This is a genomic window from Conexibacter sp. CPCC 205762 (assembly GCF_030646155.1).
Classification (GTDB): Bacteria; Actinomycetota; Thermoleophilia; order Solirubrobacterales; family Solirubrobacteraceae; genus Conexibacter.
The window spans coordinates 1-54,088 of sequence record NZ_JAUTDN010000011.1; the positions used below are offsets into that span (position 1 = coordinate 1).

Here is a 54,088-nt window from a genome sequence, read left to right on the forward strand (position 1 = left end):
GGCGCGGCGGCAGCGGCGGCGGGCGCGGCGGCAGCGGCGGCGGGCGGCGGCGCGGGAAGGCCGAGCGCGGCCGCGAGCGCCTGCGCCTGGGCCGGCTCCAGCTCGCCCAGCAGCGGTGCGAGCGGGCGCAGCAGCTCGCTCAGGCCGGCGAAGGCGAGCGCGGTCTCGGCCTCGACGGCGCGCGCCCGCAGCACCGCCATCTCCCGCTCGCGGGCGGAGGCGGCGGCCGCGTCCAGCAGCGCGCTCTTGCCGATGCCGGCGTCGCCGAGCAGCAGCAGCGTCCCGCTCTCCCCCGCGGCGGCCGCGACCAGCAGCTGCTCGATCCGCCCCAGCTCGGCGGCTCTTCCGACGAGGGCGACCACCCAACGATCGTAGGCGCCGCACACGGCGCGAGGGTGCGAGCGAGGGAGATCCCTCACTCACCGCGCGCGACCGGCCAGCCGCGCCTCACCGCCTCCCGCCCATCGCCGCCCAGCCGCGCCTCACCGCCTCCCGCCCGTCGCCGCGCAGCCGCGCCTCACCGCCTCCCGCGCGAGACGTAGACCGTCACCTTCGCGTTCACGACGAGCGACCGGCCGGCCTTCGCCGACAGCTTCACGACGCGCCCTCTGCGCACCTTCGCCGAGCGCACGCCGCGCACGACGGCGCGGCAGCGGCGCTTGGCCAGCGCGCGTCTCGCGGAGGCCAGCGTCGCCCCGGCACGGACCTTCGGCACGAGGCAGCGCTTGCCGGTCGGCGGCTCCGCTCTTCTGCCGTCTCTTCTGGGATCGGGCGTGACCGTGCCGCGGTCGACGTTCTCGCAATCGGGCGCGATCGTGTCGATCGGGTCGGCGATCACGGTGTCGGTGCCGGGGCCGCAGACGACGCTGTCGGCCTCGCCGTCGCGCACGCGCACGACGTCGTTGCCGCTGCCGGTGCGGCAGACGAGGAAGTTGCAGGCGCCGCTGCCGGCGTCGGCGTTGATCGTGTCGCGCCCGGGGCCGCCGGTGATGTCGTCGTCGCCGAGGCCGGCCTCGATCGTGTCGTCGCCGCCGCGACCGTCGATCGTGTCGGCGTAGTCGTAGGAGGTCAGCGTGTCGGCCTGGTCGCTGCCGACCAGCTTCGAGGCGCCCGGACCGGTCTGGAAGACTCTGAAGGCGACCGCGTCGGCGCCCGCGACGAGCGTCGCCGGCTGGTTGACCTGGATCGCCTCGACGCCGACGACGTTGTCGCCCTCGCCCGGCAGCCCGTCGTTGGCGACCCCGTCGAGCGTCACGCCGATCGGCGTGTTCGCAGGGTCGTTGACCCAGTCGTTGACGATCGTGTCGCGGCCCGCTCCGCCGTCGATTGTGTCGGCGAACGGCTTCAGCGCGTCGCCGAGGAGGCTGTCGTCGCCGTCGCCGCCGCGCAGCGTGTCGCGGCCGAAGCCGCCGGCGAGCGTGTCGTTGCCGGCGCCGCCGTCGAGCACGTCGTCGCCGGTCCCGCCGCTCAGCTCGTCGTTGCCGTCGCCGCCGAGCAGCGTCGCGGCCGGGCCGCCCGCGTCGACGGACAGCCTGTCGTCGCCGGCGCCGCCGTCGACGACGAACGCCTGCGCCGCCGGCAGGTCGTTGAAGAGCGAGACGCGGTCGCCGCCGTCGCCGGTCTCGATCCGCACCGGACCGGCGAAGAGACAGCGGGCGACCGTCGCGTCGTCCCAGTCCGCACGCCGGCAGACGCCGGCCGGGAAGGCGATCGCGGAGGAGTCGGTGAAGCGCAGCTCGCCAGGGTCCTCGGAGCGGACGATGACGGCGTTGGCCTCACCGGGCGCCGCGCGGTAGACGAGCGTGCCGCCCTCGACCGACAGCTGGGCGGCCGGCGCGCTCGCAGCCGCGGCCAGCGTCGCGGCGCAGCCGAGCGCGAGCGCGGCGGAGATGCGGGAAGTGAGCATGGAGGCGACGGTAGGCCGCGCCCGCGGCGCTCACATCGGGGACCTCCCCGGCGGCACGTGCCGCCGCCGGGGAGGCCGGTCGGGGCGGCGCTAGCGCTTCGCGCCCGCCGCCCGCACCTTCACGAGCGCGAACGGGCTCGCCGCCGCTCTCGTCGTCGCCGTCTGCGCGGCCCGCACGCGCAGCCGGTAGGAGGCCGCCGGCTGCAGCCTCAGCGTCGCCGTCACGCGTCCGCTCGCGCCGACCTTGACGCGCGCGATCGTCACGACGCGTCTGCCGATCCGCCGCTCGATCGCGACCCGCTTGCCGGCGAGCGCCTTGGAGGCGGTGATCGTCAGCCTCACCGTGACGCGGCCGCCGCTGCGGACCGCGGTCACGCGCGAGCGCACGCTGACCGCTCTGCGAACCGTTCTGACCGGCGTTCTCGCGACCGGCGGCGCGGGCGCGGGCGGCGTGCCGCCCTGCGGAGCCGGGCCGCCGTTGGTCGGCGGGGCCGGCGTGTCCGGCACCGTCACCGGCGGATCGGGCTTCTCGATCACGATCGGCGTCGGCTCGCTGCCCGCGACGTATCTGAGCGCCGGCAGCTTCGTCGGCTCGACGTGGCCGTGGAAGCGCTGCTCGATCGCGTAGGCGTAGCCGACCAGCTTCGCGTCGTCCCAGGCGCGGCCCTGGAGCTGCATTGAGACGGGGAAGCCGTGGTCGTTGATCCCGACCGGCACGATCACCTCGGGCGCCCCGAAGCTCGACGCCGGCGCGGTCGCGAAGGCGCCGCCGAGCGCGCCCGAGTCGTTGTCGTGGAAGTCGGACGTGTTGTTCGGGTAGATGACGAAGTCGACGCCGGCCGCGTCCATCCAGTCGGCCAGTCTCTGCTTCGAGCCGCTGCGGGCGTCGCGCGCGGCCTTCACCTGCTCGGCCGTCATCGGCACGCCGGTGTACGTCGTGCTGCGGTTGTACGGCAGCTTCAGCGGCGAGGTCTGGATCTGCGCCGGGGTTCTGTACGGCGACTCCGGGTGCTCCTCGATCCAGCGGTACCAGCCCTCGGCCGAGAGCGAGCCGCCGGCTCTGCTGGAGGTCGTGCCCGGCTGGGCCGGCATCTCGACCAGCTCGGCGCCGAGCGAGGTCAGCTCCTGCAGCGCGGCGTTGGAGACCTCCAGCGTGCCGGGCGTGCCGTAGCTGGTGGCCGCGAACGTCGATCTGAGGTAGCCGATCCGCTTGCCTCTGAGCGCGTCCGCGTCGAGCATCGTCGTCCAGTCCGCGGGGCGGTATCTGTCGGCGTCGACGGTCGCCTCGTCGGCCGGGTCGGTGCCGGTCGTGACGTTGAGGATCGTCGCGAGGTCGCGCACCGAGCGCGCGAGCGGGCCGGTGTAGTCCTGCATCCAGGTCAGCGGCATCGCCCCGCTGACGCTCGACATGCCGTCGGTGCCGCGCAGCGCGACGAGGCTGGAGGCGCCGGAGGGCGCGTTCAGCGAGACGCCGGTCTGCGAGCCCATCGCGAAGCCGGCGAAGCTGGCCGCGACGGCGACGCCGGAGCCGCCGGAGGAGCCCTGCGAGGTCGAGGAGGGCTTGATCGCGTTCCAGACCTGGCCCCACGGCGACTCGCTGTGGCGACCGGAGTTGGCGAACTCGGACATGTTCGCCTTGCCGAGGATGATCGCCCCGGCGTCACGCAGGCGACCGACCTGGAAGGCGTCCTTGGCCGGGCGGAAGCCCTCGAACACGAGCGAGCCGTTCGTCGTCGGCATGTCCTTCGTGTCGTAGAGGTCCTTGACCGCGACCGGGATGCCGAGCAGCGCGCCCGTTCTGCCGTTGGCGCGCGCGACGTCGGCGGCGCGCGCCTGGTCCATCGCGTCGTCGGCGACATGGATGAACGAGTGCAGGCCGAGCTGGCCGGTGTCGTAGGCGGCGATGCGGTCGAGGTAGGCGCGCGTGATCTCCTGCGAGGTCGTCGCGCCGCTCTCCATGTCGGCTTGCATCTGCGTGATCGTCTTGCCGACGACGTCGTAGTCGGAGGAGGTGACCGGCTCCGGCGCGGCTCTGAGCGGCTCCGGCTGCGGCGCCTGGCGGGTGGCGCAGGTCGCCGGCAGCGCGGCGTCGAGCGCGGCCAGGTCCCAGTTCGCCAGCTCGCAGCGGCGCGCGACCGAGAGGCCGCTGAAGTCGGGCGTCGCGGCGAGCGTCGCCGCCCGCGCGCGCACGGCCTCGATCTCGCTGCCGGCGGCGGGCGCGCCCGTGCCGGTCTCTCTTCTGCCGATCACGACGAACTGCGCCAGCGATCTCGTCTCGCCCGGCTGGATCGTGACGCGGCGCAGGAAGCCGTAGAAGTTGGCCTCCATCCCGGTGCCGACCTCGAGCGGGTTGGCGAACGGGTTGCGGAAGAAGTTGGCGGTCCGCTGCAGCGAGCCGAGCAGGCCGGTGCCGGCGGTGCCGAGCACGGTCGCCGAGGGGCCGTTCTGCGACGGGCCGCTGGTCGGCGTCGTCGCGGCCGCCGTCGGCGTCGCGACCTCGACCCAGCTGTCGGCCGAGGTGATCGTGGTGTCGCCGCTGCTGGTGTTGACCGTCTCGCTCTGGTTCTCGTTGTTGTTCTGCCCGAGGATGCCGCCGAAGGTGACCTCGACCGTCTTGGGCATGTTGGTGCGGTTGGTGAAGCGGTCGAGGAAGCGGGCGCTGTTGCCGGCGAGGTCGAATCTGACCTCGCGCGCGACGTCGATCCCCGACAGGTTGACCGGCGTCGTCGTCTCGAACGTGTCGATGCCGTCGAAGCGCAGTCCGAAGCCGCGCAGCAGCTCGCCGTCCATCCGGTCGCGCTCGCTGCCGGAGACGCTGACGCGGATGCCGCCGTAGCCGAGCAGCGAGCTGCCGGTCGTCGAGCGGATCGAGCCGGTGTCGAGGCCCGGCATCGCGCCGTCGTTGACCTCCCATCTCTCACCGTTGGCGCTGCTGACGTAATTCACGGCTCCTGCGGACGGCGCGAAGAGGGCGCCGGCGCTGGCCGCGAGCACCGCGGCGGCTGCCAGCGCGCAGCGTCGCGGCCGCGGACTGCATGGGGATCTCATGCATGTCGATTCTGAGAACGAGATGTGAACCGTCATATCGACAGCTGTCGAAATCGTCACCGTGACAGTTGGACAGGCAATGTCCAGGAGCGACGCCGCGCCGCTTTGCGGAGGAGTCCGCGCCGACGCGCCGAATCGCGCTCCGGGATCTTCAACGACGGGAGGACGGATCCGTGGTTCTGAAACGTGCGATCGCCGAGGCGCTCGGCACCTTCGTGCTCGTCTTCGGCGGAGTCGGGGCGGCGGTGATCGCCGGCGACAGAATCGGCTTCCTCGGCGTCGCCTTCGCCTTCGGCCTGTCGCTGCTGGCGATGGCGTACGCGGTCGGCCCGGTGTCGGGCTGCCACATCAACCCGGCGGTCACGCTCGGCCTGCTGGCGCGCGGCAAGATCGAGCTGCCGGAGGCGGTCCGCTACTGGGTCGCGCAGATCGTCGGCGCGATCGTCGCGGCGGCGCTGCTGCTGGTGATCGTGAAGGGCAGAGCGGGCGGCTACGACGCCGGCGCGGCCGGCTTCGGCGCCAACGGCTACGGCGACCACTCGCCCGGCGGCTACCCGTGGGGCTCGGCCTTCGCGACCGAGGTCGTGCTGACCGGCTTCCTCGTCTTCACGGTGCTGGCGGCGACCGACAAGATCGCCTCGGTCGCCTTCGCCGGCATCCCGATCGGTCTCGTGCTGGTGCTGATCCACCTCGTCGGGATCCCGGTCGACAACACCTCGGTCAACCCGGCCCGCTCGATCGGCCCGGCGCTGTTCGTCGGCGGCTGGGCGCTGAGCCAGCTGTGGCTGTTCATCGTCGCGCCGCTGGTCGGCGCGCTGCTGGCGGCCGGCCTGCACGCCGTCCTGTTCGACCGCGAGGTCGCGATCGCGCCGGAGGAGTCGGCGGTCGCCGCCGGCTGACCGCAGCGCAGCAGACGGCGGGCGCCCTCCCTCGGGTCGCCCGCCGCCTGTCGCCTCTACCCCTGGAGCGTGTCGAAGAGGTCGGTGTGGTCGTTGGTCCCGAGCACGTCGAGCGCGCCGGGCCCCTTGCCCCAGACGGGCACGACCGCGCCGGTGTGCTGCTGGCTCAGTCTGCTCGGGTCCGGCTGCGGCGCGGCGCCGTCGCCGCCGAAGCCGGACGTGCCGTAGGTCAGCGTCAGCGTCTGGCCGTCCTTCGTCAGCAGGTTCGACGAGTAGCCGGTCGGCAGGCCGGCGCCGCTCGCGTCCTCGGCGACGATCTGCGACGTGTGCGCGTGGTCGGCGGTGACGAGCACGAGCGTGTCCGGGTGGCGCCGCTGGTAGTCGAGCGCGACGCCGATCGCGTTGTCGAACGCGACCGTCTCGCCGAGCTGGCCGCAGGCGTTGGCGCCGTGGTCCTGCTTGTCGATCGAGGCGCCCTCGACCTGCAGGAAGAAGCCGCGGCGGTTCTCCAGCAGGCCGATCGCCTTGTCGGTCATCGCCGACAGCGACGGCTCGTTGGCCGGGCGCTGGTTCTCGACGCAGGCGCTCGCCGGGTCGCCCTTGCCGAGTCTCGCCTGCGGACCTCTCCACTCCAGCGACATGTTGCCGCTGTTGAAGAGGCCGAGGACCGGCTTGGACGTGCTGTGGATCGCGTCGAGGCCGGCGGCGTCGGTGACATATCTGTAGCCCTGCGCCTGCGCCTGGTCGGCGACCGTTCTGCCGGCGTATCTGCCGCCGGTGACCGTCTGCTCGAAGCGGGCGCGGCCGCCGCCCAGCAGCACGTCGACGCGATGGTCGACCTCCTGCTCCGCGATCGAGCCGAGGCCGCCGGCCTCCTTCGTCTCCAGTCTGCAGCTTCTGGCCGTGTCGGCCGGGCCCTGGCAGCCGCGCAGCGAGATGTGCGAGGCGAGCACAGCCGGGGTCGCGTCGGTCAGCTCGGCGGTCGAGACGTCGCCGACCTTCTTGCCGTCGCGCTGCGCCAGCTCGAGCACGGTGCGGAGGTTTCTGCCGGGCACGTCGATCGCGGTGCTCGGGCCCTGCGAGATGCGCTCGTCGAGCGTCTTCTCGCCGGTCGCCCACTCGGTCCCGGTCGAGGCCGAGTCGGGGTCGTAGTCGGGCAGGTATCTCGGGCCGGTGCCGGGCTTGACCGACCAGGTCGTGTCGAAGCCGGTCAGCGGCAGGCGGTCGACGTTCAGTCTGTTCTGGACGCCCTGGTAGTAGCGCGCGGCGGTGATCTCCTGCGTGCCCATGCCGTCGCCGATGAAGAGGATGACGTTCTTCGGATGGCGGTTGCTGAGCGACTCGACGACCGCGGAGCGCGCGTCGTCACGGTCGTGGCCGTGCCAGTGGCCGGGGTAGAAGCCGGTCGCCAGCGCCGTGCTGGCGCCCGCGGCGGCGACGACGGCCGTCGTCAAGACGGCCGCCGAGAGGCGGGTGCGGTGCATTCGTAGCTCCTTGTGGATCGGGGGGCTCCGTCCGTGGATGCTGCGCCGCAAGATCTACCCTGGCCCGCCGCCGGGGCCCGTTACCACGTCGTGTAGAAGCTGTGAACGTTCGCGCTACGGGGTGACGTTGGCGCAGATCGCATAGCCGTTGAGCTGCCAGCCGCTGCCGGGGGCGCCGCCGGGGATCGTCGCTCTCGCCGCCCAGCGCGAGTTGCCGTCCGGGTTGCTCGACTGCAGCACGGCGGTGTCGTTGCCGGCCGCGGTCGCGCCGCCGCCGAGCACGACCTTGCCGGCCGGGCAGTCGATCGAGATCGTCTTCGTCTGCGCGGTGTCGTTCGCGCTGGAGTTCTGCACGACCTGGTAGCCGGTCACGCCGTTGGTGCCGTTCGCGCCTCTGGCGCCGGCCGAGCCGGTCGCGCCGCGCGGGCCGGTCGCGCCTCTGGCGCCGGTCGCCCCGCGCGGGCCGGTGGCGCCGCGGGGGCCGGTCGGGCCGACGGCGCCGTTGCTCAGGATCAGTCTCTGCGTCGGTCTCGACAGGCGGTCGAGCGTCAGCGTCCCCTTGCGCACGTCGGCGCGCGTGATCGAGCCGTTCTTGATGTCGGCGCCGGTGATCAGGCGTGCGGCGTCGGCCGGAAGGCCCGTCACGAGCAGGACGCCGAGTCCCGTCGCGGTCGCGGCTGCGATCGATGCTGTGCGCTTGCGCGTCATCCTGCCCCCAGAGAAGTCGATTGGCGTGGTCGGGATTCCAACACACTGCCCGCCAGGGGGTTGCGGCGCACGTGACCGCGCTAGGACATGCGCTCCACGACGACCGCGATCCCCTGGCCGACGCCGATGCACATCGTCGCCAGGCCGAGCGTCGCGTCGTCGCGCCGCCGCAGCTCGTGCACGAGCGTCGTCAGCAGCCGCGCGCCCGAGCAGCCGAGCGGGTGGCCGAGCGCGATCGCGCCGCCGTTGACGTTGACGCGCGCGTCGTCGAACGGCACGCCCCACGCGTCGAGCACCGCCAGCGACTGGGCCGCGAACGCCTCGTTCAGCTCGATCAGGTCGAGGTCGTTCAGCGTGATGCCGGCGCGGTCGAGCGCCTTCGCGGTCGCCGGCACGGGGCCGATCCCCATCACGCGCGGCGCGACGCCGGCGGTCGCCAGCGCGCGGATCTTCGCCAGCGGCTGGAGGCCGTGCTCGCGCGCGTACTGCGGGCTGACCATCACCAGCGCGGCGGCGCCGTCGTTGAGCGAGCTGGAGTTGCCGGCGGTGACAGTGCCGCTGCCGTCCTTCACGAACGCGGGCTTGAGCTTGGAGAGCGTTGCCAGCGAGCTGTCGGCGCGCGGCCCCTCGTCGCTGGCGACGACCCGCTCGCCCTTGCGCTCCTTGACCGTCACCGGCACCAGCTCGCGCGCGAAGCGGTCGCCGGCCTGGGCGGCGAGCGCCTTCTGGTGGCTGGCGAGCGCGAACTGGTCCTGGGCGGCGCGGGTGATCGTCTCCGGCTTCTCGGCGACGAGGTTCTCGGCCGTGACGCCGAGCGCGTCGGTGTGGCCGAGGGCATCCATCCGCGGGTTCGTGAAGCGCCAGCCGAGCGACGTGTCCTCCATCGTGTTCGGTCCAGTGGCGTAGCCCTTCGCGGGCTTGGCGACCGCCCACGGCGCGCGGCTCATCGACTCGACGCCGCCGGCGACGAAGGCGTCGCCGTCGCCGACCATCAGCGCCCGCGCGGCGTAGCTGACGGCATCGAGGCCGGAGCCGCAGAGGCGGTTGATCGTCGTGCCGCCGACCGTCTCCGGCAGACCCGCCAGCAGGCCGGCCATGCGCGCGACGTCGCGGTTGTCCTCGCCGGCCTGGTTGGCGCAGCCGAGCACGACGTCCTCGATCGTCTCGGCCGCGATCCCGGCGCGCTCGACGACGGCGGCGACGACGGTCGCCGCGAGGTCGTCGGGGCGGACGGCGGCCAGCTCGCCGCCGAGCTTGCCGATCGGCGTGCGCGCCGCGGCGACGATCCAGGCCTCGTTCAGCTCGCTCATGCCGCTGCCTCCGTGCTCAGCTCGGGCGCGACCGCGAACGGCGCGCCGGTGTTCTCGGTGACCCACTCGACGGTCGTGCCGTCGGCGAGGTCGATCAGGGTGAGGCCTTGGTCGCCGACCGCGAAGGTCGCGCGCTCGGTGACGATCAGGTCGACGGGGCGGTCGGCGGTCAGCGGGAAGCTCGCCTCGGCGACGATCTTGGCGCTGCCGTCCTTCGCCAGGTGGGTCGTCGCGACGATCACCTTGCGCGCGCCGACGAGCAGGTCCATCGCGCCGCCGACGCCGAGGATCGGCTTGCCGGGGATCGACCAGTTGGCGATCCGGCCCCTGCCGTCGAGCTGCAGCGCGCCGAGGATCGCGACGTCGACGTGGCCGCCGCGGATCATCCCGAACGAGGCCGAGCTGGCGAAGTAGGAGGCGCCGGCCAGCTCGCTGACGGGCAGCTTGCCGGCGTTGACGAGGTTCGGGTCGACGTCGTCGGGAGCGGGCGTCGGGCCGACGCCGAGCATGCCGTTCTCGGTCTGCAGGACGACGTCGACGCCGTCGGGCAGATGGTCGGCGACGAGCGTCGGGATGCCGATCCCGAGGTTGACGATCTCGCCGTCCTCGATGTGCCGCGCGACGCGCTTGGCGATCGTCGTGGAGGTCTCGCTCACGGCTGCGCTCCTGCGCGTCTGACGAGCACGTCGACGAACAGGTGCGGCGTGACGACGGCGTTGGGGTCCAGCTCGCCGACCTCCACGATCTCGTCGACCTCGGCGATCACCGTCGTGGCGGCGGTCGCCATGTCGGGGTTGAAGTTGCGCGCCGTGCGGGCGTAGACGAGGTTGCCCTGACGATCGGCCTTGGCGGCGCGGATCAGCGCCACGTCGGCTCTCAGCGGGCGCTGGAAGAGGTACAGCTCGCCGTCGATCTCGCGCTGCTCTCTGCCCTCGGCCAGCAGCGTGCCGGCGCCGGTGCGGACGTAGAAGCCGCCGATCCCGGCGCCGCCGGCCCGTATCGCCTCCGCGAGCGTCCCCTGCGGCAGCAGCTCGACCTCCAGCTCGCCTCTCAGGTGCGCCTCGACGACCTCTCTGTTGGAGGTGAAGTAGGAGCCGACGGCCTTGCTGACGCGTCTGGCCGGCAGCAGCTTGCCGAGCCCGCGGCCGGGCTCGCCGAGGTTGTTCGAGATGACGGTGAGGTCGCGCGCGCCGTCGGCCTCCAGCAGCGCCGCGATCAGCGTCAGCGGCGCGCCGACGAGACCGAAGCCGCCGACCATCACCGTGTCGCCGGGCTTGACCTTCGCGAGCGCCTCAGCGGGTGAGAGCAGTTGCACCATGGTGCTGAGCATCGCGCGAGCGATCTCATCTGTCCAATACTCGTTTTGCCGCTGTTGCATACTGACGGCGTATGGATGTCGAGCTGCGTCACCTGCGCTACTTCGTCGCGGTCGCCGAGGAGCTGAGCTTCACGCGCGCGGCCGAGCGGCTGCACATGGCGCAGCCGCCGCTGTCGACGCAGATGCGCGCGCTGGAGCGGGCGCTGGGGGTCGAGCTGTTCGACCGCTCGCGCCGCGCGATCGCGCTGACGGCAGCCGGCGAGGTGCTGCTCGGCGAGGCGCGGCGGCTGTTGGTGCAGGTCGACCAGGCGCTCGCGGCGACGACGCGGGCCGGCACCGGCGAGGTCGGCCGGCTGACGGTCGGCTTCGTCCCGTCGGCGTCGCTCGGCCCGCTGCCCGAGCTGCTGCGCGTCTTCCGCGGCCGCCATCCGGGAGTCGAGCTGTTCCTGCGCGAGCTGCCGCCCGACGACCTCGTCGCCGGCCTCCACTCCGGCGCGCTCGACCTCGCCGTCCTCTACCTCCCCGTCACCGAACCGGCCCTGTCCGAGCTGACGATCGCCCGCGAACCGCTGGTGGCGGCACTGCCGGAGGGCCACAGGCTCGCGCGGGCCCGCAGCGCGCTGCGCCTCACCTCCCTGCGCGCCGAGCCCTTCGTGCTGCCGGCACGCCACCACATGCCCGGCCTGCACGCGCGCGTGCTGGAGAGCTGCCGCCGCGCCGGCTTCGAGCCGCGCGCCGTGCAGGACGACGTCTGGCTGCTGCAGACCGTGCTCGGCCTCGTCGCCGCCGGCCTCGGCGTCGCGCTCGTGCCGGCCAGCGTCGAGAAGCTCGGCCGCGCCGGCGTCGCCTTCCGCCCCCTCCGCGACCCCGGCCCCCCGGTCGAGCTCGGCGCCCTCTGGCGCGCCGACGACTCCTCCGCCGCCCTCCGCAACCTCGTCGCGGTGCTGCGGGAGGCCAGCTGAGCGCCGCACGATCGCTGTTGGATGGTGGCGCGTCGGCGCGCGACCTCCGACACACTTCCTCCCGGCAAGACGAAACCCCGGCGATATGCCTCACCCCGAAGGGCGGGTAGGGATCGTTCCGGGGCTTTCGCCGACTGATGCTAGCGCGAGCGCTCCTCTGACACGAACGGTTCCCACTCCTCCGATGGCGCACGTCGCCGCGCTGCGAGCGCGGCTCGCGCCAGCTCGCTTCGAGCCGTACGTCACCGCCGCTGGGTCCGAACCTGCCGCCCTGCGCCTCTACGAGTGGAACATCGCGATCGCGGCGGCGTTTCACGAGAGCCTCGGCCAGCTGGAGATCGTGCTGCGCAACGGCCTCGACGAGCAACTGCGGCGCTGGCATCGCAAGACGCTCGACGGCGACGGCGCCTGGCACCTCGACGCGCGAACCCCGCTCCATCCAGACCTCAGAGCCCAGATCGCCCAGGCCCGTGGCCGGCTCCGTTCCCGCAGAGCGATCGAGACCCGCGACCGAGTCGTCGCCGAGCTGATGTTCGGCTTCTGGCGCTACCTGCTCGATGCCCGTCACCAGCCGACGTTGTGGGCGCCTGCGCTGCGCCATGCCTTTCCCCATTTGCGGCCGCGTGTCCGCACCGACGTCTACGACCGACTCGTGCCGCTGCACGCGCTGCGCAACCGGATCGCCCACCACGAGCCGATCCACCACCTGCCGCTCTCATCCCGCTTCGAGGAACTGCTGACGCTCACCGGCTTCGTTTGCCCGACGACTGCGACGTGGATCTGGTCGACGACGCGAATCCCGGCGTTGCTCGATTCGCGTCCTGCGTGAGCGCGCTACTCGCCGTGCGCGGCGAGCAGTCTGGAGAGCAGGGAGCCGAGGGTGGTCAGCTCGGCGGGGGTGAGGGCGGCGAAGAAGTCGTCGCCGCGCTCCAGCTCGAGGGCGCGGAGGAGGAGGGCGCGGCCGGCGTCGGTGATCGAGACGGCGTGGGCGCGGCGATCGGCGGGGTCGGGAGCGCGCGCGGCGAGCTGGCGGCTCTCCAGCTCGTTGAGCAGCGCGACGAGCGTCGCTCTGTCGACCCCGCTGCGCTCGGCCAGTCGCGCCTGGCGCAGCGGCGCGCCCTCGCGCACGAGCGTGACGAGCACGAGCAGCGCCGGCTTGCCGATCCCCAGCTCGCCGTAGACCTGCGGCCAGCGGGCGGCGGCGATCCGCCCGAGGCGGTCGAAGCGGAGGCCCAGCGGGAGATCGTCCGGCAACATCGTTTGCACTCCAAACGTTTGTTCAGCTAACGTTCGCTTCATGAACGATTCTGGCAGCGTATCTCCCCGCTCCGTCGTCATCACCGGCGCCACCTCCGGGATCGGCCTCGCGACCGCCCGCCTGCTCGCCGCCGCGCCGGGCGTGACGGTCGTGGTGCCCGCGCGCGATGCCGCGCGCGGGAAGCGGGTGGCGGACGAGATCGGCCGGGTCGCCCTGCCGCTCGATCTCGCCGACCTCGCCTCGGTCCGCGCCTTCCCGGCGGCGCTCGACGCGGCGCGGCTCCCACCGCTGCACGCGCTGCTCGCCAACGCCGGCATCCAGTACACCGACCGCAAGCACACCACGAGCGACGGCTTCGAGGCGACCTTCGGCACCAACCACCTCGGCCACTTCCTGCTGATCCGCCTGCTGCTCGACCGGCTCGCCGACGACGGCCGGATCGCGATCGTCTCCAGCGGCACGCACAAGCGGCAGCGGCTCAGAAACGGCGGCTACCCGCCGCCGAGCTGGGCCGACGCGCGCACGCTCGCGACCCCCGGCGAGGGCAGCGGCCAGGTCGCCTACGCGACCTCGAAGCTGGCGAATGCGATCACCGCCGTCGAGCTGGGCCGGCGGATCGACGACCTCCGCCCCGGCACGCGGATCGCCGTCCACGGCGTCGACCCCGGCCTCGTCCCCGCGACCGGCCTCGCGCGCGACTACTCGCCGACCGGCCAGCGGATCTACCGCGCGCTCGCCCCCGCGATCGCCGCGCTGATGCCCGGCGCGACCACGCCCGAGCGCGCCGCCGCCAACCTCGCCGCGACCGCGCTCGACCCCTCCTACGCGCGCGGCGCGACCAACGGCGCGCTCCCCGCCGGCCGCTGGTGGGAGATAGCGAAGGACGGCGCCCCGTCGGCCGAGGCGCAGGATCCGCAGACCGGCGCCGACCTGTGGCGCGACAGCGAGGCGCTCGTCGGCCTCGCTCCCGCGCCGCGGCCGTCCTAGAACCCGTTCTCCGCCAGCCGCTCGAACAGGCGCGCGGTGAAGCGGACGTGGTCGAGGTAGTCGGCGACGGCGCCGTGCTCGTCGGGCCCGTGCATGTTGCCGTCGGGGCGCAGCGTGCCGGCCGGGGAGACGACCGGGGCGCCGAGCGCGTCGAGCACGATCCGGCCGGGGCCGGCGCCGATCAGCACCGGGTAGACGACCGGCTCGCCCATCGTGTCGCGGGCCGCGTCGATCGTCGCGCGCGCGAACGGGGTGTCGAGCGGCGAGGCGGCCGGCAGGATCGCGCGGCCGGCCGTCACCTGGATGTCGCCGAAGCCGTGCGCGGCGAGGTGGCGCTCGATCGTCGCCAGCACGTGCGCCGGGTCCTGGTCCGGGACGAGGCTGAAGCGCAGCGTCACGCTCGCCTCCGCCGGCACCGAGCCGACGCCGTCAGCGCCGACGATGAACTGCGAGACCGACAGCGACGGCGCGAAGATCAGCCGCTGGCGCAGCTCCTGCTCGGAGGCGCCCGGCCAGAACGGCGAGACGCCCTCCCCGGCCCGCGTGACCGCGTCGACCGGCAGCGGGATCCGCGCCGCCGTCTCGACCTGCTCGGGCGTCGGCGCCAGCGCACCGTCGAGGAAGCCGTCGATCGTGACGCTGCCGCGGCCGTCGGTCAGCGACGAGACGGCCCGCATCAGCTCCAGCGGCGCACTGCGGACGACCGACGCGAAGGCGGTGTGCTGATCGCTGCGCAGCAGCCGCAGGTCGAGTCTGACCTCGAGGTTGCCGCGGCAGCCGAAGCCGATCCCCGGCCGCCCGTCGCCGTCGCGCAGGAACGACTCCCACAGGCAGGCGTCGGCGTGCAGCGAGGCGGCGTTGGCGGCGAGCGCCTCGGCCAGGCCGGGGCTGCCGATCTCCTCGGCCGGATCGGAGATGTAGATGACCGTGTACGGCGGCGGCGCGCCGTCGAGCGTCGCGACCCACGCCTCCAGCGCGTGCAGCCGCGCGACGACGTCGGCCTTGTCGTCGCAGGCGCCGCGCGCCCACATCTTCCCGTCGCGCAGCTCGGCCGCGAACGCCGGCGTCGTCCACTGCCCGGGGTCGCCGGGCGGCTGCACGTCGTAGTGGGTGTAGAGCAGCAGGCGACCGTCGCCGGAGCCGTTCAGCGTCGCCGCCAGCAACGGGCCGTGGCCGGGGATCTCGATCCGCCGCACCTCGTCGAACAGCGGCTCCAGGCGCGCCTCGATCCACTGCGCCGCCTGCTCGATCGCGTCGAGCGAGCCGGACACCGACGGGATGCGGCAGATCGCGCGCCACTCCTCGACGAAGCGATCCGCCTGCTGCGCGACGAAGGCGTCGGTCGCCGCGCTCATCAGACCGCGACGCCGCGCGTGAGGACCGCCGGGGTCAGCTCGTACGGGTAGTCGGTCAGCAGCTGGCCGCCGCTCTCGGTCACGAGCACGAGGTCCTCCAGCCGCACGCCGCCGAAGCCCTGGCGGTAGCAGCCGGGCTCGACCGCGATCACGTCGCCGGCGACGAGCACGTCGTCGTTCTGGTCGAGGTGCGGCGCCTCGTGGATCTCCAGCCCGACGCCGTGGCCGAGCGAGTGGAAGAAGCCCTCGTTCAAGACCTCGCCCGGCTTCTTCGTGAGGCGCGTCGGCTGGCCGGCGGCGGCGATCGGCTCGCACGAGATGCGGTGCAGCTCGCGCACCGGCAGGCCCGGTCTGATCGCCGCCAGGACGGCGTCGATCGACTGCTTGACGATCTTCCAGTAGAGCGCCAGCTCCTCGTTCACGGCGCCCTTCACGAACGTGCGCGTGATGTCCGTGTAGCAGCCGGTCTCGGGGTCGCGCGGGCACAGGTCGACGGTGACCGGCTCGCCCTCCATCACCTGGCCGGAGCCCGAGTGGTGGCCGACGCAGGTCTGGTAGCCGTGCGCGACGATCACGTCGTCGCCGCCGCAGCCGTTGCGGATGAAGGCGAGCGCGACGCCCTCCTTCAGCCGCTCGCAGGTCAGCGGCGCGCCGTCGAGCACGAGCCCGCCGTCGACGACCTCGGCGTCGTGCAGCGCGCGGGCGACCGACGCGACCGCCGCCTCGGCCGCCGTCTGCGCACGCTTGATGCCCTCCAGCTGCGTGGCGCTCTTGGCGCGGCGCCGTCTCGCGAACAGCTCCGCGTCGACCGTCAGCTCGATCCCGCCGGCGCGCAGGTGGTCAGCCAGCTCGAGCGGGAAGGCCGGCGGGACGATCGCGCTGTCGATCTCCAGCTGCTTGCAGGCGCGCAGCGCGATCTCCAGCGTCGCCTGCTCGCCGCTGAGCCCGGAGCCGATCAGCTCGTCGAGGCCGAACTCCTCCTGCGCGTGCGCGTGCATCCGCGGCAGCTCCGACATCCGCGCGACCTCCAGCGAGCGCAGGACCGTGTGGCGCTCCTCCCCCAGCTCGATGTAGAGGAAGGGATCGTGGACCGAGTGCGGGATCTCGTTCCGCATCGCCGCGGTGTGGGTCGTGTCGGCGAACATCAGGACGGCTTGGGGCATCGGAGGGTCCTCCACTCGGTACAGCTGGGCTTACGTCAAATACTGCACGAAACGTCCACGATAGTGAAATTCTGCGGTATGGTGGCGTTCATGGACACGGTCAGAAGCGGCAGCCCCTTCGAGAATCTTGCCTCCTACTCGCGCGCCGCTCGCGCCGGTGACTACGTCGCCGTCAGCGGGACCGCCGCGCTCGACGACAGAGGCGTCGCGCTCTTCCCGGGGGACGCCGCCGCGCAGACGCGCGAGGCGCTCGTGCGCGCGCTCGACGCCGCCGCCGCGCTCGGCGCCCGCCGCGAGGACGTGATCCGCACCCGCATCTTCCTGCTCGCCGGCACCGAGTGGCGCGGTTCGGTCGAGGTGCACGGCGAGGTCTTCCGCGGCGTCGACCCCGCCAACACGACCCTGCACGTCGCCGAGCTGATCCCGCAGGACTGCCTCGTCGAGGTCGAGATCGACGCGGTCGCGTCGGGTCCGGTTCCGCAGCGATGACCGCGGTCGGCTCCAGCTTCGACGTCGACGCGGTCCGCGCGCGCTTCAGCACGCTGCGCGGCGGCGAGGCGATCTTCTTCGACACGCCCGGCGGCAGCCAGGTGCCGGACGAGGTCCGCACCGCCGTCGCCGACGCGATGCGCGACGCCGCCGGCAACCTCGGCGGCAGCTTCCCGACCTCGCGCCGCGTGGCCGCGATCGTTGAGGACGCCCATGACGCCGCCGCCCGCTTCCTCGGCTGCGCGCCGGAGGAGACGATCTTCGGCCAGAACATGACCTCGCTCAACTTCACGTTGTCGCGCGCGTTCGCGCGCTCGCTGCGCGAGGGCGACGAGGTCGTCGTGCTGCAGTCCGATCACGACGCCTCGGTGTCGCCGTGGCTGGAGGCGTGCGCCGACACGGGCGGGTCCGTCGTGACCGCCGCGGTCGATCGCGACACCTGCCTGCCCGACTGGGACGACCTCGCCGCGAAGATCGGCCCGCGCACGCGCGTGGTGGCGTTCTCGTGGGCGGCCAACTCGGTCGGCACCGTCGTCGACGCCGCGCGCGTCGCGGAGCTCGCCCACGCCGTCGGCGCCCCGGTCTGGATCGACGCGACCCACTACGCCGCGCACCTGCCGATCGACGTGCGCGCGATCGACTGCGACGTGCTCGTCTGCTCCCCGTACAAGTTCTGCGGCCCGCATCTGGGGCTCGCCTACGGCCGCGCCGCGGTGCTGGCCGACTGGCGCCCCTACAAGGTCCGCCCGGCGCCGACCGCGCCGATCGGCCGCAGCTTCGAGACGGGCACGATGCCGTACGAGCAGCTCGCCGGCTTCACCGCCGCGGTGGCCTACTGGGAGTCGGTCGACGCCCCCGGCGCCGGCCACGCCTGGACGCGCGAGCTGGGCGATCGCTTCCTCGCCGGCCTGCCCGCGGGCGTCAGCGTGATCGGCCCGCCGACGAGCGCCGACCGCGTCGCCACCTTCCTGCTCCAGCTCGACGTGCTCGACGCCGCCGCCGTCTCCGACGAGCTGGTCGCGCGCGGCTTCAACGTGACCGCCTCCGAGCACTTCTACTGCCTCGGCCTGCGCGAGCGGATCGGCGGCAAGGCCCTGCGCGTCGGCATCTTCCACTACAACACCGCCGCCGAAGTCGACGCCCTCCTCGCGGCCCTCGCCGAGATCGCCGCCGGCGACTCCCCCGCCGTCGCCTGACCTTCCCCCATCCCCCCTCCCCGCCGCACGGAGGCGGGCGCGGCTCTCGTCCCCAGCCGCGCCCGTCTCGGGGAGGGTCCAGCTAGGCGTCCGCCCGCGCGGCCGCCAGCTCGCCCGGCCGCTTCGGCTCGGCGCCGGGCTCGTGCAGCCAGCAGGCGACCTCGCGGCCGCGGCCGATCGCGATCTGCTCGGGCTCGTCGACGCGGCATCTGTCGAAGGCGTAGGGGCAGCGGGGGTGGAAGCGGCAGCCGGAGGGCGGGGCGCTGGGGTCGGGGACCTCGCCGGCGAGCGCGACGGGGAGGGTGCGCTCGCCGTCGGCGCGGGGGATCGCGCCGATCAGGGCCTCGGTGTAGGGGTGGGCGGGCAGCTCCCACAGCTCGCCGGAGGGGACCTGCTCGACCAGCTTGCCGAGGTACATCACCGCCACCTCGTCGACGATGTGCTGGACGATCGCGAGGTCGTGGGAGATCAGCACCAGCGCCAGGTCCAGCTCGCGCGAGAGGCGCACGAGCAGGTTGGCGATCTGCGCCTGGGCAGAGGCGTCCAAAGACGACAAGGGCTCGTCGAGCACGATCACCGTCGGGTCCGCAGCCAGTGCACGCGCAATCGCGATCCGCTGGCGCTGGCCGCCGGAGAACTGGTGCGCGAAGCGATCGGCGGCGTTCGCCGGCAGGCCGACGAGCGACAGCAGCTCGGTGACGCGCTCTCTCAGCGAGCCCGTGCCGCCGGCTCTCGAGCCGGACCACGCCATCTGCAGCGCCTCCGCCAGCTGGGCCCCGATTCTGCGCCGCGGGTTGAGCGACGAGAAGGGGTTCTGGAAGACCATCTGCAGACGCGTCTCCTCGATCGGGCGGGCGCGCCGCGTCAGCGGCGACAGCTCCCGGCCCTCGAAGACGATTCTGCCCGAGCGCGGTCTCTCCAGGCCGACGATCGCCTTCGCGAGCGTCGACTTGCCGCAGCCCGACTCGCCCACCAGGCCGACGATCTGGCCGCGGCCGACCGTCAGCGAGACGCCGGCGACGGCACGCACCGGGTCGCGGTCGCGGCGCTCGTAGACGACCTCGACATCGGTGACCTCCAGCGCGGGTGCGGTTGCGACGGCGCTCATGCGACGACCTCCTCCGAAGCGACGTCTCTCATCGTCACGATGCACGCGGCCGCATGGTCGCCGCGCCGCAGCAGCGGCGGCACGCCCTCCTTGCAGGCATCGACCGCCAGCGCGCAGCGCGGGTGGAAGGCGCAGCCGCGCGGCGGGTCCAGCGGCGAGGCGGGCACGCCGGGGATCGATCTCAGCTCGGTGCCCGCGCCGAGGCCCGGCTGCGGCAGCGAGCCGAGCAGGCCGCGCGTGTACGGGTGCGACGGCTGCTTCAGCACGTCGCGCGCGTCGCCGGACTCGATCACGCGGCCGGCGTACATGACCGAGATCCGCTCCGCGATCGACGACATCACGCCGAGGTCGTGGGTGATCAGCACGACCGCCATCCCCTTCTCTCTGCGCAGGCGGTCCAGCAGCGCGAGGATGCCGGCCTGCACCGTCACGTCGAGCGCGGTCGTCGGCTCGTCGGCGATCAGGATCTGCGGCTCGCACATCAGCGCGATCGCGATCGCGATCCGCTGGCGCATGCCGCCGGAGAACTCGTGCGGGTAGGCGCGCAGCGCGGCCTCGCCGTCGGGGATCCGCACGTCCTCCAGCATCTGCGCGGCGCGCGCGGCGGCCTCGCCCTTCGACAGCCCGAGGTGCTTGCGCGCGTGCTCGGTCAGCTGCTTGCCGACCGTCAGCATCGGGTGCAGCGAGGTCATCGGGTCCTGGAAGACCATCGACAGGTCTCTGCCGCGCAGCGCCTGGCGCGCCTTCTTGTCGGCCGAGAGGATGTCGCGCCCGGCGAAGCTCGCGCGGCCGTGGACCGTGCCGCCGCGCGGCAGCAGCCCGAGCAGCGACAGCATCGTCATCGTCTTGCCGGAGCCGGACTCGCCGGCGATGCCGTAGATCTGCCCGGCCTCGACGGCGAGGTCGACCTCGTGCACGACCGCGCGCGAACCTGCCGGCGTCGGCAGTCTGATCGACAGGCCTTGGAGTTCAAGCAGCGCGCTCACGCGTCCTCCTCCACGGACTCGGACCCGCCGCGCGCGCCCGAGCCGATCTGCGACTGCGGGTCGAAGACGTCGCGCAGCCCGTCGCCGATGAAGTTGAAGGCGAGCGCGGCGCTGAAGATCGCCAGGCCGGGGAAGGTCGCCATCCACCAGTTCTGGAAGTACTGCGTGCCGACCGAGATCATCGAGCCCCACTCCGGCGTCGGCGGCTGCGTGCCGAGACCGAGGAACGAGAGGCCGGCGAGCAGCAGCAGCGCGTCGGCGAGGTAGATCGTCGCCAGCACGATGATCGGGCCCATCACGTTCGGCAGGACCTCCTTCCACATCGCGCGGCGCGCGGAGGCGCCGTGGAGGCGGAACGCCTGCACGTACTCGGCCTGCCCGATCGACAGCACGAGCGAGCGCACGACGCGCGCGTAGATCGGCCACGTGACCGTCACCAGCGCCAGCACGGCGTTGCGCGTCGAGGGGCCGAGCGAGGCGGTCACGACCATCGCCAGCACGATCGCCGGGAAGGCCGAGAAGAGGTCGGCGAGGCGCATGATCAGGCCGTCGACCCAGCCGCCGACGTAGCCGGCGACGACGCCGAGCGTGGTCCCGAGCGTGCCGGCGCAGAGCACCAGCAGGACCGCCAGCGGCAGCGAGTTGCGCGCCGCGACGAGCACGCGGCTCAAGATGTCGCGGCCCAGCTCGTCGGTCCCGAACGGGTGCGCGCCGCTCGGCGCCTGCGTGATCGCGAAGTCCTGCGCGAGCGGGTCGTGCGGCGCCAGCAGCGGCGCGAAGATCGCGACGACGATCCAGATCGCGGCGATCGTCAGCCCGATCAGCATCGTCGGCTGGCGCCACCACGAGCGCGCGGCCGAACGCGAGCGCGAGCGCTTGAAGCGGCGCAGGCGCGAGGGCGGCAGCGCAGCGTCGACGGCGCTCATGAGAGCCGCACCCGCGGGTCGATGACGGCGTAGAGGAGGTCGACGATCAGGTTCACGATCACGTAGACGAGCGCGATGAAGATCGACACGCCCATGATCGCGGGCAGGTCGAGCGAGACGGCGCTCTTGTAGGCGTACTGGCCGATGCCGGGCCAGTTGAAGATGTTCTCGACGAGCACCGCGCCGGCCAGCACGTTGGCGAAGACGAGGCCCATCACGGTCACGATCGAGGGCAGCGCGGCGCGCAGGATGTAGCGCGTCACGACGGTGAACTCCGACAGCCCCTTGGCGCGCGCGGCGCGCACGTAGTCGGCGTGGAGCACCTCCAGCACCGCCGAGCGCGTGTAGCGCGAGATCAGCGAGACGGAGTACAGGACGAGCACGCCGCCGGGCAGGATCAGGTGCTTGAAGGCGTCCCAGAAGGTGTTGAGGTTGCCGTCGAGCAGCGCGTCGACCGTGTTGAAGCCGGTGACGTCGGTCGGGGGCGTGGTCGTCGGGTCCAGCCGCCCGCCGCCGGGCAGCAGCCCCCATTTGAAGAAGAAGAGGTAGAGGCCGAGCAGGCCGAGCCAGAACATCGGCACGGAGATGCCGGCGAGCGTGAAGACGCGCAGGCCGTGGTCGACCGCTCTGTCGCGCTTGAGCGCCGCGAGCACGCCGAAGCCGACGCCGAATATCGTCGAGAAGACGATCGCGAAGACGGCCAGCTCGGCCGTCGCCGGGACCAGCTTCGAGAGGTCGTCGGTGACCGGCTGGTGGGTCTGCTGGGAGACGCCGAGGTCACCCTGGACGAGGTTGCCGAGGTAGTTGACGTACTGCACCGGCAGCGGGTCGTCGAGCCCGTACTTCTCGTGGAACGCTCTGATCGACTCGGGCGTCGGGTGCTGACCGAGGTTGGCCAGCGCCGGGTCGCCCGGGACCGCCTGCGTCAGCAGGAACGAGATCAGCGTGATCCCGATCAGCAGCAGCACCAGCGCGCCGAGACGGCGCGCCAGGAAGCGGACAAGCGGCCGGTGCGAGCGAGACGTCCGTCTCGCCCGCACCGGCGCCGCGGGGACGCGGGATGTGTCAGTTGCTGCCAACGGCCGGGATGTTGAGGGTGTACGTCGGGTCCAGCACGACGTTCGAGAGCGTTCTCGAACCGACGATCGCCTGCGCGGGCTGGAACAGCGGCATGAACGGGGAGTCCTCGTTCAGGCCTCTCTGGAACTCCTGGAACAGGGTGCCACGCTCGGCGTCGTCGAGCGTGCTGCCCGCTCTGGCGCCGAGGTCGGCCAGCTGCGGGTTCATCTCGCGGACGTATCTGTTGTCGGCCGCGCGGGAGGTGCCCGGCGCGCCCGGCGCGTAGACGAGGTAGTCGTTCGGGTCCGGGTAGTCCGGGCCCCAGTACGAGACGCTCATCTGGTTCTTGCCGGCGGCGTAGTCGGCGAGGAAGGTCACGGCCGGCGTGCCCTTCAGCTCGACGTCGATGCCGATCTTCTGCAGGTCGGACTTGACCTTCTGCGCGATCGAGGAGAACGAGACGCCGTTGGGCGTCGCGTCGGACGGGAACGCCAGCTCGACCTTGATGTTCGACTTGCCCGACTTCGCCAGCTCGGCTCTCGCCGCGTCGAGGTCGGTTCTGACGGCGTCGGCGGCGGTCAGCGCGCCGAGGAACTGCGACGGGATCACGCCCGGCGCCTGCACCGCGCCCTCGCCCGACAGTCTCGTGTAGCCCTCGTAGTCGAGCGCGAGGCGGATCGCTCTGCGGACGTTCTCGTCGCCGGTCGGCGAGATCGACTCGTTCATGTTCGCCTCGACGTCGAAGACGTTGACCGAGGCGTCCGTTCTGACCTGCAGCGCGTCGTTGCCGGCGACCGTGCCGGCCTGCTGGGCGGAGAGGTCGAGCGCGATCTCGTTGGCGCCGCGCTGCACGTTCAGCAGCTGCGTCGGCGCGGCCATGTTGCGCACGACGACCTTCGGGAAGCCGGAGAAGTCTCTCCAGTATCTGGGGTTCGACGCGAGCGTGTACTGCTGGTTCTGCTGGCCCGCCTCGAGCGTGTAGGCGCCGGAGCCGGCAGAGGTCTTCTGCAGGAACGCCTCGGCTCTGTCGCTTCTGTCGGCGTCCTTGGCGGCGCTGCCGCCGTTGGCCTCGACGACTCTCGAGTTGAGGATCGAGGTCGGCGGCGTCGCGAGGATGCGCAGCAGCGCCGGGTTCGACGTCTTGGAGGTGACGACGACCGTTCTCGCGTCAGGCGCTCTCACCGTCACGCCTTCGAGCAGGAACGAGCCAGGGCCCTTGAGGTTGACGAGCCGGTCGAGCGAGAAGACGACGTCGGCCGAGGTGACGGGCGTGCCGTCGGAGAAGACCGCGCTGTCGTCGAGCGTGAAGGTGAACTGCTTCGCGTCGTCGCTGCCTCTCCAGGAGGCGGCGAGGCCGGCGACCGGGTCGGTCTTGCCGGGCTCGAACGTCACGAGCGTGTCGTACATCGCGTGCACGAGCATGTTGTTCGTCGGCGTGAACTGACGCTGCGGGTCGACGCCTCTGTCGACGAACGACTGGTCGACGACGAGCGTGCCGGTCGCCGCGCCGCCGCTGGCGCCGGTCGAGGTGCCGGCCGAGCTGCCGCTGTCGGCAGAGCCGCTGTCACCGTTGCCGCCGCCGCATCCGGCGACCGCGAGCGCACCCGCGATGGCGGCGGCGCCGACAGCCTTTCCAATGGTGCTGCGCATAGTTGGACTCGCTCCCTTGATGCTCTGACGTACCTGCGAACTGCCGTGCTCGGACGGGTCGAGCGTGGGCAGAGTATCCAGTATGCTGGCCGACATGTCCAGTTCACTGAACGACACAACGGTAGCCACGGTCGACGTCGCGGTCGTGGGAGCGGGGATCACCGGGCTGTCTGTGGCCTGGCATCTGACGCAGCGCGGCCTCAGCGTCGCAGCGTTCGACGGGCGCGGGATCGGTTCTGGCGCGACCGCGATCCAGCCCGGCGGCGTGCGCCAGCAGTGGGGCACCGAGGTCGCGTGCAAGATGGCGCGCGAGGCCTTCTCCTTCTACGGCGAGATCGGCGAGCGGCTGCAGCCGGCCGTCGACCCCGGCATGACCGCCTGCGGCTACCTGTTCGTCGCGCAGGGCGAGGCCGAGCTGGCCGCGCAGCGCGAGCGGCTGGAGCTGCAGCACCGCCTCGGCATCCCCTCCCGCGAGGTGACCGCGGCCGAGGCCGGCGCGCTGGTCGAGGGTCTTGACGCGGGCAACATCGTCGGCGGCGTCTGGTGCGACCAGGACGGCTACTTCGACCGCCCGCTCGCCGTCGTCGGCGCCTTCCACGAGGCGGCCGTGCGGGCCGGCGCGAGCTTCCACGACCTCGGCGTCGAGAAGATCTCGCGCGACGGTGATGGCTGGCTGCTGGACCTCAGAAGAGGCGCCAAGGCGCGCGCGCAGACGGTCGTCGTCGCGACCGCCTGGGACACGCCCACGCTGCTCTCCCCGCTCGGCATAGAGCTGCCGATCGAGAAGGAGCCGAAGTACCTCTTCTACTCCGACCCGATCAGAGAGCGCCTGCTGGAGCCGCTCGTGATCGCGCCCGAGAAGCACTTCGCCGCCAAGCAGCTCGCCGACGGCTCCGTGCTCGCCTCCGACCTCGGCGCCGGCAACGCCAACCGCCCCGGTGAGAACAGAGAGATCTGGCACTCGAACGTGCGCCGCGCGATCACCGAGCTGCTGCCGATCCTCGAATACGTCTCCTTCCCGGTGCTGGTCGAGGGCTTCTACGACGTCACGCCCGACCGCCAGCCGGTGCTCGGCCCGCTGGAGGGCCACGACGGCCTCTTCGTCGCCGCCGGCCTCAACGGCCGCGGCCTGATGATGGCGCCGACGATCGGCCGCGTGATCGCCGACGGGATCGTCAACGGCAAGATGGACGACTGGATCGCCCCGCTGCACGCCGCGCGCTTCGCCGACGGCCAGCTGACGCCCGAGCTGCAGGTCGTCTGAGCCCGCGTCAGTCACGATGCCGAGTTATCGTGCAGACAACGTGTCCGTCACCCAGCAGACGATGAGCCAGCAGGAGTTCGTCGGCGCCCAGCTGCGCGCGCTGCGCGCCGCCAGACGGCTGTCGCTCGGTGACGTCGCGAGAGAGACCGGCATCTCGGCCTCGTTCCTGTCGCTGGTCGAGAACGGCCGCAGCGACATCACGATCGGCCGCCTCACCCGCCTCGTCGACTACTACGGGATCACGATCACCGACCTGCTGCCGGCGCCCGGCAACCGGGATCCGGACGTCGTCAGGGCCGACGAGACGCGCCAGCTGCACTCGCCCGAGGAGGGCACGACGATCTTCCTGCTCTCCTCCGGCACCGACCGCGCGATGCTGCCGATGCTGCTGGAGCTGGCCCCGGGCGCCTCGCTCGCCGAGTCCGGCCACCACGCCGGCGAGGAGTTCGTCCACGTGCTCGCCGGCAGGCTGCTGCTGGAGGTCGACGCCGCTCCCCCGCACGAGCTGGGCGCCGGCGACTCCGCCTACTACGCCAGCGACCGGCCGCACATGTTCCGCAACGCCTCGCCCGACGAGCCGCTGCGGCTGATCTGCATCGACACGCCGCCGCCGATCTGATCGCGCTTGCACGCCGACCTAGAATCGGCTGCATGAGTGAGTTCTTCTCGCGTGGGTTCGGCGGTCGCCGGCGACCGCCGGAAGGCAAGGCCGACCGGATCCCGCCCGGCCAGTACTACGAGGCCGGCTTCCCGGTCCTGACCGCCGGCCCGACGCCGACCGTCGAGACCGGCTCCTGGAGCTTCAGCGTCGACGGCGTCGTCGGCGCCGCCAGAAGCTGGAGCTGGGACGAGTTCCAGGCGCTGCCGGCGGAGGAGGTCCCCTGCGACATCCACTGCGTGACGAAGTGGACGAAGCTCGACACGAGCTTCCGCGGCGTCTCGGTCGACACGCTGCTGGCGGACGTCGAGCCGCTCGGCGGCTACGCGACCGCCTTCTCCTACGGCGGCTACACGACCAACCTCGCGCTGGAGGACCTGACCGACGGCAAGGCGTGGGTCGTGACCGAGTGGGAGGGCGAGCCGCTGCCGAGCGAGCACGGCGGCCCGGCGCGCCTGCTGGTCCCCCACCTCTACTTCTGGAAGTCGGCCAAGTGGGTCGCCGGCCTGCGGCTGATGGACCACGACGAGCCCGGCTTCTGGGAGTCGAACGGGTACCACATGCACGGCGACCCGTGGCGTGAGGAGCGGTATTGGAACGACTGACGCCGGAGCCGGCCGCCGCGGTCGTGCCGAAGGCGCCCGGCAGATGGCAGATCGCGACCGTCACCGCGATCGCCGTCGAGACGCCGACGGTGAAGAGCTTCACGCTCGCGCTGCCGATCTGGATGCCGCATCTGCCGGGCCAGCACTACGACGTGCGGCTGACCGCGCCCGACGGCTACCAGGCGCAGCGCTCGTACTCGATCGCCTCCTCGCCGCTGACCAGCGGCGAGATCCAGCTGACGATCGACCGCCTCGACGACGGCGAGGTCTCGCCCTGGTTCCACGACGTCGTCGAGGTCGGCGACAAGGTCGAGGTGCGCGGCCCGTTCGCCGCCTACTTCGTCTGGAGCGGCGAGCAGCCGGCGCTGCTGCTCGGCGGCGGCTCGGGCGTCGTGCCGCTGATGGCGATGCTGCGCCACAAGCGCCTCACCGCGCCGGAGCTGGAGATGCGGCTGATCTACTCGGTGCGGCTGGCGACCGACGTCATCTACGCCGCCGAGCTGGCCGCGGGCGAGGAGACGCAGCTGACCTACACGCGCGTCCCGCCGCCCGGCTGGGAGGGTCACAGCGGCCGCGTCGACGCCGCGATGATCGCCGCCTCCGGCGTCGATCCGGCGCGCGGGACCGCCTTCGCCTGCGGCTCCAACGGCTTCGTCGAGAGCGCCTCGCGGCTGCTGCTCGACGCCGGCTTCGCGCCCGAGCGGATCAAGACCGAGCGCTACGGCCCGACCGGCTGAGCGTTCGCAACCTCCGCGCGGAACGCGCTCGCGGCCATTCGTTCGCCAACTGGCGAAATCACTCCGTTTCGGCGCGAAGGGTTTGGTAAAGATCGCCCCACAGGCGTATGCGAGCGCGCTACTGTCGGCAGGCACGCGGAGGTGCTCTTTGGTTGCGAACGAGAGTCTCGTCGCCGATCAGACGAGAGATGTGAGTGGTGATGGAGAGCCGGACATCCGGCTGACGAGAGTCACGAAGCGCTTCGGCGACGTGCTCGTCATCGACGATCTCGATCTCGAGATCGAACGCGGCGCGTTCTACGCGCTGCTGGGCCCGTCGGGCTGCGGCAAGACGACGACGCTGCGAATGATCGGCGGCTTCGAGCTGCCGACGGAGGGCGTCGTCAGACTCGGCGGCACCGAGGTCACGAACGCGCCGCCGCACAAGCGCGACGTCAACACGGTCTTCCAGTCGTACGCGCTCTTCCCGCATCTGACGATCGAGAAGAACGTCGCGTTCGGGCTCGAACGCAAGAGAGTGTCCAAGAGCGAGGTCAAGGCGCGCGTCGCCGAGGCGCTGGAGACCGTCCAGCTGCCGCACCTCGCCAAGCGCAAGCCCGCGCAGCTGTCGGGCGGCCAGCAGCAGCGCGTCGCGCTCGCGCGCGCGCTCGTCAACCGGCCGCGCGCGCTGCTGCTCGACGAGCCGCTCGGCGCGCTCGACCTGCGCCTGCGCCGTCAGCTCCAGGTCGAGCTGAAGCGGATCCAGCAGGAGGTCGGCATCACGTTCATCCACGTGACGCACGACCAGGAGGAGGCGATGTCGATGGCCGACACGATCGCCGTCATGAACAGAGGCAAGATCGAGCAGGCCGGCTCGGCGACCGACCTCTACGAGCGGCCGACGACCGCCTTCGTCGCCAAGTTCCTCGGCATCTCCAACCTCGTCGACGCCGAGATCGGCGCGACCGACGGGACGATGGCGAGAGTCACGACGCACGACGGCGCGCCGCTGCTGGCGCCCGCCAACCGCTGCGCCGAGCACGCCGGCACGCCGGTCCGGATCGGCGTCCGCCCCGAGAAGGTGCGGCTGTCGAAGCAGGGCGAGCCGGTCGCCTCCGACCGCAACGTGCTGCGCGGCCGCGTCGTCCTGAGCTCGTTCCTCGGCGTCTCGCTGCAGTACGTGATCGAGACGGCCGGCGGCGAGGAGCTGACGGTCTACTGCCAGAACGAGGACGGAGTCGCCCCCGACGCCTTCGGCGCAGGTCAGGAGGTGCAGCTCTCCTGGGACCCGCGCCACACCTTCGTCGTCGCGCGGGGTGACGACGGTGACTGAGGTCGATCCGGAGCGGTTCGGACACGAGCTGGACCGCTTCGTCGCACGCCAGGGCCTCTCGCGCCGGCGCTTCCTCGGGCGCGGCGCGGCGACGGTGCTGATGGCCGGCGGGCTCGCGCAGGTGCTCGCCGCCTGCGGCATCGACGGCACCGCCGCCAGAAATCTCGCCGACCTCGAGAGACAGGCGAGAAGAGTCAACCACCCGAGAACCGAGCTGGGCGACTGGACCTTCTCGAACTGGCCGCTCTACATCGACAAGTCGGTGATCAAGGACTTCAACGCGAAGTACGGCGGCCACTGCAAGTACGTCGAGGAGATCAACGACAACAACGAGTTCTACGGCAAGGTCCGTCAGCAGCTCGCCGCCGGGGTCCCGATCGGGCGCGACATCGTCACGCTGACCGACTACATGGCCTCGCGCTGGGTCCGCTTCGGCTACGTCACGCCGATCGACAAGAGAAACGTCCCCAACGGCAGACGGCTCGTCAGAAACCTGCGCTCGATCACCTACGACCCGAGACGGCAGTTCACGCTGCCGTGGCAGTCGGGCGCGATCGGCATAGGCTATGACATCAAGCAGACCGGCGGCGAGGTCAGATCGCTCAGAGAGCTGTTCGACCCGAGATGGAAGGGCCGCGTGACGCTCTTCTCCGAGCCCTACGACTCGGCCGGCAGCGTGCTGCTGATGGAGGGGGTCGACGCCAGCAGAGCGACGCTCGACCAGATGCTCGGCGCGATCGAGAGAATCGGCAAGGCCAATGACGACGGCCAGTTCCGCCGCTTCACCGGCAACGACTACACGACCGACCTGACCAAGGGCAACATCGCGCTCGCGCTCGCCTACTCGGGCGACCTCGTGCAGCTGCAGAGCGACAACCCGAACATGCGCTTCGCCTACCCCGAAGAGGGGGCGATGCAGTTCACCGACAACATGATGATGCCGGCCAAGGTCGAGCACCCGTACGCGGCCGAGACGATGATGAACTACGTCTACGAGCCGGCGGTCGCGGCGAAGATCTGCGCCTACGTCAACTACATCTCGCCGGTCGAGGGGATCAAGGAGATCCTCGAGAGAACCGACCCGGAGATCGCCTCCAACGAGCTGATCTTCCCGCCCGACGACGTGCGCGCGAAGCTCCACTCCTACCCGTCGTTCACGACCCGCGAGGAGCAGCAGATGTACGAGGCGATGGCACAGGTCACGGGGGCTTGAGCTGATGTCACTGCAACGACGCCGCAAGCTGATCCCGTGGATGTTCGCGCTCCCGGGCCTGCTGTGGCTGCTGCTGTTCTTCGCGATCCCGCTGATCAACCAGGCGCAGGTGTCGCTGATGTCCGGCGACCCGGAGGCCGGCTACACGCTGACGTGGGCCTTCGACACCTACACGAACGCGATCAGCGACTACCACGAGCAGTTCCTGCGCTCGTTCCTCTACGCCGGCATCGCGACGGTGGTCGACCTGATCATCGCCTTCCCGCTCGCCTACTTCATGGCGTACAAGGCGGGCCGCTGGAGAAACCTGATGCTGCTGCTGGTCGTGCTGCCGTTCTTCATGAGCTACGTGCTGCGGACGGTCGCCTGGCAGCTGATCCTTGCCGACCACGGCTGGGTCGTCGAGCGGCTGCGCGACGTCGGGCTGGTGTCCGCCGACGGCCGCGTGCTCGCGACCGGGACCGCCGTCGTCGCCGGCATCTCCTACAACTTCCTGCCGTTCATGGTGCTGCCGCTGTACGTGGCGCTGGAGCGGATCGACCGCCGCTTCGTCGAGGCGGCGACCGACCTCTACGCCTCGCGCGCGACCGCCTTCCGCAAGGTGACGCTGCCGCTCGCGATCCCCGGCATCTTCGCCGGCTCGCTGCTGGTCTTCATCCCCGCCACCGGCGACTACATCAACGCCGCGCTGCTGGGGACGTCGAAGCAGTACATGATCGGCAACGTGGTGCAGTCGAAGTTCTTGACCGTGCTCGACTACCCGACGGCGGCAGCGCTGTCGTTCATCCTGATGACCGTGATCCTGGTCGGCATCGCGATCTACTCGCGGCTGCTCGGGACGAGAACGCTGACGGAGGCCGCAGTCTGATGTCCGCGCGCGATCGCACCCGCAACTGGCTGCTCGGGATCTGGTCGGCCGCGGCGCTGCTGTACCTGTTCATCCCGGTCTTCCTGATCGTCCTGTTCTCGTTCAACGACAACAAGGGCCGCTTCAACTTCACCTGGCAGGGCTTCACGCTCGACCACTGGGCGCACCCGTTCAGAGACCCGGACCTGGCGAAGGCGCTCGTCACCTCGCTGGAGATCGCGGCGCTGACGACGCTCGGCGCCGTCGCCCTGGGCACCTTCCTCGCGCTGGCGCTGACCCGCTACCGCTTCCGCGGCCGCGGCCCGGCGAACTTCGCCGTCTTCCTGCCGATGGCGACGCCGGAGGTCGTGCTCGGCGCCTCGCTGCTGGCGATGTTCCTCGTCGTCGGCATCGACACGGGCTTCTGGACGATCGTGATCGCCCACATCATGTTCACCGTCTCCTACGTCGTCGTGACCGTGAGAGCGCGGCTGGAGGGGATGGACCCGTTCATCGAGGAGGCGGCGCAGGACCTCGGCGCCGGCGTCTGGACGACCTTCTTCAAGGTCACCTTCCCGATGATCGCGCCGGGCGTCGTCGCGGCGGCGGTGCTGGCGGCGGCGATCTCGATCGACGACTACGTCGTGACGAGCTTCAACGCCGGCCAGACGCAGACCTTCCCGCTGTTCATCTTCGGCGCGACCCGCCAGGGCGTGCCGGCCGAGGTGAACGTGCTCGGAACGATGCTGCTGCTCGGCGTGCTCGTGCTGATGGGCCTCAACCTGCTCGTGCAGAAGGCGCTCAACCGCCGCGATCGCGGGATCGCGGCGGAGCCGCCGAGCGGCACGCCGACGCAGGCCGAGCTGGAGCCGGCGGCGGCCTGAGCCGCGGCAGCGCGCGGCGCCCCGGCTCGCGCCGGGGCGTCCGGCTACGCCTCCCAGCGCGGGAAGGGGTCGGCGAGCAGCGTCCAGGCGGACTCGCCGACCTCGCGCTCCGCGTCGCTCAGCAGGCACGCGTCGAGGTCAGCCTCGATCTGCTCCTGGTCGAGTCCGTCGCCGATGAAGACCAGCTCCTGCCCGCGCGCGGCCGGGCTCGCCCACAGGCCCGCCGGGCCGACGGACAGCACCTTGCCGGCCTGCGACCACTCGCCGGCCAGCTCACCGCGGCTGGCGAGCCAGAAGAAGCCCTTCGCCCGCAGCACGCCCTCCCACGGCTGGTTCAGCCGCTCCCACAGGCGCTCGGGGTGGAACGGCTCGCGCGCGCGGAAGACGAACGAGCCGATCCCGTACTCCTCCGTCTCCGGCTGCTCCTCGCCGCGCGCGACCTGCAGCCAGCCGGGCGCCTCCTCGGCCGCCTCCATGTCGAACAGGTTCGTGCCGAGGACGCGCTCCAGCGGCACGTTCGCGTTGGTCGCCTGGACGATCTGCGCGCGCGGGTTGAGCGTCCGCACGACCGCCTCGACGCGCGCGACGGTCTCCGCGTCGACGAGGTCGCACTTGTTCAGCACGGCGACGTCGCAGAACTCGACCTGCTCGACCAGCAGGTCGACGATCGCGCGCTCGTCGCCGGGGCCGAGCGCGAGCCCGCGCTGGCCGAGGTCCTCGACCGTGTCGCACTCCTCCAGGAAGGTCGAGGCGTCGACGACCGTCACCATCGTGTCCAGCCGCGCGAACTGGCCCAGCGACTCGCCCGCCTCGTCGGCGAAGGTGAAGGTCTCGGCGACCGGCAGCGGCTCGCTGATCCCGGTCGACTCGATCAGCAGGTGGTCGAAGCGATCCTCCTTCGCCAGCCGCGCGACCTCGATCAGCAGGTCCTCGCGCAGCGTGCAGCAGATGCAGCCGTTGCTCAGCTCGACCAGTCTCTCGGCGACGTGGTCGATCGCCGCGTCGCCTCTGCGCACCAGCTCGGCGTCGACGTTGACCTCGCTCATGTCGTTGACGATCACGGCGACGCGCCGCCCCTCGCGATTGCGCAGGACGTGCTCCAGCAGGGTGGTCTTGCCAGCCCCCAAGAAGCCGGAGAGGACGGTCACGGGCAGCTTTCTCATGGCGGCACCGTAGCATTAATGAGACTGAGTCTCATATTGACCTCGTTTGACCGCGGCTGCGCCCGGCGCATAGCGTGCCGCCATGGACTCCTCTGAGACGGTCCGGATCACGCACGTCGGCGGGCCGACGGCGCTGATCGAGGTCGGCGGCTGGCGGCTGCTGACCGATCCGACGTTCGACGCGCCGGGGCGCAGATACAACTTCGGCTGGGGCACGTCGTCGAGAAAGCTGGCCGGGCCGGCGCTGGGGCCGGAGGAGCTGGGCGCGATCGACGCGGTCCTGCTCAGCCACGACCATCACGAGGACAACCTCGACGCCGCCGGCCGCGCCTTCCTGCCGCGCGCGGGGACGATCGTGACGACGCAGCCGGGGGCGCGGCGGCTGGCCGGCGCGACCGGCGACGTGCGCGGGCTGGCGCCGTGGGAGACGACCCGGCTGGAGGCGGAGGGCAAGCTGCCGCTGGAGATCACCGCCACGCCCTGCCGCCACGGCCCGCCGCTCAGCAAGCCGATCGTCGGTGACGTGATCGGCTTCGCGCTGAAGTGGGAGGGGCAGCCGCACGGCGTCTTCTGGATCAGCGGCGACACCGTCCTCTACGACGGCGTCAAGCAGGTCGCCGAGCGGCTCGACGTCGGCACCGCGATCCTCCATCTCGGCGGCGTCCGCTTCCCCGTCACCGGCCCGCTGCGCTACACGCTCAACGCGAGCGAGGCGGTCGAGCTGAGCCAGCTGCTGCAGCCGCGCACGATCGTCCCGATCCACTACGAGGGCTGGTCGCACTTCCGCGAGGGGCGCGCCGTCGTCGAGGAGGCGTTCACGACGCAGCCGGCGCTGGCCGCGAAGATCCGCTGGCTGGAGATCGGCGAGCCGACCGAGCTGGCACAGTAGGCGCATGCCCGAATGGCCGCTCGTCGCGCGCGAGCAGGAGTTGGCGCTGATCGCCGCCGCGCGTGCCGACAGCCTTCCCGCGGTCGTCGTCGGCGGCGGCGCCGGGGTCGGCAAGTCGCGGCTGGCGCGGGCCGCGGTCGATGCCGCCGAGAGCGGCGGCGTGCATGTCGCGCGCGTCCACGCGACCCGCTCGGCGGCCGCCGTGCCGCTCGGCGCCTTCGCCGGCGTCGTCCCCGCCGCCGCCCGCGCCGACGACCTGCTCGGCCTGCTGCGCGGCGGCCTCGCGGCGCTGCGCGAGCAGGCCGGCACGATGCCGCTGCTCGTCGCCGTCGACGACGCGCAGCTGCTCGACCCGCCGTCAGCCGCGCTCGTGCTGCACCTGGTCGAGAGCGGCGCCGCCTTCGTCGTCGCGACCGTCCGCTCCGGCGAGCCCTGTCCCGACGCGATCGTCTCGCTGTGGAAGGACGCCGGCGCGCGGCGGCTGGAGCTGGCGCCGTTCACGCCCGCGCAGACCGCCGCCGTCGTCGAACGGTCGCTCGGCGGACCGCTCGAACAGGGCGCGCTGCACTGGCTGCACGAGCGCAGCGGCGGCAACGCGCTCTACCTGCGCGAGCTGGTCGCGGGCGCGCTCGACGCGGACGCGCTGGTGCAGCGGCGCGGGCTGTGGCGGCTGGAGTCGCGCCCTGCCGTCAGCCAGACGCTGGTCGAGCTGGTCGGCGCGCGGATGGCCGCGCTCGGCGACGACGAACGGCGGCTGCTGGAGCTGCTGGCGCTCGGCGAGCCGCTGCGCGCCGACGAGCTGGTCGAGCTGGCCGGCGAGCAGGCGCTGCTGGCGGCGGAGCGGCGAGCTTTGATCACGGTCGGAGCTGACGACGAGGTGCGGCTCGCGCATCCGCTCTACGGCGAGACGCTGCAGGCCGAGATCGGGCCGTTGCGGGCCCGCGCGACGCGCCGCGAGCTGGCCGCCGCCGTGCGCACGCGCGAGCTGCTCGACGGCGACGACGCGCTGCGCGTCGCGCGCTGGCTGCTCGACGCCGGCGAGCCGCTGCCGCCGCCGCTGCTGCTCGGCGCCGCCGACGCCGCCACCCGCTCCGGCGACCCCGCGCTCGGCGTCAAGCTCGCGACGCTCGCGCGCGACGGCGGCGCCGGCTTCGCCGCGACGCTGCTGCTGGCGAGAGCGCTGCAGGCGCAGGAGCGGTTCGCCGAGGCGGAGGCGCTGCTCGCCGCCGCCGAGGGCGAGGCGCTCGACGAGGAGGCCGCCTTCGCCTACCTGGAGCTGCGCGGCGCGCCGCTCTACTGGGCGCTGCGCGACCAGGAGACGCTGTTCGCGCTGCTGCAGCGGGCGCGCGACTGGTGGCCCGGCGACCGCTGGAGAAAGCGGCTGGCGCCGCTGCGGATCTGGTCGGCCGCGGTCGCGAGCGACATCTACGGCGGCAACCGCGCCGAGACCGAGGCGCTGCTCGCCGACCCCGAGACCGAGCCGGGGCTGCGCCGTCAGCTCGCGCCGCTGCACGTCGCGCAGCTGTTCTACGCCGGCGAGAGCGGCGCCGCGCTGGCGCTGGCGCGGGAGATCCGGCCGGCCTTCCCGCTGCCGGGCGCGAGCGAGGAGATCGCGCAGATCCTCTGGAGCACGGTCGCGATCGAGAGCGGGATCGACTGGGAGCGGCTGCGCGGCGAGCTGGCGAGCGACTTCGCGCTCGCCGTGCGCGTCGAGGATCCCGTCGCGGCGGGCTTCACCGCCGTCGGCATCGGCGCGCTCGACTGGTACGCCGGGCGGCTGCCCGACGCGCACCGCTGGCTCGCCGAGGCGGAGCTGCAACTCGAGCGGCGCGACGGCATCGGCGTGCTCGCGATCACGCGCGCCTACCAGGTCGTCGCGGCCGCCGCCGACGGCGACGAGGCGGGCGCGAGCGCGGCGCTTACGCGGATGCGCGGCGCGCTGCCGGAGAGCGGGGCGATGCCGAACCAGCAGCCGTACGTCGCGCGCGCGGAGGCGTGGGAGCTGGCCGCCCGCGGCGACCGGCCGCGCGCCGTCGAGCAGCTGCTGGAGGTCGCGGCCGAGATGACGCTGACGCCGTTCTACGCCGGCCTGCTCAGCTACGACGCGCTGCGGCTGGGCGCGCCGGCGCGGCAGGTCGCGACGCCGCTGGCGCTGATGGCCGAGCGGACCGACGCGCCGCTCGCCGCCGTCTGGGCCGCGCACGCCGCCGCCAAGGCGAGCGGCGACGGCGCCGCGCTGCTGGCCGCCGCCGACGCCTTCGAGGCGATCGGCGCGCTGCGCTGCGCCGCCGAGGCCAGCGCCGACGCGGCCTCCGCCTTCGTCCGCGCCGGCCGTGACGACAGCGCCCGCCGCGCCGCCGCACGGCGGACCGAGCTGCACGAGCGCGGCAGCGGCGGGACGCCGCCGCCGGTCGACGGCCTCGACGGCCCGGCGATCGCGCTCACCCCGCGCGAGGCGCAGCTGGTCGAGCTGGCCGCGCGCGGGCTCAGCAACGCGGAGATCGCCGACCGGCTGGTGCTGTCGGTCCGCACCGTCGAGTCGCACATCTACCGCGCGATGCAGAAGCTCGGCGTCAGCGACCGGCGCGAGCTGGGCTGAACGGCGGCCTACGGCCTTGTTCAGCTAGCGAGAACTCGCCGGAGGCTCCTTCTCGGGCTAGCGCGAGAGCCGCTCCTCCAGCCAGTCGAAGACGACCGCGTCACGCGCGGCGGAGGCGAGCGGCTCGCAGTGGCGGCCGGCGCCGTCGGCGGCGGCGAAGGCGACCAGCTCGGCGACGCCCGGCAGCCGCTCCAGCAGCGCCTGCGACTGGCCCGGCCAGAACTGCTCGCCCTCCGGGTCGGTGATCAGCAGCGGTGTCGCGATCTGCCCGACCTCGTCGCCGAGGCGGTAGGCCTCGACCGCTCTGTACAGCTCGTAGCGCGAGTCGGAGCCGATCCCGTACGGCTCGCCGCGGAAGGAGAGCACGGCGCGCGTCGAGGGCGAGATCAGCTCGCCGACGTGCATGTTGCGGTCGAACTGCTGCTGCTTGCCCTCCGCCAGCTCCTTGCGCAGCGAGCCCGGCAGCGGGTCGATCCAGGAGCTGGCGACGTCGGTCACGCCCGGGTCGACGACCGCGGCCGCGAAGCGGTGCTCGAAGGCGAGCGCGCGCGGCACCCAGAAGCCGGCCTGGCTGATGCCGACGACGACGATCCGCTCGGGGTCGACGTCGGGACGCTGCAGCAGCGTGTCGAGCACCGGCGTCAGCACCGCCTCCCAGTCGTGGCGGAACGGGATCCCCTGCTCGAACAGCGCCGACTGCTGGCCGGGGCCGTCGAAGGTCGTCCAGTGCCAGCCGCGCTCGGCCGCGGCGGCGCCGCCGTGGACCCACAGCTGCGAGGTCGCGCCGTCGCTGCCGTTGACCATCACGACCGTCGGCCGCCGCTCGCCCGGCTGCGCGTCGAGCGCGGGGAAGAACCAGCCCGGCAGCGTCGTCTGCTCGTACGCGATCGCGTAGCGCTCGCCCGGCTTCGGCGTCAGGTCGACGACCTTCTCCCAGCAGGCGCGGTGGCGGCGCCAGATCTCGTCGCGGCGCGCGGCCTCGCTGCTGCGCGCGATCGCGTGCAGCGCGGTCGCGTAGTAGGTCGCCGCGCGGCGGTAGCCGGAGAGCGCGCTGACGCGGCGGCCCTTCTGCTCCGCGCCGCCGGCGGCGGCCCAGGCGGCGCCGGCGGTCGCGCTCCACTCGCGCACCCAGGCGTCGGCGTCGCCGTTCTTGATCCGCTCGGCCGTCGCCAGCACCTCGCCGACGTCGGCGGCGCCGCGGTAGGTCGCGCCGAGCGCGATCTCGAAGCCGAACTGGAAGTCGTCGTCGCCGAACTTCGGCGCGATCGCCGGGTGGCTGCGATGGAGGAGGGAGTGGCTCATGCGATGCTCCGCGTGTCAGGGGTGGCGGCCTGCTTGCGGTCGGCCTCGTCGCCGGCGGCGGCGCTGACGGCCTCGGTCCGCTTGACGGCCCAGACGATCAGGCCGATCGGGATCACCCAGTTGAAGAAGGTGTTGGCGCGCTGCGTGTCGATCGCGCCGGCGAGGATGTGGAACGGGACCATCGCGGCGAAGACGAGCCCCCACATCAGCGTCAGCTCGCGGTTGACGCGCTTGAAGATCGGCGACTCCCAGATCTCCGGCGGCGTGGTCTCTCTCGCGTACTGCTCGGTGAACGGCGTGAACAGCAGCGACAGCAGCGCGACGGCGGCGAGCGCGGCGGTCGCGAGGCCGCGCGCGAAGTTGGTCAGCCACTCGGCGTCGTTGCCGGCCGCGAGCCCGATCGCCGCGAAGGCCGCGAACGAGACGATCGCGCCGATGTCGAGGATCTTCGGTCTGCCCTTCGCGAACGAGGGCAGTGCAATCGCTATCGCGGCGACGAGCGCGACGAGCCCGGCGACAGCGACGTCGTCGCGCTGCGAGACGACGCTGAAGAGGACCCAGGGGATGAAGGCGACGAAGATGTTCATGGCGCGCAGTCTCCGCGCGCACGTCTGCGGCGTCTTCAGTAGTGGACTACTGAACTACGCAGACGGCGGCGCGCAGTGGTGCCGCGAGGTCGCCTCTGCCGCCGACGACGACGCCGTTCTCCAGCCCCAGCCAGGCGGCCGTGACCGCCAGCTCGGCGGCCAGCTCGGGCGCGACGCGGTCGGCCTCGGCGCCCGCTTCGAGGTAGGCGCCCTGCACGCGCAGGAGGCCGGCCTGGCGGTCTGACTTGAGGTCGACGCGGCCGACGAGCGCGTCGCCGAGCAGGAACGGCAGCACGTAGTAGCCGTAGACGCGCTTGGGCTGCGGCGTGTAGATCTCGATCCGGTAGTGGAAGCCGAAGATCCGCTCGGTCCGCGGGCGGAACCATATGAGCGAGTCGAACGGGCTCAGCAGGGCGCGCGCCTCGACCCTGCGCGGCTTGCGCGCCTGCGGCCACAGGTAGGCGGGCGCGTCCCAGCCCTCGACGGTCACCGGCTCCAGCTCGCCGGCCTCGACCAGCTCCGCGACGCGCAGCTTCGACTCCCTCCGCGGCAGGCGGAAGTAGTCGCCGAGGTCGGGCTCGGTCGCGACGCCGTGCGCTCTCGCCGCGACCCGCAGCAGCTCGCGCTGCGACTCCTCGACCGGCGGCGTCGGCTGCTCCAGCAGCGCCGGCGGGAGCACCCGCTCCATCAGGTCGTAGCGGCGCTCGAAGTTGATCCGCCGCGCCGCCGTCACCTGGCCCGACCAGAACAGCCACTCCAGCGCGACCTTGCCGTCGTGCCAGTTCCACATCTCGCCCGGCTGCTTGACGGCGCGCTCGGAGTCGGTCTCGCCGGCACGGATCGGCCCGCGCTCCCGCACCAGCTGCTTCACCCGCGCGACCAGCTCCGGCTGCTCGCTCGCGATCCGCCGCACGCCACCCCAGGCGTCCTGCCCGGCACGCGCCATCCGCCAGCGCAGGTGCGGCTGCAGCGCCAGCGGCACGAGCGACGCCTCGTGCGCCCAGTACTCGAACAGCTCGCGTCTGACGCGGCCGTCGGTGTGCGCGGCCATGCGGTCGAGCGCGTCGCGCGGATACGGGCCCAGCCGCGAGAAGAGCGGCACGTAGTGGGTGCGCGAGAAGACGTTGACGGAGTCGAGCTGCAGCAGCCCGAGCTGGGCGATCGCTCTGCGCAGGTGACGCGCCGTGACCGCGCCGGCCGGCCGTCTGTCGGCGAACCCCTGCGCAGCGAGCGCGATGCGGCGCGCGGCTCTCGCGCTCAGCGTGGACGGCATGGCCGAGATCCATACCACGCGCGGGCGGACGGCATCCGTGCCGCCCCAATATCCTGCGGCGTTCCGGACTCGAACAAGGACATCAGAGCTTCCATGGCCAAGATCAAGGTGCAGAACCCCATCGTCGAGCTGGACGGCGACGAGATGACCCGGATCATCTGGCAGTTCATCAAGGACCAGCTGATCCTCCCCTACCTCGATGTCGAGCTGAAGTACTACGACCTCGGGATGGAGTCGCGCGACGCGACCAACGACCAGATCACGGTCGACGCGGCGAACGCGATCAAGCAGTACGGCGTCGGCGTCAAGTGCGCGACGATCACGCCCGACGAGGCGCGCGTCGAGGAGTTCGGCCTGAAGGAGATGTACCGCTCGCCGAACGGCACGATCCGCAACATCCTCGGCGGCGTCGTCTTCCGCGAGCCGATCGTGATCTCGAACATCCCGCGCCTGGTGCCGGGCTGGACGAAGCCGATCGTGATCGGCCGTCACGCCTTCGGCGACCAGTACCGCGCGACCGACACGCTGATCCCGGGCGAGGGCACGCTGACGCTCACGTACACGCCCAAGGACGGCGGCGAGCCGATCGAGCTGAACGTCTACGACTTCAGAGGCAGCGGCATCGCGATGGCGATGTACAACGTCGATGACTCGATCCGCGACTTCGCGCGCGCGTCGATGCGCTACGGCCTCGATCGCGGCTTCCCGGTCTACCTGTCGACCAAGAACACGATCATGAAGAAGTACGACGGGCGCTTCAAGGACCTCTTCCAGGAGGTCTTCGACGCCGAGTTCAAGGCCGACTTCGACGCCGCCGGCATCACCTACGAGCATCGTCTGATCGACGACATGGTCGCCGCCGCGATGAAGTGGGAGGGCGGCTACGTCTGGGCCTGCAAGAACTACGACGGCGACGTCCAGTCCGACACCGTCGCGCAGGGCTTCGGCTCGCTCGGCCTGATGACCTCCGTGCTGACGACGCCCGACGGCAAGACCGTCGAGGCCGAGGCCGCGCACGGCACGGTCACGCGCCACTACCGCCAGCACCAGCAGGGCAAGCCGACCTCGACCAACCCGATCGCGTCGATCTTCGCCTGGACCCGCGGCCTCGCCGCGCGCGGCCGGATGGACGACACGCCGGAGGTCAGCGAGTTCGCGCAGACGCTCGAGCGCGTCTGCATCGAGACGGTCGAGAGCGGCAAGATGACGAAGGACCTGGCGCTGCTCGTCGGTCCCGACCAGCCGTTCCTCACCACCCAGGAGTTCCTCGCCGCGATCGACGAGAACCTCCAGGCTGCGATGAAGTAGCCGATCACCTGGAAGAAGGCGCCCCGCACCGGGCGGGGCGCGTCTCTTCCTTGGAGGGAAGCGTTCGATGTTCTTCGCCTGTGTCGGGGCCGCGCTGGTCCTCTTCCTGCTCGCCTGGCTGGGCTTCCGCAGCGCCAGAAAGCAGGAGGCCGCCGCCTCCGCGCTGACGCTCACCAGCACCTCCACCTGCGGCGAGCTGGCCGATCTGGCGCGCGGCGTCGGCGACGAGGTCGGCGGCGGCAGCTTCTCCCAGCGGGCCGAGGTGATCGGCGTCGCCGAGGCCGAGGGTCAGCTGATCCACGCGCCCGAGACGAGAGCCGACGTCGTCTGGCACCGCACGCGCGTCACCCACCGCTGGTGGGAGAACGAGCGCACGCGCGACGACAGAGGCAACGTCCGCACGCGCCGCGTCGAGAAGAGCGACGTCGTCTCCGACTTCAGCTCCGAGGCGGCGTTCGCGGTCTCCGACGGCTCCGGCCGGCTGGTCGTGACCGCCGTCGGCGCCGAGATCGACCACCCCGAGAAGTCGGTCAACCGGATGGACGGGCTCGGCAGCGGCAGCGCCAGCTCGTTCGCCTCGATCCTGCTCGGCGGCAACGACAGCGGCACGATCGGCTTCGAGGTCGAGGAGTGGGTGCTGCGGCCGGGCGCGCGGCTGTACGTCCACGGCGAGGTCGGCGACGAGGCAGGCCGGCTCGTCTTCGGCCCCGGCGACGGCCGCCTGCTCGTCTCCACCCGCAGCGAAAGAGAGATCGTCGCCGGCCACAGAAGCGGCGCGAAGTGGCGCCGGATCGGCTCGCTGACCGCGATCGCGCTCGGCGTCGCCGCCCTGATCGCCGGCGTCGTCTCGCTGTTCGCCTAGCAGCCGGGGGCGTAGTCGGGCCAGGAGTAGACGGTCGCGGTGTAGGAGTGCGCGGCGGCGCCGGGGTTGCGGACGCGCGCGAATCCCCCGCCTCCGAGCGGGACCACGCACGCGGTCAGCACGCCGGGCGTGCTGTTCTGCGTGTAGCCGGTGTCGCCGCCGCCGCTGAAGAAGACCTTCGCCGCGATGTCGCCGCCCGCGGTCGCGGTCGCGTATATCGAGGTCACCGGGCTGCTCACGCTGCTGCTGTCGCAGTACGAGCCCGGATTCAGCACCTGGCTGCAGAAGTGCACGATCCCGGCGTTGGCCGGCGCCGCCGAGAGCGTCAGCGCGACGAGGCTCGCGGCGAGCGCGCCGCCGGCAGCGCGGATGGTGGTGGTGAGATGTCTGGTGTGCATCGGCCGATTAGGCCGTACCGAGTGCCTGCGCGCCATCCGCCGGACGGTCGTCGTCGCGACCAGGCGCGCGCAGCCGCCGCTGCTGGCGCTCGGCCTGCAGCGGCAGCAGCAGCGCGCCGATCAGGAAGCAGGCGGCGCCGGCCGCTGTGCCGCCGTTGGCGATCGCGTCGTTGACGGGGTCGCCGGTCGACGGCTCGACGAAGGCGGCGACCGCGGAGATGCCGAAGAAGATCGACCCGAGCAGGTTCCAGGCGGCGATCTGCCAGTCGAGGTCGCGCGGGCGGAACGACAGCCAGCGGTGCTCGGCGTTGGCGAACGCGAGCGTGGAGGCGATCAGGAAGCAGGCGCTGCCTATCATGTCCGGCCCCCACACGCGCACGTCCATCTGATGCGGGTCGAGCGCGTGGTCGAGCGCGACGAAGGTGTTGACGTTGAAGAGGATCGTGCCGGGGAACTGCACCGCCGCCGCGACCCAGTCGACCCGCTGCGGCAGCCAGCCGCGCGGCCGCAGCAGCGTCCGCTCGTGTCTGGGCCTGCCGCGGTGCGGCGCCTCGGAGGCGGCGACCAGCTGCAGCAGCGCCGCGCTCGTGAAGAAGACCGAGCCGGTCGCGAAGCCGAAGCCGATCCAGGTCGCGCTCGACCCGAGCGCCGCGATCCCGGGGATCAGGAACAGCAGCGAGCCGAGCGCGAACAGCGCTCCCGTCCACCACGCGATCCGGTCCGGCCGCCACATCCGGGCGGCAGTGTCTCAGGTGGCGCGGCGCGCCGTGAGCAGGCAGGCGAGCGCGGCGAGCGCCAGCAGCACCGCGTTCACCAGCAGCGCCGTGTGCAGCGCCGACGCTCTCGAGGCGCCGTCGGCGACGCGGCTGGTGAGGATCACGCCGAGCACCGCCGGGCCGAGCGCGCCGCCGTACTGCCGCAGCGCGGTGTTGGCGGCGGCGGCCATGCCGGCCAGCCTGTGCGGCACGGCGTCGATCGCGGCGACCGCGACGGCGCTCAGCATCAGCGCGTCGGCGACGCCGAGCACCGCCAGCCGCCAGACCGTCGGGACGAACGCGGTCTCGTCCTGCAGGCCGGTCAGCAGCAGCATCGCGACGGCCGCGAGCGCGAGCCCGGCGGCGAGCACCGCCAGCGGCTTCGTGCGCGCCAGCAGGCGGCCGACGAACGGGTTGACGAGCGCGGTGACGCCGTTGACGAACAGCAGCCGCCAGCCGATCTCCAGCGGCGAGAGGCCCTGCACGCCGCCGAAGAAGAGGCTCAGCAGGAAGAGCGTGCCGACGATCGCGAAGAGCGCGACGAGCGCCGACAGCGACGCCGCGCTGAAGGCCGGGCGGCGGAACAGCTGCAGCTCCATCAGCGGCGAGGAGGAGCGGTGCTCGGCGACGACGAAGGCGACCAGCGCGACGGCGCCGAGCGCCAGCCCGATCACCGCCTGCGGCGAGCCCCAGCCGCTCTGCCCGCCCTCGATCACGCCGAAGATCGAGGCGGCGATCGCGATCGTCGCGGTGATCTGGCCGGGCCAGTCGAGGTGGCGGCCGGCCGGCGCCTTCGACTCCGGCAGCCAGGCGGCGGCGGCCGCGCCGGCCAGCAGCGCGAGCAGCGTCGTCGGCGCGAAGATCCAGCCCCAGCCGGCGTGCTCGAGGATCAGGCCCGAGAGGATCGGCCCGATCGCCAGGCCGCCGACCAGCCCGGTCGCCCACAGCGCGACGTATCTGGCGCGGTCGCGCAGGTCCGGGACGGCGTGCGCGATCAGCGCCAGCGTCGTCGGCAGCAGCAGGCCGGCGCCCGCGCCGCAGATCGCCTGGCCGACCCACAGCAGGTGGACGGCGCTCATCCCGGTGAGCGTGTCGGCGAGCCCGGCGACGAGCGCGCCGGCGACCGTCAACGCCATCCCGATCAGGTAGACGCGGCGGCGGCCGTGGAGGTCGCCGAAGACGCCGGCCGAGAGGATCGTCGCGGCCATCGGGATGATGTAGCCGTCGGTGATCCACTGCAGGTCGGAGGTGCCGGCCCCGGTCGCCGCGCCGATGCTCGTCAGCGAGACGCTGACCGACGTGATCGGCACGTAGGTGACGAAGACGCCGAGCACCGCCAGCGCGACCGTCAGCACCACCGTCCGGCGCTTCGCCTCGTCGCTCGCCGTCGCCTGCATCGAAACCGTCCCCATCGCCTGACTCACAACCTTTGACCGCTCATTACTTGAACGTGAAGGTAACAGATTCCTTCAACGTGAAGATTCTTTACGGTCGCTAGAGTTCTCGTTCGAGATGTCTTCCGTGCGCGACACTGCCCCCGATCGCGTCGACGCGATCCTCGACTACCTGCACGACCTCTTCCCCGAGCGCGACCTGACCGCGAAGGCGGTCGCGTGGCGGCTGCGGCGGGCGGCCCACCACGTCGACACCGAGGTCAGACGCCGGCTCGCCAAGCAGGGCATCGAGCTGTGGGAGAAGGAGATCCTCTGCTCGCTGAGACGGCTCGGCGGCACGCTCACGATGGGCGACCTGCAGGACGTCGCGCAGCTGACCTCCGGCGCGATCACGAACCGCATCACGCGGCTGGAGGAGCAGGGCTGGGTCAGACGCGAGGTCGACCGCCACGACCGCCGCCAGGTGCTGGTCGTGCTGACCGACAGCGGCCGCGACCGCTCCGAGGTCGTGATGGCCGCCAACGACGCCGCCGAGCAGGAGCTGTTCGGCGCGATCGACCCCGACCTCCAGCGCCGCCTCGCCGCCGACCTGCGCGACCTCCTGCTCGCGACCGAGGGCCCGGACCCGCGGGCGACGTCCTAGCGCGCCGGCGCGGCCGCCGTCGCGTCCTGGAGGACGGCGAGGTTCGCCTGCTGGCGGGCCGCGTCGCGTCTGTCGAGCGCCATCGTCGCGACCCAGGCGGCGGAGGCGGCGAGGACGGCGGCGGGGCCGGTGTCGAGGCCGCCGGTGCCGGTCAGCAGGGTCGCCAGCACGAGCGGGGCGAACAGCAGGCGCGACTGCGCGGCCATGCCGGCCGCCGCGCCGATCGCGACCGCGACCGTCGGCGAGATGTCGAACGCGATCACGGCCAGCGTCGCGAGCGCGACGCCGAGGAATATCGCCGGGAAGATCGGGCCGCCGCGGAAGCCGGCGGAGAGCGAGACGGTGTAGGCGAGGCCCTTCGCGACGATCAGCAGCAGGACGATCCCGACCGAGCCCTCGGCGGTGAGCGTCGCGACCGACGACTGGCCCGAGAACAGCACCTGGCCCGACTCGGCGCCGAGCCAGACCGCCACTTGCGTCAGCAGGCCGATCGCGAGCGCGCCGCCGAACAGCAGCCCGGCGAGGCCGAGCCGTCTCGGGCCGCGCTCGGCGATCGCGCCGCCGAGCCGCCGCACGACCGCCATCACGAGCGCCGCCAGCAGGCCGACGACGACCGCGATCGCGAGGTCGCGCAGCTTCGTCCCGTGGTACGCCGGCAGCCCCGGGATCGACAGCTTCTGCGCGTCGATCCCGCCCCAGTCGCCGACCCCGACGAAGATCGTGTAGCCGATCGCGGCCGCGACGAGGCCCGGCACGAGCGCCGCGATCAGCGCTCTCCCCTTCGCGATGCCGGCCTCGATCAGCAGCACGCCGGCGACCAGCGGGCCGCCGAACAGCGCCGCGATCGCCGCGAACGAGCCGCCGATCGCGACGACGCCGCGCTCCTCCTCGTTCAGTCTCACCCACGCGGTCAGCGACAGCCCGACGACCGAGCCGAGCGCGATCAGCGGCGCCTCCGGGCCGAGCACGATCCCGAACGGCAGCGTGCCGAGCGCGGCGAGCGCGACGCCGAGGCCGAATCTCGGCGGCGTCGGGTTGGCGTTGAGGCCGCCGAGCGGGCTGTGGCCGCCGTCGCCGGGCAGCAGCGTGCGCGCGAGGTAGACGATCGCGGCGCCGACGAGCGGCAGCCCGATCACGAGGAACCACGGCGCGCTGTCGTAGCCGAGCGCGTCCGGCAGGTCGGTCCAGAGCCACTCTTCGAGCTGATGGACGAGCGCGAGGAAGCCGACCGCGAGCAGCGCCGCCGGGATGCCGATCAGCGCACCGAGCGCGATCAGCCGCAGATAGGCGCCGCCGCTGATCGGCGACGCGCCGGCGGGCTCGGCGGGCTCAGGCGGCTCGGATGCGCTCATGCGCCGGCATGCTGCTCGACGGCCGGCGGCGCGTCAAGCGCACCACGGAGCGGCGCGTCGGCTGCGGCCGGTCGTCGTGGACGACCAGCACCGGCACCTCGCAGCGGCGGATCATCGCGCGGCTGACCGAGCCGCTGAGCCAGCGCCGCAGGCGGCCGTGATCGCGCGTGCCGACGACGACGAGGTCGTGGCAGCCGGTCGAGACGCGCTCCAGCAGCGCGCGGCAGACCGGTCTGCGCGAGACGAGCGTCGTCACCGGCAGCTCGTCCGGGATCGCCGCGACCGCCTCGGCGAGCCGCGCCAGCGCCTCCCGGTCGAGCCCCTCCACGAGCGCCGCGACGGCGCTCGCGTCGCCCATCCCGGCGGCGAAGCCGGGCGGCTTCGGGACCGCCGTCAGCAGCGTCAGGCGCGCATGGCCGTCACGGGCCAGCTCGACGGCGCGCTCCAACGCGCGGTCGCTCGCTGGCGAGCCGTCGACGCCGACGAGGATGTTGCGGAACATGACTGCCGCCCTCTCTCCCTGACCGCCGAACTCATGCGGTCTCAGCGGCGACCGTAGCGTGCGAAGCGGTCGCCTGTCGAGTCAGTGCCCTGCGCGCGGGGATCAGCAGCGCCAGCAGGCCGGCCGCCAGACCGCCCGCGGCGCCCATCAGGAAGGCGAGCTTGAAGCCCTGGTCCTCGGGCAGCCCGGTCGCCAGCAGATGGCCCGCGACGATCGACGCCGCGACCTGCGAGCCGATCGAGGCGCCGATGTTGCGCATGATCGTGTTGACGCCGGTCGCCTCGCCGGTCTCGTGCGCGTCGACCGCCTGCACGATCAGGTTCGGCAGCGCGGCGAAGGCGGCGCCGACGCCGGCGTTGAGGATGCAGACCCAGAGGATGATCAGCGCGATCGAGGAGTGCGCGAGCGCCATCCCGACGAGCCCGGCGGCGGCGACGAGGCAGCCGACGACGAGCGGCAGCTTCGAGCCGCTTCTCTCGCCGATCCGCCCGACCAGCGGCGCGACGAGGATCATCATCAGGCCGCCCGGCGCCATCAGCAGGCCGGCGACGGTCGCGTTGAGGCCGAAGCCGTAGCCGGTCGCCTCCGGCAGCTCGGCCAGCTGCGGCACGAGCACGAACGTGCCGAAGAGGCCGAAGCCGACCAGCAGCGTCGACAGGTTGGTCGTCAGCACCGGCCGGCGCGCCATCGTTCTCATGTTGATCAGCGGCTGCTCGTGGCGGCGCTCGAACAGCACGAACAGCGCGAGCACGACGAGGCCGGCGGCGATCAGGCCGAGCGTCCTGGTCGAGCCCCAGCCCCAGTCGTTGGCGCGCGAGATCCCGATCAGCACGCCGGAGAGGCCGACGGCGAGGATGCCGGCGCCGGCGAGGTCGAGTCTGCCGGGGGTGCGGACCGGCGACTCGGGCACGAACTTGACGATCGCGATCGTCGAGACGACGCCCATCGCGGCGGAGAGCCAGAAGATCCAGTGGAAGCCGACCTGGTCGGCGAGCAGGCCGCCGAGCGGCAGGCCGATCGCGCCGCCGATGCCGGCGACGGCGCCGAGCAGGGCGATGCCGGAGGGGACGCGCTCGCGCGGGAACTCGTCGCGGACGATCCCGAAGGAGAGCGGGAAGACGCCGCCGCCCATGCCCTGCAGGCCGCGGCCGACGATCATCAGCGTGAGCGAGTCGCCGAAGGCGCAGACGACCGAGCCGACGGCGAAGAGGGCGAGCGAGACGGCGAGGTAGCGCTCCTTGCCGAACATGTCGCCGAGGCGGCCGAAGATCGGCGTCGCGATCGAGGCGACGAGGAAGTAGGCGGTGACGAGCCAGGTGACGTCGCTGGAGGAGACGCCGAGGTCGTGCTGCATGTCGCCGAGCGCGGGGATGACGGTCGTCTGCGCGAGCGCGAACGCGAGCGCGCCGATCGCGAGGATCGAGAGCGTGCGCTGGTGGGACTGGCGGGGAGGTGCGGTCATGGAGAGGAGCGGTGAGGTCGGGGCCTTTAGCGGAGGGAACCCTCCGTATCGCAGACCACAGTAGCACCAAACGGAGGGATCCCTCCGGTATATCCTGTGCGGAGCATGCCGACGCCCTCCCCCTCACGCGCCCCGCGGCGCGACGCCCAGCGCAACCGCGCGCACCTGATCGCGGTCGCGACCGACGCCTTCCGCGAGCAGGGGCTGACGATCGGCGTCGACGAGATCGCGCGCCGCGCAGGGGTCGGCATCGCGACCCTCTACCGCCACTTCCCGACCAAGGGCGACCTCGTCGTCGCCGTCTCGGCGACGCTGCTGGAGACGCTCCTCCCGGTCCGCGACGAGATCCTCGCCAGCGCGCCGGCCGAGACCGCGCTGGCGCGCTTCCTGCAGGCCGCGCTCGCCTCGCAGGAGGCCAACCGCGGCCTCGTCGAGGCGCTCGCCCACCAGCTCGACCCGGAGATCCGCGGGCGGCTGAGAGCGATGATGCTGGAGCTGCTGGAGCCGCTCGTCGCGCACGCCCACGCGAGCGGCGAGCTGCATCCCTCGCTCGACGCGGAGGACCTCGTGATCGCCAACCGCATGCTCGGCGCGGCCGCGACCCCCGACGTCCCCCGCTCCCCCGAGCGCTACCTCGCGCTGCTGCTCGCCGGCCTGCGCGCGGGCGCGCCCGACGCGAGCTGAGCACTCACCACTTCAGCTCTATCTCCAGCTCGCGCTCGTCGCTCTCGATCTCCAGCTCGACCTTCAGCTGGACCTCGTCGGGGACCTTCACCTTGAAGCGCATTCCGCCGCGCTCGAACTCGACCTCGTTGTGGCGGGCGAGCATGTCGGCGAGCGTCCGCAGGCGCTCGGCGACCTGCTCGCGTCTCAGCGTCTCCTTGATCTCGGCCTCGAAGATCTCCATCACCGCTCCTTGCCTGTTCGTGCGATCCGCACGAGCGCGCGGACGCTGTCGATGAACCCGTCCGGCAGCGCCGCGGAGGGCGAGGCGCCGGGATGGCCGCCGGCGATCCGCACCCGCAGCACGCCGGCGCGAATGCGGAAGCGCAACGGCGGCGCCAGTCTCGCAGCCTCGCCGTCGATCCCTGCTACCACCGTGTGATCGGCGTCGACGTCGAACTCCGGCGCCGTCCAGCCGCGCCACGGGCGCTGCGGCAGCAGCCCGCGGCGGCCGCCGCCGATCGAGGAGCCGAGCACGGTCACGCCGAGCCGGCCGTCGTCGATCCGCGGGCGCGTGCCGGAGCCGATCGCGCGGCCGAGACGGTAGCGGTTGTTGGAGACGAGGATCGCGGCGCCGGCGCGGTGCTCGTGGCCGCCGGGGCCGCGCCAGCGCAGGTCGGGGCCGTCGCCGTCGGGGCCGAGCGCCTCCGGCAGCGTCCCCAGCAGCGTGCGCAGCTTCGCCTCGCGGTAGCCGGGCTGCTGGACCGCCTCGGCGTAGAGGCCGAGCGAGACGTTGTTGACGAAGACGCGGCCGTTGACCTCGGCCAGGTCGACGCGCCGCTCGCCGCCGGCGACGAACGCGTCGAGCGCGCCGACGACGTCGTCGCGGTCGACGCCGAGGTCGAGCGCGAAGTGGTTGCGCGTGCCCGCCGGGATGCAGGCGTACGGCAGCTCGTGCTCGGCCGCGACCGCCGCGACGATCGCCTGCGAGCCGTCGCCGCCGGCCATCGCGAGCCCGTCGGCGCCGGCGGCGACCGCGTCGCGCACGAGCGTCTCCAGATCGGCGCCGCGTCTCAGCTCGATCGGCTCGATCCCACGGGCGCGCGCCTCCTCGGCGAGCCTGAACCGCTCCGCCTTGCCGTCGCCCGACTGCGGGTTGTAGAACAGCACCGGCCTGCGCGGCGGCGCTCTGCCCGGCAGGCGCACGTGGACGTGGAAGGCGACCCGCATCAGCGCGACGGCCGCGATCACGGCGCCGATCGAGAGCAGCTCCGCCAGCAGCCGCTCGCGCGTCAGCAGCAGCAATGCCAGCGCGACCGCGGCGACGCCGAGCCCCAGCCCCGCGACGCGCACGGCGCCGGTCCGCAGCGCGCCGTGCCAGGCGGCCGTGACCGCGACGAGCAGGCAGGCGATCAGGATCAGCCCGCGCGGGAAGGCGAGCACGGCGTTGACGAGCGCCAGCGCCAGCCCCGCGCCGCCGAGCGCGAGCGCGCCGATCGCGGCGAGCCGTCGCCTGCTCACGCGATCATCTCCGCGTGGCCAGCGAGACCGATCCCGACACACCGCGCGCAGCCGCGGCCGGCGCGCCGCACGCGCCCGGCACCGACCCGCCGGGCGCGCCCGCCGAGCGCGGCGGCTGGCTCGCCGACGCCGAGCGGCTCGACGTCGCGCTCTACGCGGCGGTCGCGCGCACGCCGACGCCGGCGCTCGACAGGGCGATGGCGAAGCTGTCTCATGCCGCCGACTATTCCCGCATCTCGCTCGCGGCTGCCGCACTGCTCGCGACGGCGGGCGGTCCGCGGGGCCGCCGCGCCGCCGTCCACGGCCTCGCCGCGATCGCCGTCACGAGCACCGTCGTGAACCAGGGGATGAAGCGGCTCGGCCGCCGCCGGCCCGATCGCGCCAGGCTGCACGTGCCCGAGGCGCGGCACGTGCCGATGCCGGACTCGACCTCCTTCCCCTCCGGCCACGCCGCCGCCGCGTTCGCCTTCGCGACCGGGGTCGGCCACGTGCTGCCCGGCGCCGCCGTGCCGCTGCGCGGGCTCGCCGCCGCCGTCGCCTGGTCGCGCATCCACACCGGCGTCCACTACCCCGGCGACGTCGCCGTCGGCGCGCTCACCGGCACCGTGCTCGCCCAGCTCACCGCCCAGCTGCTCGAGCGGCGATTCTGACCGCCTTCCAACCGGGCGCTCGCCCGGTTTGCGGTAGAACAGCGTCTGGAAGCGGTGCAACCCGCCGAAAGGGGGGCCGTCATGAGCCGACTCGCCGCAATCCACACCGCCGCGCCGGCGATCGCGGAGCCGATCTCGCTCGCGCTCGCCGACGACAGCTTCCTCGTGCGCGAGGCGGTCGCGCACGTGCTCGCCGCGAGCGACGGCGTCGAGGTCGTCGCCGTCTGCCGTGACCGCGCCGCGCTGCTGGCGGCGGTCGCGCGCGAACGGCCGGCGGTCGTCGTGACCGGCAGCCTGCCATCGTCGCGCGAGCGGCCGCAGCCGATCGCGGAGGAGCTGCGCCGGCGCCATCCCGCGATCGGCGTCGTCGAGCTGAGCGGCAGCGGCGAGCCGCGCTTCGGCGTCGAGCTGCTCGCCGACGGCTCCGGCGGCCGCGCCTTCCTGCTGAAGGAGCGGCTGCAGGACAGCCGCCAGCTGCTGGCCGCGATCGAGGTCGTCGCGCATGGCGGCGCCTACGTCGACGCCTGCGTGATCGAGCGGATGCGCGCCGCGCGGCGGCGCGCCGACAACTCCCCGCTGGCGGAGCTGTCGCCGCGCGAGCGCGAGGTGCTGGCGCAGATCGCGACCGGCAAGTCGAACGCGTGCATCGCCGCCGAGCTGGTGCTGACCAAGCGCGCCGTCGAGAAGCACATCAACGCGATCTTCCTGAAGCTCGGCCTCAGCTACGAGACCGACGTCAGCCGGCGCGTGATGGCGACGCTGATCCACCAGGCGGCGACGCGCGAGCTGCCCTGAGCGCCGGTGCGGGCGCGACGGCGTCCCCAGCCCGCCGCGCCCGCAGTCTGCCGTCACGGGCCCAGCAGCCGCGCCTTCTGGGCCGCGAACTCCTCGTCGGTGAGCACACCCTGGTCGCGCAGCTGGCCGAGCTGCTGCAGCTGCGTGATCGTGTCGTCGTTCGCAGTCTCACGCTGCTGCGTGCTGCCGCGGCTCTTGCCGGCGAGGTAGGCGCCACCGCCGACCGCAGCGGCGCACAGCAGTGGGCGACGACGGCGCATCAACGGCATCTTCACGCCTCCTCTGCGGCCTCGAGCGCGAGTCCGAGCGCGACCATCACCTCGGGCGCCGCGGCGATCACGCGCGGCCCACCGACCTGCGGCGCGACCGCGCGCAGCGTGCCGAGGATGTCTTCCGGCGTGGCGCCGTCGCGCAACGCGTTGGCGACCTGCCAGGCGTAGGAGGCCGGCGGCGCGTCGAGCGCGATCAGCGCCGCGATCTTGACGAGCGCGAAGGTGCGCGCGTCGAGCCCAGTCCGCTCCTGCTGCGCCTCGCGCAGGCCGACGGCGGTCTCGAGCACGTCGAGGTCGCCGATCGCAAGCGAGCGCAGCGTCGACTCGGTGTCTGATGCGACCGCGGACATCTCAAGCCTCCTCGTCGGCGTGGCCGCCGTGGACGGCGAGGCCGTAGATGATCATCACGTCGAGCGAGAACAGCGCGAGCGACAGGAACGGGTAGGCGGGGATCATCAGCAGCTGGGCGATCGCGTTGAGGCCGGCGAAGGCGACGCCGGCCCAGGTCGCGAGCGTGTTGCGCGCCCACACGCCGAAGGCGACGAGCATCTGCACCGCGCCGGTCAGCGTGACGATCCAGCCCCACGTGTTGAGGTCGCTGAAGATGTACTTCGCGTCCCCGACGAAGAAGGTCGAGTCGCTGATCGCGCCGATGCCGTAGATGATGTTCAGGACCGCGACGACCATCAGCATCGTGCCGCAGAAGACGACCCAGCCGCCGACGTGCGACCTCGTCGCCGTGTAGCTGGACTGGCCGGAGGCGGGGATCCCCCGCCGGAAGCATGCGCGCTCATCACCGTCTCCTCGTATCGGGGATCGCTGACACCGTCGCAACGGCGCGACGCGCCGCCAAGGATGCGGCCACCACAGGCGCTGAGGTGCGTGCACCCGTGCGCGGGCGCGCGCCGCGCACGATCATCGGGCGATGGTCCGCTCGTTCGTCGTCGCCGTCGCCAGGCCGCCGCTGAGCCTCGCTCGCAGGAGCGCCGCCGACGCGGTCCGCCCGCCGCTGGAGGCCGTTCAGCGCCGGGCCGCCGCGACCGCGCTCGAGCTGCTCGACGCACTGCTCGCCTCGCGCCTCGCCGAGGAGGCGGCGCGCCGGATCGTCACCAGCGAGGTCGCCGAGCAGGCGGTCTCCGGCGCCTTCGAAGGGCCGCTCGTCGACGCCGTCACCAGACGGCTGCTGGAGAGCGAGGAGCTGTGGCTGCTCGTGCAGGAGGTCGCGACGAGCCCGGCCGTCACCGCGGCGATCTCACGCCAGGGCGCGAGCTTCGCCGACGAGGTCGCCGACGAGGTGCGCGAGCAGAGCCAGCAGGCCGACGCCTGGCTGGAGCGGACGGCGCGGCGGATGCTGCGGCGGTCGCCGGCCGGCCCGCCGGCGCCGGCGACGCCGCTCGGCGTCGGCCCGGCGTGAGCGCTCCGCCGCCGCCCTACGCCGGCCTCGCCACGCGCGCGCTCGCGCTCGCGCTCGACGCCGCCGCGATCAACGCGATCGCGCTCGCGGTCGGCGGCGTGCTGGCGCTCTGCACCTCGCTGCTGCACCTGCCCTCCGAGGTCGAGCGGCTGACCGCGCTGGCCGGCGCCGGCGCCTGGGTGCTGCTGTCAGCCGGCTGGTTCGTCGTCTTCTGGTCCACCTCCGGGCAGACGCCCGGCGACCGTGTGCTGCGGATCCGCGTGCGCGACGCCCACGAGCCGCTGCGCCCGCTGAAGCCCCGCCGCGCGCTGCTGCGCCTCGGCGCGCTCGTGCTCGGCGCGATCCCCTGCTTCGCCGGCTACCTGCCGGTGCTGCTCGACGACCGCCGCCGCGCCTTCCACGACCGCGTCGCGCGCACGGTCGTCGTTCACTCGCGCGACCGTGACGGCGGCGGGCCCGGCAGCCCGCGCGTCCCCCACAGCGCCAGCAGCGCCGCCAGCCCGACCGCGCCGAGCGCCAGCCGCAGCGCGACCAGCTGAGCGCCGCCGTAGTGCCCGGCGGCCTCCTGCGCCTGCTGCGGCGACAGCCCCTCCGCGCGCGCCGCCTGCTCGACCTGGTAGACCGGCACGATCGGGATCCCGCTCTGCGCCCGCGCGACCAGCTGCGTACGCGCCGCCTGCGGCAGCGTCTCGCTGCGCTGGACGTTGGCGACGAAGCCGCTCGTCAGCGCAGCGATCAGGATCGAGCCGATCACCGCCGTGCCGAGCGAGGCACCGAGGTTCTGCGCCGTCCCCTGCAGGCCGCCGGCCTCGTTGACCTCCTGCTCCCCGGCAGCCGACATGATCACGTTGCCGAGCTGCGACAGCAGCAGCCCGGCGCCGACGCCGAACAGCGCCAGCCCGAACGCGAACGGCGCGTTGTCCAGCTCCACCTCGATCGTCCCCACCAGCAG

The 54,088-nt window shown here is 72.6% G+C and carries 56 protein-coding genes (1 of these 56 cut by a window edge); 24 read left to right on the top strand and 32 right to left on the bottom strand.

Features of this window, described 5'->3' with window-relative positions:
- From Q7L73_RS11330 to Q7L73_RS11340, 3 genes are all read right to left on the bottom strand, one after another.
- A partial coding sequence (locus Q7L73_RS11330) for a BREX system ATP-binding domain-containing protein (protein WP_304715551.1) occupies positions 1–362 on the bottom strand: 362 nt, incomplete at its 3' end.
- Between the two features lie 155 nt (positions 363–517).
- The gene (locus Q7L73_RS11335) at positions 518–1,906 is read right to left on the bottom strand and encodes a hypothetical protein (RefSeq protein ID WP_304689792.1); all 1,389 of its coding nucleotides are present in this window, start codon (positions 1,904–1,906) and stop codon (positions 518–520) included.
- 90 nt (positions 1,907–1,996) lie between these two features.
- Complete coding sequence (locus Q7L73_RS11340) at positions 1,997–4,954, bottom strand: amidase (RefSeq protein WP_304689794.1); 2,958 nt, start codon at positions 4,952–4,954, stop codon at positions 1,997–1,999.
- Between the two features lie 173 nt (positions 4,955–5,127).
- Here Q7L73_RS11340 and aqpZ point away from each other — a divergent pair, with 173 nt between their 5' ends.
- On the top strand, positions 5,128–5,853 hold the full coding sequence (aqpZ, locus tag Q7L73_RS11345) for an aquaporin Z (protein ID WP_304689795.1): 726 nt from the start codon (positions 5,128–5,130) through the stop codon (positions 5,851–5,853).
- A gap of 56 nt (positions 5,854–5,909) precedes the next feature.
- Here aqpZ and Q7L73_RS11350 read toward each other — a convergent pair whose 3' ends face one another.
- The 5 genes from Q7L73_RS11350 to Q7L73_RS11370 form a co-directional block, all read right to left on the bottom strand.
- Positions 5,910–7,337: an alkaline phosphatase gene (locus tag Q7L73_RS11350; RefSeq protein ID WP_304689797.1), complete on the bottom strand. Its 1,428-nt coding sequence runs from the start codon at positions 7,335–7,337 to the stop codon at positions 5,910–5,912.
- A gap of 114 nt (positions 7,338–7,451) precedes the next feature.
- The gene (locus tag Q7L73_RS11355; protein WP_304689799.1) at positions 7,452–8,045 is read right to left on the bottom strand and encodes a hypothetical protein; all 594 of its coding nucleotides are present in this window, start codon (positions 8,043–8,045) and stop codon (positions 7,452–7,454) included.
- Positions 8,046–8,125: 80 nt separating this feature from the next.
- Positions 8,126–9,355 (bottom strand): thiolase family protein, encoded by a 1,230-nt coding sequence (locus Q7L73_RS11360; protein WP_304689800.1) that lies wholly within the window; start codon positions 9,353–9,355, stop codon positions 8,126–8,128.
- Positions 9,352–10,011 carry a 3-oxoacid CoA-transferase subunit B gene (locus Q7L73_RS11365; RefSeq protein ID WP_304689801.1) on the bottom strand — a complete coding sequence of 220 codons (660 nt, stop codon included), beginning with the start codon at positions 10,009–10,011 and terminating at the stop codon, positions 9,352–9,354. The genes Q7L73_RS11360 and Q7L73_RS11365 overlap by 4 nt, the downstream gene beginning before the upstream one ends.
- Positions 10,008–10,673, bottom strand: a complete 666-nt coding sequence (locus tag Q7L73_RS11370) for a CoA transferase subunit A (RefSeq protein WP_304689803.1) — start codon at positions 10,671–10,673, stop codon at positions 10,008–10,010. Before Q7L73_RS11370 ends, Q7L73_RS11365 begins: the two co-directional genes overlap by 4 nt.
- A 71-nt stretch (positions 10,674–10,744) precedes the next feature.
- Between Q7L73_RS11370 and Q7L73_RS11375 the strand changes: the two genes are divergently transcribed.
- Together Q7L73_RS11375 and Q7L73_RS11380 are read left to right on the top strand one after the other, a co-directional pair.
- Positions 10,745–11,635, top strand: coding sequence for a LysR substrate-binding domain-containing protein (locus tag Q7L73_RS11375; RefSeq protein WP_304689805.1), 891 nt, complete (start codon positions 10,745–10,747; stop codon positions 11,633–11,635).
- Between the two features lie 85 nt (positions 11,636–11,720).
- A complete protein-coding gene (locus tag Q7L73_RS11380; protein ID WP_304689807.1) occupies positions 11,721–12,464 on the top strand; it encodes a hypothetical protein in 744 nt (247 codons plus the stop codon).
- 5 nt (positions 12,465–12,469) lie between these two features.
- On the opposite strand, the gene Q7L73_RS11385 is transcribed toward Q7L73_RS11380, so the two are convergent.
- Positions 12,470–12,892 carry a MarR family winged helix-turn-helix transcriptional regulator gene (locus Q7L73_RS11385; RefSeq protein WP_304689810.1) on the bottom strand — a complete coding sequence of 141 codons (423 nt, stop codon included), beginning with the start codon at positions 12,890–12,892 and terminating at the stop codon, positions 12,470–12,472.
- Positions 12,893–12,932: 40 nt separating this feature from the next.
- Between Q7L73_RS11385 and Q7L73_RS11390 the strand changes: the two genes are divergently transcribed.
- A complete protein-coding gene (locus Q7L73_RS11390; protein ID WP_304689813.1) occupies positions 12,933–13,880 on the top strand; it encodes an SDR family NAD(P)-dependent oxidoreductase in 948 nt (315 codons plus the stop codon).
- Here the strand turns inward: Q7L73_RS11390 and Q7L73_RS11395 are convergent.
- Positions 13,877–15,235, bottom strand: a complete 1,359-nt coding sequence (locus tag Q7L73_RS11395) for a M20/M25/M40 family metallo-hydrolase (RefSeq protein WP_304689815.1) — start codon at positions 15,233–15,235, stop codon at positions 13,877–13,879. The two genes, Q7L73_RS11390 and Q7L73_RS11395, sit on opposite strands and share 4 nt — an antisense overlap.
- On the bottom strand, positions 15,235–16,398 hold the full coding sequence (locus Q7L73_RS11400; protein ID WP_304689816.1) for a Xaa-Pro peptidase family protein: 1,164 nt from the start codon (positions 16,396–16,398) through the stop codon (positions 15,235–15,237). The genes Q7L73_RS11395 and Q7L73_RS11400 overlap by 1 nt, the downstream gene beginning before the upstream one ends.
- A 90-nt stretch (positions 16,399–16,488) precedes the next feature.
- On the opposite strand from Q7L73_RS11400, the gene Q7L73_RS11405 reads away from it, so the two are divergent.
- Positions 16,489–16,887, top strand: coding sequence for a Rid family hydrolase (locus tag Q7L73_RS11405; RefSeq protein ID WP_304689817.1), 399 nt, complete (start codon positions 16,489–16,491; stop codon positions 16,885–16,887).
- Positions 16,884–18,083, top strand: a complete 1,200-nt coding sequence (locus tag Q7L73_RS11410; protein ID WP_304689820.1) for an aminotransferase class V-fold PLP-dependent enzyme — start codon at positions 16,884–16,886, stop codon at positions 18,081–18,083. The genes Q7L73_RS11405 and Q7L73_RS11410 overlap by 4 nt, the downstream gene beginning before the upstream one ends.
- An 82-nt stretch (positions 18,084–18,165) precedes the next feature.
- Here the strand turns inward: Q7L73_RS11410 and Q7L73_RS11415 are convergent, their stop codons facing one another.
- From Q7L73_RS11415 to Q7L73_RS11435, 5 genes are read right to left on the bottom strand one after another with little or no spacing between them, the layout of a single operon-like run.
- A complete protein-coding gene (locus Q7L73_RS11415) occupies positions 18,166–19,191 on the bottom strand; it encodes an ABC transporter ATP-binding protein (RefSeq protein WP_304689822.1) in 1,026 nt (341 codons plus the stop codon).
- A complete protein-coding gene (locus tag Q7L73_RS11420; RefSeq protein ID WP_304689825.1) occupies positions 19,188–20,177 on the bottom strand; it encodes an ABC transporter ATP-binding protein in 990 nt (329 codons plus the stop codon). Before Q7L73_RS11420 ends, Q7L73_RS11415 begins: the two co-directional genes overlap by 4 nt.
- On the bottom strand, positions 20,174–21,103 hold the full coding sequence (locus Q7L73_RS11425) for an ABC transporter permease (protein ID WP_304689827.1): 930 nt from the start codon (positions 21,101–21,103) through the stop codon (positions 20,174–20,176). The genes Q7L73_RS11420 and Q7L73_RS11425 overlap by 4 nt, the downstream gene beginning before the upstream one ends.
- Positions 21,100–22,143 carry an ABC transporter permease gene (locus tag Q7L73_RS11430; protein WP_304715556.1) on the bottom strand — a complete coding sequence of 348 codons (1,044 nt, stop codon included), beginning with the start codon at positions 22,141–22,143 and terminating at the stop codon, positions 21,100–21,102. Before Q7L73_RS11430 ends, Q7L73_RS11425 begins: the two co-directional genes overlap by 4 nt.
- Before the next feature lie 25 nt (positions 22,144–22,168).
- Positions 22,169–23,812, bottom strand: coding sequence for an ABC transporter substrate-binding protein (locus Q7L73_RS11435; RefSeq protein WP_304689831.1), 1,644 nt, complete (start codon positions 23,810–23,812; stop codon positions 22,169–22,171).
- Between the two features lie 94 nt (positions 23,813–23,906).
- Between Q7L73_RS11435 and Q7L73_RS11440 the strand changes: the two genes are divergently transcribed.
- The 8 genes from Q7L73_RS11440 (at position 23,907) to Q7L73_RS11475 (ending at position 31,332) form a co-directional block, all read left to right on the top strand.
- The gene (locus Q7L73_RS11440) at positions 23,907–25,076 is read left to right on the top strand and encodes an FAD-binding oxidoreductase (RefSeq protein ID WP_304689833.1); all 1,170 of its coding nucleotides are present in this window, start codon (positions 23,907–23,909) and stop codon (positions 25,074–25,076) included.
- A gap of 40 nt (positions 25,077–25,116) precedes the next feature.
- Complete coding sequence (locus Q7L73_RS11445) at positions 25,117–25,695, top strand: XRE family transcriptional regulator (protein WP_304689835.1); 579 nt, start codon at positions 25,117–25,119, stop codon at positions 25,693–25,695.
- Between the two features lie 32 nt (positions 25,696–25,727).
- The gene (locus Q7L73_RS11450) at positions 25,728–26,339 is read left to right on the top strand and encodes a sulfite oxidase-like oxidoreductase (protein WP_304689837.1); all 612 of its coding nucleotides are present in this window, start codon (positions 25,728–25,730) and stop codon (positions 26,337–26,339) included.
- Positions 26,327–27,076: a ferredoxin reductase gene (locus Q7L73_RS11455; RefSeq protein ID WP_304689839.1), complete on the top strand. Its 750-nt coding sequence runs from the start codon at positions 26,327–26,329 to the stop codon at positions 27,074–27,076. The genes Q7L73_RS11450 and Q7L73_RS11455 overlap by 13 nt, the downstream gene beginning before the upstream one ends.
- A gap of 190 nt (positions 27,077–27,266) precedes the next feature.
- Positions 27,267–28,388, top strand: coding sequence for an ABC transporter ATP-binding protein (locus Q7L73_RS11460; protein ID WP_304689842.1), 1,122 nt, complete (start codon positions 27,267–27,269; stop codon positions 28,386–28,388).
- Complete coding sequence (locus Q7L73_RS11465; RefSeq protein ID WP_304689844.1) at positions 28,381–29,601, top strand: spermidine/putrescine ABC transporter substrate-binding protein; 1,221 nt, start codon at positions 28,381–28,383, stop codon at positions 29,599–29,601. Before Q7L73_RS11460 ends, Q7L73_RS11465 begins: the two co-directional genes overlap by 8 nt.
- A 4-nt stretch (positions 29,602–29,605) precedes the next feature.
- Positions 29,606–30,469, top strand: coding sequence for an ABC transporter permease (locus tag Q7L73_RS11470; RefSeq protein WP_304689846.1), 864 nt, complete (start codon positions 29,606–29,608; stop codon positions 30,467–30,469).
- A complete protein-coding gene (locus Q7L73_RS11475; RefSeq protein WP_304689848.1) occupies positions 30,469–31,332 on the top strand; it encodes an ABC transporter permease in 864 nt (287 codons plus the stop codon). Before Q7L73_RS11470 ends, Q7L73_RS11475 begins: the two co-directional genes overlap by 1 nt.
- Before the next feature lie 44 nt (positions 31,333–31,376).
- Here the strand turns inward: Q7L73_RS11475 and Q7L73_RS11480 are convergent, their stop codons facing one another.
- The gene (locus Q7L73_RS11480) at positions 31,377–32,495 is read right to left on the bottom strand and encodes a GTP-binding protein (protein ID WP_304689851.1); all 1,119 of its coding nucleotides are present in this window, start codon (positions 32,493–32,495) and stop codon (positions 31,377–31,379) included.
- An 82-nt stretch (positions 32,496–32,577) separates the two neighbouring features.
- On the opposite strand from Q7L73_RS11480, the gene Q7L73_RS11485 reads away from it, so the two are divergent.
- Positions 32,578–33,384: an MBL fold metallo-hydrolase gene (locus Q7L73_RS11485; protein WP_304689852.1), complete on the top strand. Its 807-nt coding sequence runs from the start codon at positions 32,578–32,580 to the stop codon at positions 33,382–33,384.
- A gap of 4 nt (positions 33,385–33,388) precedes the next feature.
- A complete protein-coding gene (locus tag Q7L73_RS11490) occupies positions 33,389–35,983 on the top strand; it encodes a LuxR family transcriptional regulator (RefSeq protein ID WP_304689854.1) in 2,595 nt (864 codons plus the stop codon).
- Positions 35,984–36,040: 57 nt separating this feature from the next.
- Here Q7L73_RS11490 and Q7L73_RS11495 read toward each other — a convergent pair whose 3' ends face one another.
- The 3 genes from Q7L73_RS11495 to Q7L73_RS11505 are packed head-to-tail and all read right to left on the bottom strand — an operon-like array spanning position 36,041 to position 39,145.
- The gene (locus Q7L73_RS11495; protein ID WP_304689856.1) at positions 36,041–37,285 is read right to left on the bottom strand and encodes a S9 family peptidase; all 1,245 of its coding nucleotides are present in this window, start codon (positions 37,283–37,285) and stop codon (positions 36,041–36,043) included.
- A complete protein-coding gene (locus Q7L73_RS11500; RefSeq protein WP_304689859.1) occupies positions 37,282–37,872 on the bottom strand; it encodes a hypothetical protein in 591 nt (196 codons plus the stop codon). Before Q7L73_RS11500 ends, Q7L73_RS11495 begins: the two co-directional genes overlap by 4 nt.
- Before the next feature lie 46 nt (positions 37,873–37,918).
- A complete protein-coding gene (locus Q7L73_RS11505) occupies positions 37,919–39,145 on the bottom strand; it encodes a winged helix-turn-helix domain-containing protein (RefSeq protein ID WP_304689860.1) in 1,227 nt (408 codons plus the stop codon).
- 93 nt (positions 39,146–39,238) lie between these two features.
- On the opposite strand from Q7L73_RS11505, the gene Q7L73_RS11510 reads away from it, so the two are divergent.
- A complete protein-coding gene (locus Q7L73_RS11510) occupies positions 39,239–40,453 on the top strand; it encodes an NADP-dependent isocitrate dehydrogenase (RefSeq protein ID WP_304689862.1) in 1,215 nt (404 codons plus the stop codon).
- Between the two features lie 67 nt (positions 40,454–40,520).
- Positions 40,521–41,315, top strand: coding sequence for a GIDE domain-containing protein (locus tag Q7L73_RS11515; protein ID WP_304689864.1), 795 nt, complete (start codon positions 40,521–40,523; stop codon positions 41,313–41,315).
- Here Q7L73_RS11515 and Q7L73_RS11520 read toward each other — a convergent pair.
- Genes Q7L73_RS11520 through Q7L73_RS11530 form a run of 3 tightly spaced genes read right to left on the bottom strand, consistent with a single transcriptional unit; the run spans position 41,312 to position 43,880 of the window.
- Positions 41,312–41,713 (bottom strand): hypothetical protein, encoded by a 402-nt coding sequence (locus Q7L73_RS11520; protein ID WP_304689867.1) that lies wholly within the window; start codon positions 41,711–41,713, stop codon positions 41,312–41,314. The genes Q7L73_RS11515 and Q7L73_RS11520 overlap by 4 nt on opposite strands.
- Positions 41,714–41,720: 7 nt before the next feature.
- On the bottom strand, positions 41,721–42,446 hold the full coding sequence (locus Q7L73_RS11525) for a YrhK family protein (protein WP_304689869.1): 726 nt from the start codon (positions 42,444–42,446) through the stop codon (positions 41,721–41,723).
- A gap of 15 nt (positions 42,447–42,461) precedes the next feature.
- Positions 42,462–43,880 carry an MFS transporter gene (locus Q7L73_RS11530; protein ID WP_304689871.1) on the bottom strand — a complete coding sequence of 473 codons (1,419 nt, stop codon included), beginning with the start codon at positions 43,878–43,880 and terminating at the stop codon, positions 42,462–42,464.
- A 109-nt stretch (positions 43,881–43,989) separates the two neighbouring features.
- Here Q7L73_RS11530 and Q7L73_RS11535 point away from each other — a divergent pair, with 109 nt between their 5' ends.
- Entirely contained in the window at positions 43,990–44,505 is a 516-nt protein-coding gene (locus Q7L73_RS11535; RefSeq protein ID WP_304689873.1) for a MarR family winged helix-turn-helix transcriptional regulator, read from the top strand.
- Here the strand turns inward: Q7L73_RS11535 and Q7L73_RS11540 are convergent.
- From Q7L73_RS11540 to Q7L73_RS11550, 3 genes are read right to left on the bottom strand one after another with little or no spacing between them, the layout of a single operon-like run.
- Positions 44,502–45,857: a chloride channel protein gene (locus Q7L73_RS11540; RefSeq protein ID WP_304689875.1), complete on the bottom strand. Its 1,356-nt coding sequence runs from the start codon at positions 45,855–45,857 to the stop codon at positions 44,502–44,504. The genes Q7L73_RS11535 and Q7L73_RS11540 overlap by 4 nt on opposite strands.
- Positions 45,835–46,359, bottom strand: coding sequence for a universal stress protein (locus tag Q7L73_RS11545; protein ID WP_304689877.1), 525 nt, complete (start codon positions 46,357–46,359; stop codon positions 45,835–45,837). Before Q7L73_RS11545 ends, Q7L73_RS11540 begins: the two co-directional genes overlap by 23 nt.
- A 31-nt stretch (positions 46,360–46,390) precedes the next feature.
- Positions 46,391–47,821, bottom strand: coding sequence for an MFS transporter (locus Q7L73_RS11550; RefSeq protein ID WP_304689878.1), 1,431 nt, complete (start codon positions 47,819–47,821; stop codon positions 46,391–46,393).
- Between the two features lie 105 nt (positions 47,822–47,926).
- Between Q7L73_RS11550 and Q7L73_RS11555 the strand changes: the two genes are divergently transcribed.
- Positions 47,927–48,505 (top strand): TetR/AcrR family transcriptional regulator, encoded by a 579-nt coding sequence (locus tag Q7L73_RS11555; protein ID WP_304689880.1) that lies wholly within the window; start codon positions 47,927–47,929, stop codon positions 48,503–48,505.
- Between the two features lie 4 nt (positions 48,506–48,509).
- On the opposite strand, the gene Q7L73_RS11560 is transcribed toward Q7L73_RS11555, so the two are convergent.
- Complete coding sequence (locus Q7L73_RS11560) at positions 48,510–48,728, bottom strand: amphi-Trp domain-containing protein (protein ID WP_304689883.1); 219 nt, start codon at positions 48,726–48,728, stop codon at positions 48,510–48,512.
- Positions 48,728–50,005: a diacylglycerol kinase family protein gene (locus Q7L73_RS11565; protein WP_304689885.1), complete on the bottom strand. Its 1,278-nt coding sequence runs from the start codon at positions 50,003–50,005 to the stop codon at positions 48,728–48,730. The genes Q7L73_RS11560 and Q7L73_RS11565 overlap by 1 nt, the downstream gene beginning before the upstream one ends.
- A gap of 14 nt (positions 50,006–50,019) precedes the next feature.
- On the opposite strand from Q7L73_RS11565, the gene Q7L73_RS11570 reads away from it, so the two are divergent.
- Complete coding sequence (locus tag Q7L73_RS11570) at positions 50,020–50,655, top strand: phosphatase PAP2 family protein (protein ID WP_304689887.1); 636 nt, start codon at positions 50,020–50,022, stop codon at positions 50,653–50,655.
- 81 nt (positions 50,656–50,736) lie between these two features.
- On the top strand, positions 50,737–51,450 hold the full coding sequence (locus Q7L73_RS11575) for a response regulator transcription factor (RefSeq protein WP_304689888.1): 714 nt from the start codon (positions 50,737–50,739) through the stop codon (positions 51,448–51,450).
- 53 nt (positions 51,451–51,503) lie between these two features.
- Here Q7L73_RS11575 and Q7L73_RS11580 read toward each other — a convergent pair whose 3' ends face one another.
- Genes Q7L73_RS11580 through Q7L73_RS11590 form a run of 3 tightly spaced genes read right to left on the bottom strand, consistent with a single transcriptional unit; the run spans position 51,504 to position 52,415 of the window.
- Positions 51,504–51,710, bottom strand: coding sequence for an SHOCT domain-containing protein (locus tag Q7L73_RS11580; protein WP_304689890.1), 207 nt, complete (start codon positions 51,708–51,710; stop codon positions 51,504–51,506).
- A gap of 11 nt (positions 51,711–51,721) precedes the next feature.
- Positions 51,722–52,072 (bottom strand): carboxymuconolactone decarboxylase family protein, encoded by a 351-nt coding sequence (locus Q7L73_RS11585; protein WP_304689891.1) that lies wholly within the window; start codon positions 52,070–52,072, stop codon positions 51,722–51,724.
- Position 52,073: 1 nt separating this feature from the next.
- Positions 52,074–52,415, bottom strand: a complete 342-nt coding sequence (locus Q7L73_RS11590; RefSeq protein WP_304689896.1) for a hypothetical protein — start codon at positions 52,413–52,415, stop codon at positions 52,074–52,076.
- Positions 52,416–52,647: 232 nt separating this feature from the next.
- On the opposite strand from Q7L73_RS11590, the gene Q7L73_RS11595 reads away from it, so the two are divergent.
- Together Q7L73_RS11595 and Q7L73_RS11600 are read left to right on the top strand one after the other, a co-directional pair.
- Positions 52,648–53,136 carry a hypothetical protein gene (locus Q7L73_RS11595; protein WP_304689897.1) on the top strand — a complete coding sequence of 163 codons (489 nt, stop codon included), beginning with the start codon at positions 52,648–52,650 and terminating at the stop codon, positions 53,134–53,136.
- Positions 53,133–53,675 carry an RDD family protein gene (locus Q7L73_RS11600; RefSeq protein WP_304689899.1) on the top strand — a complete coding sequence of 181 codons (543 nt, stop codon included), beginning with the start codon at positions 53,133–53,135 and terminating at the stop codon, positions 53,673–53,675. The genes Q7L73_RS11595 and Q7L73_RS11600 overlap by 4 nt, the downstream gene beginning before the upstream one ends.
- On the opposite strand, the gene Q7L73_RS11605 is transcribed toward Q7L73_RS11600, so the two are convergent.
- Positions 53,564–54,088, bottom strand: the final stretch of a protein-coding gene (locus Q7L73_RS11605; RefSeq protein WP_304689900.1) for an MFS transporter. Its footprint extends 1,086 nt past the window's final position; only the last 525 of its 1,611 coding nucleotides appear in the window; its start codon lies beyond the right edge, outside the window — the gene reads right to left on this strand; the stop codon is at positions 53,564–53,566. The genes Q7L73_RS11600 and Q7L73_RS11605 overlap by 112 nt on opposite strands.

What these genes read in the sequence shown, in the direction of transcription:
- Q7L73_RS11385 (WP_304689810.1), bottom strand. Translation starts at nt 12,892, where the DNA reads ATGTTGCCGGACGATCTCCCGCTGGGCCTCCGCTTCGACCGCCTCGGG.
- Q7L73_RS11440 (WP_304689833.1), top strand. Translation starts at nt 23,907, where the DNA reads ATGTCCAGTTCACTGAACGACACAACGGTAGCCACGGTCGACGTCGCG.
- Q7L73_RS11350 (WP_304689797.1), bottom strand. Translation starts at nt 7,337, where the DNA reads ATGCACCGCACCCGCCTCTCGGCGGCCGTCTTGACGACGGCCGTCGTC.
- Q7L73_RS11395 (WP_304689815.1), bottom strand. Translation starts at nt 15,235, where the DNA reads ATGAGCGCGGCGACCGACGCCTTCGTCGCGCAGCAGGCGGATCGCTTC.
- Q7L73_RS11480 (WP_304689851.1), bottom strand. Translation starts at nt 32,495, where the DNA reads ATGAGAAAGCTGCCCGTGACCGTCCTCTCCGGCTTCTTGGGGGCTGGC.
- Q7L73_RS11400 (WP_304689816.1), bottom strand. Translation starts at nt 16,398, where the DNA reads ATGCCCCAAGCCGTCCTGATGTTCGCCGACACGACCCACACCGCGGCG.
- Q7L73_RS11580 (WP_304689890.1), bottom strand. Translation starts at nt 51,710, where the DNA reads ATGCGCCGTCGTCGCCCACTGCTGTGCGCCGCTGCGGTCGGCGGTGGC.
- Q7L73_RS11520 (WP_304689867.1), bottom strand. Translation starts at nt 41,713, where the DNA reads ATGCACACCAGACATCTCACCACCACCATCCGCGCTGCCGGCGGCGCG.
- Q7L73_RS11515 (WP_304689864.1), top strand. Translation starts at nt 40,521, where the DNA reads ATGTTCTTCGCCTGTGTCGGGGCCGCGCTGGTCCTCTTCCTGCTCGCC.
- Q7L73_RS11375 (WP_304689805.1), top strand. Translation starts at nt 10,745, where the DNA reads ATGGATGTCGAGCTGCGTCACCTGCGCTACTTCGTCGCGGTCGCCGAG.
- Q7L73_RS11575 (WP_304689888.1), top strand. Translation starts at nt 50,737, where the DNA reads ATGAGCCGACTCGCCGCAATCCACACCGCCGCGCCGGCGATCGCGGAG.
- Q7L73_RS11475 (WP_304689848.1), top strand. Translation starts at nt 30,469, where the DNA reads ATGTCCGCGCGCGATCGCACCCGCAACTGGCTGCTCGGGATCTGGTCG.
- Q7L73_RS11335 (WP_304689792.1), bottom strand. Translation starts at nt 1,906, where the DNA reads ATGCTCACTTCCCGCATCTCCGCCGCGCTCGCGCTCGGCTGCGCCGCG.
- Q7L73_RS11550 (WP_304689878.1), bottom strand. Translation starts at nt 47,821, where the DNA reads ATGACCGCACCTCCCCGCCAGTCCCACCAGCGCACGCTCTCGATCCTC.
- Q7L73_RS11405 (WP_304689817.1), top strand. Translation starts at nt 16,489, where the DNA reads ATGGACACGGTCAGAAGCGGCAGCCCCTTCGAGAATCTTGCCTCCTAC.
- Q7L73_RS11500 (WP_304689859.1), bottom strand. Translation starts at nt 37,872, where the DNA reads ATGAACATCTTCGTCGCCTTCATCCCCTGGGTCCTCTTCAGCGTCGTC.
- Q7L73_RS11415 (WP_304689822.1), bottom strand. Translation starts at nt 19,191, where the DNA reads ATGAGCGCCGTCGCAACCGCACCCGCGCTGGAGGTCACCGATGTCGAG.
- Q7L73_RS11360 (WP_304689800.1), bottom strand. Translation starts at nt 9,355, where the DNA reads ATGAGCGAGCTGAACGAGGCCTGGATCGTCGCCGCGGCGCGCACGCCG.
- Q7L73_RS11545 (WP_304689877.1), bottom strand. Translation starts at nt 46,359, where the DNA reads ATGTTCCGCAACATCCTCGTCGGCGTCGACGGCTCGCCAGCGAGCGAC.
- Q7L73_RS11555 (WP_304689880.1), top strand. Translation starts at nt 47,927, where the DNA reads ATGCCGACGCCCTCCCCCTCACGCGCCCCGCGGCGCGACGCCCAGCGC.
- Q7L73_RS11510 (WP_304689862.1), top strand. Translation starts at nt 39,239, where the DNA reads ATGGCCAAGATCAAGGTGCAGAACCCCATCGTCGAGCTGGACGGCGAC.
- Q7L73_RS11425 (WP_304689827.1), bottom strand. Translation starts at nt 21,103, where the DNA reads ATGAGCGCCGTCGACGCTGCGCTGCCGCCCTCGCGCCTGCGCCGCTTC.
- Q7L73_RS11595 (WP_304689897.1), top strand. Translation starts at nt 52,648, where the DNA reads ATGGTCCGCTCGTTCGTCGTCGCCGTCGCCAGGCCGCCGCTGAGCCTC.
- Q7L73_RS11435 (WP_304689831.1), bottom strand. Translation starts at nt 23,812, where the DNA reads ATGCGCAGCACCATTGGAAAGGCTGTCGGCGCCGCCGCCATCGCGGGT.
- Q7L73_RS11470 (WP_304689846.1), top strand. Translation starts at nt 29,606, where the DNA reads ATGTCACTGCAACGACGCCGCAAGCTGATCCCGTGGATGTTCGCGCTC.
- Q7L73_RS11390 (WP_304689813.1), top strand. Translation starts at nt 12,933, where the DNA reads ATGAACGATTCTGGCAGCGTATCTCCCCGCTCCGTCGTCATCACCGGC.
- Q7L73_RS11585 (WP_304689891.1), bottom strand. Translation starts at nt 52,072, where the DNA reads ATGTCCGCGGTCGCATCAGACACCGAGTCGACGCTGCGCTCGCTTGCG.
- Q7L73_RS11530 (WP_304689871.1), bottom strand. Translation starts at nt 43,880, where the DNA reads ATGGGGACGGTTTCGATGCAGGCGACGGCGAGCGACGAGGCGAAGCGC.
- Q7L73_RS11355 (WP_304689799.1), bottom strand. Translation starts at nt 8,045, where the DNA reads ATGACGCGCAAGCGCACAGCATCGATCGCAGCCGCGACCGCGACGGGA.
- Q7L73_RS11340 (WP_304689794.1), bottom strand. Translation starts at nt 4,954, where the DNA reads ATGAGATCCCCATGCAGTCCGCGGCCGCGACGCTGCGCGCTGGCAGCC.
- Q7L73_RS11540 (WP_304689875.1), bottom strand. Translation starts at nt 45,857, where the DNA reads ATGAGCGCATCCGAGCCGCCTGAGCCCGCCGAGCCCGCCGGCGCGTCG.
- Q7L73_RS11490 (WP_304689854.1), top strand. Translation starts at nt 33,389, where the DNA reads ATGCCCGAATGGCCGCTCGTCGCGCGCGAGCAGGAGTTGGCGCTGATC.
- Q7L73_RS11525 (WP_304689869.1), bottom strand. Translation starts at nt 42,446, where the DNA reads ATGTGGCGGCCGGACCGGATCGCGTGGTGGACGGGAGCGCTGTTCGCG.
- Q7L73_RS11380 (WP_304689807.1), top strand. Translation starts at nt 11,721, where the DNA reads ATGCCTCACCCCGAAGGGCGGGTAGGGATCGTTCCGGGGCTTTCGCCG.
- Q7L73_RS11370 (WP_304689803.1), bottom strand. Translation starts at nt 10,673, where the DNA reads ATGGTGCAACTGCTCTCACCCGCTGAGGCGCTCGCGAAGGTCAAGCCC.
- Q7L73_RS11560 (WP_304689883.1), bottom strand. Translation starts at nt 48,728, where the DNA reads ATGGAGATCTTCGAGGCCGAGATCAAGGAGACGCTGAGACGCGAGCAG.
- Q7L73_RS11450 (WP_304689837.1), top strand. Translation starts at nt 25,728, where the DNA reads ATGAGTGAGTTCTTCTCGCGTGGGTTCGGCGGTCGCCGGCGACCGCCG.
- Q7L73_RS11485 (WP_304689852.1), top strand. Translation starts at nt 32,578, where the DNA reads ATGGACTCCTCTGAGACGGTCCGGATCACGCACGTCGGCGGGCCGACG.
- Q7L73_RS11495 (WP_304689856.1), bottom strand. Translation starts at nt 37,285, where the DNA reads ATGAGCCACTCCCTCCTCCATCGCAGCCACCCGGCGATCGCGCCGAAG.
- Q7L73_RS11505 (WP_304689860.1), bottom strand. Translation starts at nt 39,145, where the DNA reads ATGCCGTCCACGCTGAGCGCGAGAGCCGCGCGCCGCATCGCGCTCGCT.
- Q7L73_RS11410 (WP_304689820.1), top strand. Translation starts at nt 16,884, where the DNA reads ATGACCGCGGTCGGCTCCAGCTTCGACGTCGACGCGGTCCGCGCGCGC.
- Q7L73_RS11590 (WP_304689896.1), bottom strand. Translation starts at nt 52,415, where the DNA reads ATGCTGATGGTCGTCGCGGTCCTGAACATCATCTACGGCATCGGCGCG.